Genomic DNA, 54,775 nt, shown 5'->3' with positions numbered 1-54,775 from the left:
GTCGACCCGCATCGGGTGGCCAGGTTCCGTGTCGGGGCCCGGTTCCGCGCCGTCGGCGAGGGGGAGGCTACCGCCCATGGCCACGTTGAGGATCAGGAACAGTCCGTGGTCCACGGCCTGTTTCCACGTTTCCGAGTCCATCCGGGACGCGGCCACCCGGTGGTGCACGCGGCCGTCCAGGTACCAGCGCACCTCCTCGGCGCCGGGGGACAGGTCGACCTCGACGGCGTAGGAGTGGAACCCCGAGCGGCAGCCGTCGCACGGCTGCGGGCCCGAGGTCAGGCCGGCCGGCTCCTGGCAGGGGCCTCCCTGGAGGATCCCGCAGTGCATGGTCGCCGAGACGCCGTCCCGCCCGTTGACGGACTCCATGACGTCGAGTTCCCCCACGCCCGGCCAGCCCGTGTACCCGTCGCGCAGCGGCGCGCCGAGGGTCCAGAAGGCCGGCCAGTAGCCCGCCGCCTTCGGGCCCGTCACGTCGGGCAGGGCGATAGAGGCCTCGATGCGAAGGATCCCCCCGGGAGGCGGCGCGAAGTCGGAGCGCCTGGTCTCGATGCGTCCCGAACTCCACCTGCCCTCCGTGCGGGTGGGGACGATCTCCAGCACGCCCCTGCCGTCGAGGCGGACGTTGTCGCGCGAGTCGGTCATGGTCTCGACCTCGCCGGTTCCCCACTGGGGAGCAGGGCAGCCCGGATAGCAAGTACCGATGTCGTGCACCCAGTTGGCCGCGGACGGCCCGCTGCCCGCGGGGCCGTCGAAGTCGTCCCGCAGCAGCCGGGTCCACCCGGGCGTCCCGGGCGCGGCGACGGCGGGCAGCGCCCCGGCCTCGGTGAACAGCCGCTCGAGCCGGGGGGTCAGGACGACGGCCGCGACATTGGTCAGGTGGGCGTCGTCCCGGTAGAGCAGGACGCGGTCCAGTACGGCCGGGCAGGTCGGGCCGTCGCCCGGGCACAGGACCGGGTTCACGCTGACGCCGAGTACGCCGGGCAGTGCGCCGGAGGCGATCCGCCGCGCCAGCGGATCGGGCCGCTGGGCGGCCGTACGGCTGAACGCGCAGGCGGTGGGCGCCTCGGGACTGCCGGAGACGCACGCGGGGACGTCCGTACCGGGGACGGGGGTGTCCTCGATGTAGACGATGGGCGCGCCGATGGCCCGCAGCGGTGCGAGGGTCTTCTCCCAGCCCGCGGCCAGCAGTTCGGGATCCGCGGCGTAGCGGTTGAGGGAGGCGATCACGATGAGGCGCGGCTTCGGCTGCTGCCGCAGGCGCTCCAGCGCGTCGGCCCGCCACGTGTCGCACTCCCGGTAGGCGCGGCCGAGCTGGGGGCTGTCCACGGCCAGTTGCGGCAGCGGGCAGCCCTGCTTCACCAACTCCTGCAGTGCCCAGCCTCGTTGCGAGGCCATGGCCAGCATCGCGGAGAACCACTGGCCGGCGTGCGAGTCGCCCAGCAGAACGATCCGGTCCGGGCTGTCCACCGCACCGAACAGGCAGTCCGGGCTGCGGGTCACCGCCGGAGCGACCTCGCAGGCGCCGTCCGGCGGGAAGTCCTTGCGTGCCTGGGCGGGGCCGGGTACCACGGGGCCGTCCTGGAGCGGCGCACCGGTGACCCGGTCGAGCAGGTGGGGGCCGGAGGCGGCCCCCGGGGGAAGGCCGCTCAGCTCGACGGGCGTGGCCGGGCCCAGCAGGTTCAGCGTCGTGGTGCCCACCACGAGCGCGAGCACGACGGGCAGTACGACGGCCGTGACGCCCACCGACAGTCCGCGGCGCGGGAGTTCACCGACGGTGCGGCTGCGGCGCAGCGGCTGCTCGACCCAGCGCATGGTGGCGTAGGCGGGCAGTGCGGCGCCCAGGGTGAGCGCCGCCCTCACCGGCCAGCCCTGGGCGCCGAAGCGGGCCTCGGCGAGTACGAGCACCGGCCAGTGCCACAGGTACAGGTTGTAGGAGAGCCGCCCCACCGCCCGGGGCGCCCGCCCGGCCAGCAGCCGGTCGACTCCGTGGGCGCCCGTCGCGCCGCGCTCGCCCCGGCCGGGTATCGCGGCGAGGATGACGGCGGCGGTGGCCAGGGTCGGCACGAGGGCCGCGTAGCCGGGGTAGGGCGTGGAGGTGTCGTACGACACGGCGCACCAGACGATCGCCGCGCCCCCGGCCCAGCCGCACAGCAGCCGCAGCGGCCCGGGGCCCCGCATGAGGTGCCAGGGCAGCAGGGCGAGCAGCGCGCCGGCCCCGAACTGCCAGACCCGTGAGGGTGTCGCGAGGTAGGCGAGCGAAGCGGAGTGGTCGGTCCAGCCCAGGGACAGCGCGAACGACGCGAGGACCAGCGGTACGGAGGCGAGTGCCACGGCGGAGCGTACGGCGCGGCCACGGCGCACCGCCCGGGCAGCGCCGAGCACGATCAGGGCGAGCAGCGGTGCCCAGAAGAGGTAGAACTGCTCCTCGACGGCGAGGGACCAGAAGTGCAGCAGCGGGCTCTGGTCCTGTCCGGCGGCGAGGTAGTCGGTCTGCTGGGCGACGAACCGCCAGTTGGCGGCGGAGAGCGCCGCCGCGACGACGTCGTGCTCCAGGTCTGCGCGGCGCAGCGGCACGGTCAGCCACGCTCCGGCCACGGCCACCGCCCCCAGTACGACGGCGGCGGAGGGAAGGAGGCGGCGCGCCCTCCGGGAGAAGAAGTCCAGGAGCCGGATCCGGCCGGTGGTGACCGCCTCCCGGACGAGGAGGCCGGTGATGAGGTAGCCGGATACGACGAAGAAGACGTCCACGCCGACGAAGCCGCCCGCCAGCCCCGGGATCCCGGCGTGGAAGGCGAGGACCGCGAGGACGGCGACGGCGCGCAGCCCCTCGATGTCGGGCCGGAAGGCGGAGCGGTGCGGGCTGGGACCCGACTCGCCGCCGGAGCGGGGCGGGGGTGACGGGGGACCTGGCGGAGGGGTGCTGTCGCGCGGGTGTCGGTTGCGGCGCGCGCCGGGTGCCATGGGGAACGGCATGGTGGAGAAGCCTTTCACGTCAGCCAGGGGAGCATCGGGTTGACCCACCCGGATGCCAGCAGGCCGGTGAGCAGGAGGATCGCCGAGGCCGCGAGGGTTTCGGGCCAGCGGCGGGGCAGCACACGGCCGCGGTGGCGGGGGAAGGCCGGCACACCGGTGCGCCGGCGGACGGCGGCGGGAGCCGGGGCGGCCCCGCCGGCGGCGCCCGTCCGCCTCGAGGGCGCCGCCGGACGCAGTTCGGTGATCAGGTCCCGGATCAGCGGCCCGTTGATGTGGCACTGCACCACGAAGTACAGGAGCAGGCCCCAGTTGGGCTCCCAGCCGTTGCGGGCCACGGCCAGCGCGAGACCCGCGGCGGCCGCGCCGTTGGACAGGACGAGCCACAGCAGCGAGACGCCCACGACCCGGCGGGCCATCCCGCCGGAGGGGGCCGGGCTCCGGATTCCGGTGGGCACCCAGTCGGCGCTGCGGCCGCGCAGGGTGTGCAGGAAGGCGGTGGCGGCGGCCACGCTCGTCAGGACGTTGGCCCGGATCACCTCCACCCGCCAGCGGGTCCGGCTGATCCGCGGCAGCAGTACGTGCCAGAGCCACAGCGGGGCCAGCAACGGCAGGACGTGCCAGGGCCGGATGTGGTCCGGGTACCAGAACATCATCACCAGGGGCGGCAGCGGCGCCGCGAAGGTGTTCACGGCGGCTGCCAGGTAGCCGACGACGCCCTCGTAGAAGCACAGGCGCATCCGCCAGGGCGCGCCCATCCGGCGCAGTACCGGGGTGCCGAGCAGGTGCAGGTTGCCCATCGCCCACCGGTACTGCTGGTTGACGAAGGAGGTGACCTGGTCGGGGGAGGTGCCCTTGGCGACCAGCACGGGTACGTACAGGGTGCGGAAACCGCGTTCGTGCAGGGCGAGTCCGGTGTACAGGTCCTCACTGTGGTCGAGGCGGGCGAAGCCGCCGGCCAGATCGATGGCGCTGCGCCGGTAGACGGCGTTGCTGCCGCAGCAGATGGCGGCGTCGCTCGCGTCCCGGGACGGCTGGATCCAGCGGAAGAACCACTCCTGGGCGGAGCCCGCTGCCCGCTGGATCCAGCCCATGGTCCCGTCGGTGTCGAAGCACTGCGGGCTCTGCACGATGCCGACGGCGGGGTCGGCCAGGTACGGGACGAGATGGCGCAGGAAGTCCGCCCGGGGCGCGAAGTCGGCGTCGAGGATGGCGATGAACTCGGCGCCGCTCAGGGTCAGTGCGTGGTTGAGGTTGCCGGCCTTCTTCAGGTGCCCCCGGTCCGGCCGCACCACGTACGCGTAGCCGTACGAGGCGGCTAGAGCTGCGACTTCGGGCCGGTCGGCGTCGTCCAGCACCCAAATGGTCAGTGCGCCGGGCCAGTCGACGGCCGCCACGGCGCGATAGGCGTTGGCCAGGACGGGGAGCGGTTCGCCGCAGGTCGGCAAGTACAGGTCCACGTCCGGCAGTCGGGTCGGCTGCCACGCGTGGACGAGTACCTCGTGCGAGGGCCGGGTCAGCCGGCGCTGGCGCAGGCTGTTGACCGAGGAGAGGGCGAGGGCGACGACGTTGAGCCCGAGCACGGCGAGGAAGGCCCACAGGGCCGGGGTCCGCAGCGCGAAGGTGAACATGGTCGCCGCGGTGAAGGCGAAGGCGAGCGAGGTGGCGATGAGGACCCAGCGTCGTTGCGGGCCGAAATACCAGTAGAGCTCTTCGTCGGAAGGTGGTTGCGGAAGATGATGAAAGGTCATAAAGCCCCCCACGGCTGTTTTATGCGTCCGTGTCAGGTGGCCACCATAACGCCAAAGGTATAGACCATTTGTTGCGGGACGGCCAACAGGGCGAATGAGCCAACGGATTGGCGCATCTCGTGTGGTCCAGACCTCTGGAGCGCTCATTCGACCGGCCGCACCCCGCCCGGTCGGGAATGCGCAGGTCACGCGGGGGTGAACACATTCTGAAGACTCGCGCGACCAGGCGCGGGGATCGGGGGAGCGTGCACCCGGCGGGGTCGCGGCGGCGAGCGGCGGGCCCGCCGGCGGAAGGTCGTCCGGCAGGGGAGCGCCCAGGCGGCGAGGGGTGACGGGCCCGGATCCGAGGCGGCGCCCCCGCGATGGCCGAAGATCACCGGCCGCCTTGAGCCGCCATGGGTATCTCGCCCTCCCTGACCTATAGTCCGGCCGGGCCGCAGCCCGCTGCTGGGGTCGGGGCGTGACCGCTCATACAACGGGGATCGGGGATTGATGTGGGTACAGCATCGGGAATCAGGTCGGCTCTGGTGGCGATGGGTCTCGCCGCCACGGTGAGCGCGACCCTCCTGCCGGCGGCAGTCGCGGTCGAGCCCGCGCCCGCGGCAGCGCACCAAGCGACGCAGTCCGCGATCGACACGCTCAGGACCAGCCACGGCGCACCCGGCTCCGGAGCCGTGGTCCGCGACGGGGACGGACTGTGGAGCGTGTCCAGCGGCACTCGGGCCATCAACCAGAACCTGCCGTTCGGCCCGGACCACAAGGTGCGGGTCGGCAGCCTGACCAAGACGTTCACCGCCGCCGTCGTCATGCAGCTGGTCGCCGAGCAGAAGGTCGACCTGAACGCCTCCGTCGAGACGTACCTGCCGGGCGTCGTACAGGGCAACGGCTACGACGGGAACGCCGTCAGCGTCCGCCAGCTGCTCAACCACACCAGCGGGATCTACGACTACCTCGAGGCCAAGCAGGCCAATCTGTGGGACTTCATGGTCGTCCAGCAGAACCGGACGCACACCCTGGCCGAGCTCACCTCCTGGGGCCTCTCGAAGCCGCAGTACTTCGCCCCCGGAGCCGGCTACCACTACTCCGGCACCAACTACATGCTGCTGGGCATGATCATCGAGAAGGCCACCGGCACCACATACGGCCAGGCGGTCACTTCCCGGATCATCACCCCGCTCGGCCTGACCAACACCTACCTCCCGGCACCGGGCGACCCGACCCTGCCTCCCGGGCACGTGCGCGGGAACCTCGACCTGGGCCTCATCTGGGTCGACATCACCGAGCGCGTCGAGCCGAGCATCGGACTCTCCGGCGGCGGCCTGGTCACCAGCGGGGCCGACGCGACCCGGTTCTTCCAAGCCCTCATGGCCGGCCGGGTGGTGCCCCCCGCCCAGCTCGCCGAGATGACCACGCCCACCAACGCCCCGGGCAGCACCGCCCCGAACTACGGTCTCGGCCTGGACAAGTTCTCCCTGCCGTGCGGCGGCGAGGCCTGGGGGCACTACGGCATCTGGCCCGGCTACCAGACCATAGCCGCGGCCACCACCGGAGGCCGGGCCGCCTTCGTCGAGGTCAACGCTCTCGGTGTGAAGGACATCGACGCCATGGCGGGCAGCGGCAGCGGCAGCGGCGGCGGCGTCAACCGGAGCGAGACCCTGCTCGCCGCGCTCTGCGACAGGAGCTGACGGAGTCGCGGGAGCGGGGGCGCTACCGCGCGTACCTGCGGATGCGGTAGCGCAGCCCCGACGCCGAGGTCCGCCAGCCCTCGTCCTCGGCCACGCTCCACGTCGCGTCCGGTACGGGAGCGTAGGTATCGCCCTTCACCGGCGAGTCGACCTCGGTCACCGAGAGCATCGAGGCGTGGGCCAGGGCGGCACGGTAGATCTCCCCGCCGCCGATCACCCATGCCTCGGCGGCGGCCGTTCCCGGCGAGCGGGCCGAGAGTTCCAGCGCTTCGGCGATCGACCCGGCACGCTCCGCGCCCTCGGCCGCCCACTGCGGATCACGCGTCACCACGATGTTGCGCCTGCCGGACAGCGGACGGAACCGCGCGGGCAGCGAGTCCCACGTCTTGCGCCCCATCACCACGGGGTGGCCAAGGGTGGTCGCCTTGAAATGCGCCAAGTCCTCGGGCAGCCGCCACGGAATCGCGTTGTCCGCGCCGATCACGCCGTCGAGGGTCTGCGCCCAGATCAGCCCGATGTTCATACGGCGACCGGCGCCTTGATGGCGGGGTGGTGCTCGTAGCCGAGGATCTCCACATCCGAGTAGGCGTAGTCGAAGAGGGAGCCGGCCTGGCGCAGACGCAGCGCGGGGAAGGCGAACGGGGTCCGCGAGAGCTGCTCGGTCACCTGCTCGGTGTGGTTGTCGTAGATGTGGCAGTCACCGCCGGTCCAGATGAAGTCGCCCGGCTCGAGCCCGACCTGCTGCGCCACCATGTGGGTGAGCAGGGCGTAGCTGGCGATGTTGAACGGGACACCGAGGAACAGGTCCGCGCTGCGCTGGTACAGCTGGCAGGAGAGCTTGCCGTCGGCGACGTAGAACTGGAAGAAGGCGTGACACGGCGCGAGCGCCATCTGGGGCAGCTCGGCGACGTTCCAGGCGGAGACGATCATCCGGCGGGAGTCAGGGTCGCGGCGCAGCGTGTCGAGGACCTCGCTGATCTGGTCGATGTGCCTGCCGTCCGGAGTGGGCCAGGAGCGCCACTGCACACCGTAGACCGGGCCGAGCTCGCCGGCCGCGTCCGCCCACTCGTCCCAAATGGTGACGCCGTGCTCGTTCAGCCAGCCGACGTTCGAGTCGCCGCGCAGGAACCACAGCAGCTCGTAGACGATGGACTTGAGGTGCACTTTCTTGGTGGTGACCAGCGGGAACCCCTGCGAGAGGTCGTAGCGCAGTTGGTGCCCGAAGACACTCCGGGTGCCCGTGCCCGTCCGGTCGGCTTTGGCCGTCCCGGAGGTGAGCACCAAACGCAACAAGTCTTCGTACTGAGTATCCGCCACAGCCGTCGAGTCTACTGGGCCGCGGGTGCGGCCCCGTGACCGGCGCCGGGCGTACGTACGCGGCTGCGCTCCGTGACCGCGCACCGCCGCCCCGGGCCGGCCTCACGGGAGCCGCGGCCGGGGCGACGGCTCCCGTGGAAGGTGCGCGTGTCAGGGGCAGCTGATGCGGAGGTCGCCCGAGTCGGTGGTGCAGGTGTCGGTGCCGCTGCCTCCGTTGGCGGTGTCGTTGCCGAGGACGCCGTCGGTGGTGGTGAGGCGGTCGTTGCCGTAGTAGCCGGTCAGGGTGTCGTTGCCCGGGCCGCCGTTCAGCGTGTCGTCGCCGAAACCGCCGTCGAGGTCGTCGTTGCCGTAGCCGCCGTGCACGGTGTCGTTGCCGTAGGTCGCGCGCACGGTGTCGTTGCCGCCGAGGGCGCAGATCACATCGTTGGCGTAGCCGCCGTTCAGGGTGTCCGCGCCACTGGTCCCGATGATCGTGCAGCCTCGGGCGTTGTTCACCGAAGTGGTCGCCGTCGCCGTGTTGTTGGAGGCCGCAGGGTCCGGCTGCGTGGCGCTGACGGCGGCCCTGTCCGTGAGCGTTCCGGTGGTCCGGGGCTCGGCCGTCACGGTGACCGTGGCGCTCGCGCCCGGGGCCAGGGAGCCGAGGGCGCAGTTGGCGGTCGTCGCGGTGGTCGTGCAGGTGCCCTGCGAAGGAGCGGCCGAGGTGAGGGCCGCGCCGGCTCCGGAGAGCGTGTCCGAGAGAGTGACGCCGGTGGCGGTGGCGGTGGAGCTCGCGGAGTTGGAGACCGTCACCGTGTACGAGGCGCGGTCGCCGATGCTCACGGTGGGCGTACCGGACTTCGTCACCGACAGGTCCGAGCTCGGCGGCGGGGGCGGAGGCGCCCCGTCGCCGCCCCCGTAGCGGGCGAGGGCGAAGGCGAAGCCCGCCCCGTAACCGGCCGCGACGATCTTGCCGTCGGGTTGTACGAGCACCCCGCGGGCCTCGTCGAAGTCACCGAAGCCGGTGACCACGAAGCCGTCGCCGCCGAAACCGGTGTCCACGGTGCCGTTGGGGTGGAAGCGGGCCAGGCCGAAGTCGTTGGCCTCGGAGCTGTTCGGGTCGTTCGCCCGGCCGGCGAGGACGATCTTGCCGTTCTGCTGGAGCGCCATGGCGTACGCGGTTCCGCCGTCACCGGGGAAGGCGACCGAGGCACGCCCGCCGGTGCCGAAGCCGGCGTCGGGACTGCCGTCGGCGTTGTAGCGCAGCAGGGCGAAGCCGGCGCCGCCGGAACCCGCGACGAGGATCCTGCCGTCCGGCTGCACCGCCACGGCGTTGCCGAACTCGGTGCCGCCGAAGTCCGCGGTCACCATGCCGTCACCACTGAAGGTCGTGTCGAGGCTGCCGTTGGGCAGGTAGCGGGCCAGGCCGATGTCGAAGGCGGTGTTGCCCACGTAGCCCACCGAGACGATCTTGCCGTCCGGCTGGAGTGCCAGGCCGCGGGCGATGCCGCCCGCGTCCTGGGGCGAGCCGGGCGTGAAGCCCGCGACGACCGCGCCGTCGCCGCCGAGGCCGGGGTCCAGGTCTCCTTCGGTGTCGAGGCGGACCAGCGCGAAGCCGCCCCCGCCGCCCTTGCCCGCGGCGATGATCTTGCCGTCGGGCTGTACCGCGACGTCCGCGCCGTCCGCGGACCCTCCGAACTCGTCGACGCGCACCAGGCCGCCGTCGCCGAAGCCCGCGTCCAGACTGCCGTCCGTGTTGTAGCGGGCCACGGAGAAGAAGCAGCAGCCGCCGCCCTCCTCCGCGAACACCTCGGTGGTGCCCGCCACGACGATCTTCCCGTCCGAGGGCTGGATCGCCACGGCGTTGGCCGCGTGGGCGCCGCCGCCGAAGTCGCTGGTCACCGTGCCGTCCCCGCCGAAGCCGGGGTCGAGACTGCCGTTGACGTCGTAGCGGGCGAGCGCGAAGCCGGCGTCGCTCAGGCCCGCCACGACCAGCTTGCCGTCGGCCTGCCGTGCGATGTCGTGGCCCTCGGCGTAGCCGCCGATGACCGAGGTCACCCGCCCGTCGGGCCCGAAACCGGGATCCAGGTCGCCGGGGGCGGCCAGGGCGCTTCCGGGCAGCGCGAGTACGAGCGCCAGGCCGAGCGCGGCCGACACCCCGGCCCTCCTGCCCGGCCCGCGTCCCGGTTCTGCTGGTCTCAGATGTGCGTGGGGCATGGGCCTACGGACCTCCGTGTTCGCGGCGCGGTGGCGTGGGGAGCAGCGCACAGCTTCGTACCGGAGCCTGCGGAGGCTCAGCGAGCCGTGCCGTACTGCGCCCACTGCGCTCCTCGAACCACCCCGGCGGCCGAGCGCGCGGGGCAGGCAAGATCCGAGAAAGGCGGCCTGGGCCTCCAGGGGCGCGAAGCGGTCGCCGTGTCCGGCGCGGCCCGGGGAGATCAGGCGAGCTCGCGGGTGCGACGCGCTCGGCGGGATGCGAAGGGCTTCGCCGCGGCCGTCCTCGACATCTCGCGTCCGGGACGGACGAACGGGACCTCGTCCTTCGCGAAGACGCCCCCCGAGGCCCCCCGCTCCGGTCTTCTCACGGCGACCCCGCGAGGTGGGCCGGGTCGTCGTCATCCGCGACAACGTCATCGACGACTCGGCGACGCTTCGCCTGAGCCTGGGGCGCAGGCGGCTCGCCGGGCGCCCGGGCCGTCCCCCGATCACTACGGCGTGGCGCGAGACGTGTCCGCGAGCGGACGTCCGTGACAGGAACGCCCGGTGGGGGATGCCGGGGATCCCCGACTGACACGAGCCCCCTGGCGGGCCGCGGTCATCGAGACGAGCAACGGGGAGGAACGGCACAGGGGGGCCTCCCGCGAGAGGAGACGGCTAGCCGGCGTCCGGGAGGTCTGTCGCGCCGCGGTCCCGCCAGCCGGTGCGGCGCAGTGTGGCCGGTGTGGCGCCGTACCAGCGATGGACCGCCCGGCGCAGGGCGCGGGCGTCGGCGTAACCGCTCCGGGCGGCTATCGATTCGACGCTGAGGCCGGTGCCGTGGAGCAGCCTCGTGACGTGCTCACGGCGTACGGTTTCGACCTCGCCGCTCCAAGTGGTGCCGTGTTCGTCGAGGCGGCGCTGGAGGGTTCGCGGGCTCACGGCCATGCGCCGCGCCACCGCGGACAGCGTGGGAGGGGCTTCCTCGTGGGCGGAGGCCAGGGCGGTGCGGAAGAGGTCCAGCCAGTTGTGCAGCGGGATCGCCGTGGCGAGGGTCTGCTCGGCGTGGCGTCGCAGCACGCGGGACAGGCCGGGCTGGACATGTGGTGCCGGGGTGTTCAGGTCGGAGGCGAGGAAGGTGATCGAGCTGACCGGGGCTTCGAACTCGATGGCGCGAGTGCCGTAGAGCCCGGTCAGGGCCTCGTGCCGACGGGGTGCTTCCGAGGCCAGGGTGACGCGCAGGGGGATGAGCCGCCGCTGCGCGGCTTCGCTGAGCCGCCGCTGGTACAGGCCGAGCGCGTAGGCGCGGATGGCGCAGGCAGCCTCGTAGGTCAGGTCGGCCTCGTTGACGTGGCTGATGGTGACCTGATCGCCGTCCTCGGTGACGCGGAGGTTGTCGGTGCCGGTGTCGGCGACGGCGGCGAAGTAGGCCGAGGCGTCTCGGATCCCTTCGAGCGGGGTGGCCGCGGAGGTGATCAGGTAGTCCCAGACGCCGAGGCTGCCGATGTTCGACTGCTGTGCCAGGAGCACGGACATCTCGGTCCAGTGAGCGTGGACGGTCGTGAGTTCCGCGACGCGGATGCTCGTTGCGGCGGGAGTTCGGCACAGGTCGTCGTTGAGGTGCTCGGGGGCCAGGCCGAGCAGGTGCGCGTAGCCGTGCGGGGGTATGTCGAGCAGGCGTGCGACGTTGACGCTGAGGCGGGTGAGGGCGGAGGAGGTTGTCCCCTGATGTGCATGCGAGACCACAGGGGCAGAGCATAGACCAGCATGAATTGCCAGATCACCGACGGGCTTTGGCGCGTTGTGCCTCCATCGCGGCGTGGTTGGTCCCCTTGTGGCGTGTGCGGTCCCCTTGCTGGCGCGTGCGGCCAGGGGCCGGCCGGCCTTCCCGGCCCTAGCGTGGTGACCGTTCCCGCACGGAGCGGACGACACCGGAGGCGCCGGACGGCCATCGGACGGGCACGGCCCCGCGAGGCGGGGTCATCTCGGGCACGGAGTGCGGGAGGTCCCGGCTGGACCGCAGCCCCCCCACGGGGGTGGGGGGCGCGGTCTTGCGGAACGGGGTCACCTCCCGTGCTCCGTCGATGCGGGTGCGGGTGCGGGTGCGGGTGCGGACACGGCGGAGCTGATCGATCACGACCGCGGGCGGTCGCCGTCCGGGCGTGACATCGCCGATCGGCTCAAGGAGCGGGCGCGGGCAGGTGGAGCAGTCCGGCTGCGCGTCACGCGTGGCCGTGGTGGGATCGGCGAGGTGAAGGATCCCTTTGGCTGTGACGAGCTGGCTCTCCTGGCGTCCTCCGGGACCACGGACCGGGCGGCGGCGCGCCGCGCCGTCGCCGCACGCGCGACCGACCCGAGAGATCTGGCGCTGCTGCTGGACATACTCGGCTTGGCGCCCGAGGACGACCCGGCACACGCTCCGGGCGGGCCGGGGCGCGCCCGGACCTGACGCGGGTGGAGCCGAGCTCCTGCAAAATGCCTTCGGGTGTCGGCTCCGGCAGGGGAAGTACGCGACGCACCGCCCGATTTCCCCCGTAATCGTATGTTTATCGCTATCCGGGGTAGGGGCTGAGGGTGGTACCGAGCTGCCCGGCGCCGAAGCGGTGTGGAGGTGAGAGGCATGGGCGCAGGTAAGAAGATCAAGAACGTGGCCAAGACGACCAAGGGCAAGGCCAAAGAGACCACGGGGAAGGCCGTCGGCAACGAGAGCATGGAGATGAAGGGGCGGAGTGAGCAGATGGCGGGCGACGCCAAGCAGACCGTCCAGAAGGCGAAGGACACGCTCAAGCACTGACTCGCCGTGCGGGAGAGGGCCGGTAGGAGAAGCCTCCTGCCGGCCCTTCGTGTGCGCGCCGCCGCCCCCATAGGTGCGGCCGGAACGGGCTCAAGCGGCCTGTCGCCGGCGCCGACGACTGCGGGGCGCCTGCTCGTCCTCGTCCTCTTCCGGTTCCTCCTCTTCCTCTTCCTCTTCCTCCTCCGGTTCGTCCTCTTCCTCCTCCGGTTCGTCGGTGTCGTACGTGTCGTCCTCGTCTTCCTCCTCTTCGCCCTCTTCCTCGCCTGCCTCGTCTTCGTCCCCCTCCTCGTCGGCCTCGGCCTCGGCTTCGTCTTCGTACTGGTCCTCGCCTTCGCCCTCCTCTTCCTCGCCCTCCTCTTCCTCGCCCTCCTCTTCCTCGCTCTGTGCTTCCTCTTCTTCGAGGGCTTCCTCATGCGTCCGGACGACTTCGCCGTCCTGGATCTCGCCGCGCCAGCCCTCGGGCTCGTCGGTGCTGAGCATGGCGAAGCGCAGGAAGTTCTTGAGGTCGAGTCGCAGGCGGCGGCCCTGCGCGCGCCACACGTTGCCCGTCTTCTCGAAGAATCCCGCCGGGTGGTACTCGACCACGATGACGATGCGGGTCAGCGCCGGCGCGAGTTCGTGGAAGGTGACGCATCCCCGCGTCGTTCCCTTGGCACCCTTGGAGGTCCACACGATGCGGTCATCGGGTACCTGTTCCTCGACGGTCGCCGTCCAGGAACGGGTCGAGGGCCCGACCTTGACCTTCCAGTCGCTCGTGGTGTCGTCGTTGCGCGAGACGTCGCGGACGCCCTTGGCGAAGCTGCTGAAGTTCTCGTACTCCGTCCAGTGGTCGTAGGTCGTCCGCACAGGCAGTCCGACGTCGATGGCCTCGACGATGTTGACGACCTTGCCGCCGCTCTTGCGGCCCCGGCCCTTGCCGAACACCTGGGACGCGGTGTCGGACACCTTGTCCTTCAGCTTGCCGAACGCCTGCCCGGCGACGGCTTTCAGCGGGGAGTCGCCCTGCGTGATCCGACTGCCGATTCCGGCGATGTCGGAGAGCTTGCCGCCGTTGTCGGCCACGTCGTGGAGTTGGTCGGTCAGGTCTCCGAGCTTGTCGGTCGCTTTGTCGGCCAGCTGGTCCGCCTGGGCGCCGAGGTATCCGGACAGTTCCTTCATGAGCTGGTCAAGTCCCGAGGACTCCTGTGCCTCGGCGCGCTGTGAGGTTGCCATGACCTACCTCCGCGCTGACGGCTTGCGGGCCGCCGACTTCTTGGCAGCCGTCTTGCGAGCCGGGCTGCGGCCTGTGGTCTTCTTGCTCGGCGTCGCCGGGCCGGTCTTCTTCGTGGCCGTCTTGCGGGCCGGGCTGCGGCTCGTGGTCTTCTCGCCGCGTGCCGCCGAGGTCTTCTTGGCGGTCTTGGCGGTCTTGGAGGGTGCGGGCGCGCTCTTGGAAGCGGCGCGCTTGCGTGCCGGTGCGGTCTTCTTCGCCGCGGGCTTCGTGCCGGCGGTCTTCTTCGCCGCCGTCTTCTTGGCGGCCGTCTTCTTCGCGGGTGCGGCCCTCTTCTTCGCGGGTGCGGCCCTCTTGGTGGCGCTGGGCCGCTGCGCGGCCTTGCGGGCGGGGACGGGGGCGGGAGCCGTCTTGCCGGTGCGGGCCCGAGTGGGGGTGCGCGCCTGCCGGCGCCTCGGCGGAGGTTCGCTTTCCTCCTCTTCCTCTGCCCCTTCTTCCTCTTCCTCTTCTTCCTCCTCTTCTTCCTCCGGTTCTTGTGCTTCTTCCTCCTCTTCCTCTTCTTCTTCCTCCTCTTCGGCCTCGCCCTCGGCCTCCGGGTAGTCCTCCTCCTCGTCGCCCTCCTCGTCGCCCTCTTCGTCGCCCTCCTCGTAGTCCTCCGCTCCCTCGTCCTCGTAGGCCTCCTCGTCGTCCTCGTCCTCATCGCGGTCGGAGCCGGCGCGATTGAGCTCGAGCGTACGGTCACGGAGGGTGTCGGCGAGGTCGGAGAGTTTGCGGTTGGCCGCGGCGCTCAGGGCCTGCCGGCCGGCGTCGAGGGCTTCACCGCGGAGTTGCTCGCCGAGGTCGGCGAACTGCGGCATCTCCTTGAGTCGCGAGAGGCCTTCCTTCATCAGCTGCCCCGGTTCGAGGCCGAAGCGGCGGCCGGCGAGATAGGTCGCCGCGGTGAAAGCCAGGCGTCCCTTCTTGGCTCGGCCGAGCACGTAGCCCCCGACCACGGCGGCCGCGAGCGCGATCTTGGCGGTGTCCTGCATGATCATCCCCTTACCAGGGTGGCGCTTACGGACGCGGCGGTGCGCCTGCGAGGCCTGGTGCTGGCACTGCGGCGACTTTGGAGTCCTGTCGGTCCGTCCTCGAAAAGCTCCTGCCCTGGATATGGGACTTATGCGCATATTTCGGGGCAGTCTGTTGGTGAGAGGCCGTCTCCCCAGGGGAGGGGCTCATGGCCGAAGCAGAAGCACCGCGCCCGCGGCGGGCGCCTTCCCGCACCTCCCGCACCTCCCGCGGCGAGAGCGGAGACCAGGACGGGCAACCGTCCCGGCGCCCTGCCTCCCGGCGGCGTCCGGGTGTACCCACCGCCGCCGCGGCGATGCGTTCGGCCGCCGAGCAGCTGGCTCAACTTTTGGGCCGGCCCCCCGAGTCCGTCTCCTCGCTCAAGCCGACGGACGACGGCTGGGAGGCGCAGGTGGAAGTCGTGGAGCTGGAGCGGATACCGGACACCACGAGCGTGATGGCCAGCTACAAAGTCGCGCTGGACGAAGAGGGCGAGCTGATCTCCTACGAACGGACCCGCCGCTACAGCCGAGGAATGATCGACCGGCAGACCTGAGGGCAGGCAGCCCACGGAGGGAGACGTCATGACCATGGTTCCGCAAGGCGGCAGCGCCGTCGCCAGGGGAGGAGGAGGCAACACGAGCAGCCTCTACGACGTCCTGGAGCTCATCCTGGACCGTGGTCTCGTCATCGACATCTTCGTCCGGATCTCGGTCGTGGGCATCGAGCTCATCAAAATCGACGCACGCATCGTGGTGGCCAGCGTCGACACGTACCTCCGCTTCGCCGAGGCGTGCAACCGCCTCGACCTCGAAGCGGGCCGCAAGGCGCCGGCCCAGCTGCCCGAGGTCGTGGGGAGCATGGTGGAAGGCGGGGCCCGCGGGAAGTCCAAGGGTGCGCTGAGTGGAGCGGTCGAGGCGGTGACCGACTCCCTGCAGGGCAGGTCCTCGCGGTCCGAGGAACCGGAAGAGGACGAGCAGGAGGAAGAGGAAGTGGAGGCCGCCCCCAAGCGGCGCCGCCCGGTCCGGCGTCCGGTACGCCGGGAGAAGGAGTGACCGATGGCGCTCTACGTGTACTCGATCACCGACAAGGCCCACCCCCTCCGCGTCGACGGCCTGACCGGCGTGGGCTCCCACGGCGCACCTTTGCGGACGGTGGCCGCCGGGCCGCTGTGCGCGGTCGTCAGCGACGTTTCCGAGGAGATCAGGCCCAAGCGCCGGGACCTCCTCGTGCACCAGGAGGTACAGGAGCGGCTGATGGGCGACGGTGTCGTGCTGCCGCTCCAGTTCGGCTATACCGCAGCCGACGACCTGGAGGTCCGCAAGGCGCTGGAGGAGAGCGCCGACGACTACCTCGCCACCCTGAAGCGTCTGCAGGGCTGCGCCGAGTACCACGTCCGGGCCTCGCAGGCGGACGAGGAACCGCTGCTGCACCAGATCCTCGAGGACTCGCCCGAGGCGAAGCACCTCAACGACCGGATCCGCGGCGGTGACCAGGACCCGCGACTGCCGCTCGACCTCGGGGAACTGGTGGCCCGCGAGGTCCAGGCCCGGCAGGAGACCCTGGCGGCCGGCCTCGTCGAGGCGCTCCTCCCCTTCGCGCGCGAGCACGTCACGCACGCATCCTCGGGGAGCGACTTCCTCAACCTCTCCCTCCTCGTCCCCGACGAACACAAGGACTCGTTCCACACCGCCCAGACGAATCTCGCCCGCGCGATCGACGGCGGCGTCGACCTGCGCTTCACCGGACCCCTGCCCCCCTACAGCTTCGTGTAGCGACCGCCACCACCACCGCCGCCCGCCGGACGGGAACGGAGGAATGATCATGGGACTGCTGACCCAACTGCTGACGCTCCCCCTCGCGCCCGTGCGGGGCGTGGTGTGGGTCGCCCAGCGGGTCGTCGACAAGGCCGAAGAGGAGTACTACGACCCCGCCCCCGTCTGGCGCGAGCTCGCGGAGCTGGAGCAGCGGCTGGTCAGCGGGGAGATCGACCAGGAGACGTTCGAGCAGCGGGAGGACGAGCTCCTCGACCGTCTGGCAGAGATCGCGGAATTCCGGCATCCGATGCCCTGACCGGGAAAGCGAGCAAGCCATCGTGACCGAACCACTCCCCGGCCGCCTCGGCGCCCTTCCCTCCCGCGCCGCCCCGGTCCCGTACGGGCCCAGCTCCTCGTCCAGCCTCGCCGACATCCTCGAACGGGTCCTGGACAAGGGCATCGTCATCGCCGGCGACATCCGGATCAACCTTCTCGACATCGAACTGTTGACCATCAAACTCCGGATCCTGATCGCCTCCGTCGACAAGGCCAAGGAGATGGGCATCGACTGGTGGGAACACGATCCCTCCCTGTCCTCCCGGCACACCGGCAGCCCGCTGGAGCAGGAGAACCGCCGTCTGCGCGCCGAGCTGGAGGCCCTGCGCGGTGAGCAGCCCGACGAAGCCGAAGAGGAGCGCGAAGTTCGCGAACGCGTCTTCGAGGAAGAACCCCGCAGCGGACCGGCCGGCCGCACGACGAAGGGGCGCCCGCAGTGAACACGCCCGCGCCCGCCGACACCAGCACCCTCACGTACGTCTACGCCGTCGTCCGGCGGACGAAGACCCTGAGCGCGGTCCTCGCCCAAGTGCGCGGCATCGACCGGGCACCCGTCCGGCTCCTGTCCGGCACTTCCGACCCCGACCCGGGCCATACAGCGGACACGGACACGGACACGGACACGGACACGGACACGGAAACGGACACCGGCCTCGCCTTCGTCACCAGCGCGGTACCCCACCGCGACTTCAACGAGACCGCCCTCAAAGACCACTTCGAGGACTTGCAGTGGCTCGAGTACGTCGCCCGGGCCCACCACGAGGTGGTGCAGGCCGTCGCCACCCACGCCACGGTCCTGCCCCTGCGCATGGCCACCGTCTACCAGGACGACAGCCGGGCCCGCCGAGCCCTCACCGAACAGCGCCACACCCTGGACCAGCGCCTGGCCCGCCTGGACGCCCACACCGAATACGGCGTCAAGATCTACCTCCCGCGCACCACGCAGGAGAGTCCGGGCGACGGCGGCGAGGCCGCACCCACCACGCCGGGCAAGGCGTACCTGCGGCGCCGCAGCGCGCAGCGCCACGCCCGCGAGAACGTCTACCAGCAGGCGCGGCAGGCAGCCGGGGCCGTCGAGGCGATCGCCGCCCGCCACACCTCGCAGCGCGTACGCCACGCCCCCCAGAGCGGCGCCCTGAGCGGCCCCCAGGAGAACGTACTGAACGACGCCTACCTCGTCCCCAACGGACAGGCCGAACAGTTCCGGACCGCCGTCGAGCAGGCCGTACAGGAGTTCCCCGACATCCGGGTAGAGGTCACGGGACCCTGGGCGCCGTACTCCTTCGCCATGCCACCTCCCGGAACCCCGGACCCGGCCGGCGCCCCGGATCCGGCGGACGCGCAGGGTCCGGCCGACGCCCACGAGCCGGCACCATGACCCTCGCGGAGCACGGCGAACCTCTGCCCGGCCGCCAGGTCGCCCTGGTCGATCTCCTCGACCGACTCCTCAGCGGCGGAGTGGTCATCACCGGCGACATCGTCCTGTCCATCGCGGACATCGACCTCGTCCGCATATCGCTGCGCGCCCTCATCGTCTCCGTCAGTTCCGAGACGGTCCCTCCTCCCGCGCGGGGCGGCGGCGACGATGAGCGATGAACAGCACCCGCCCCGGCGGCGTCCCCGCACCGAGCCCGGCCTCGAAGGCGTCGGTGACACCATGTCGCGCGCCTTCCGGCTCATCCAGGCGCCTCCCGCCCCCCGCGACGAGGGGCCGGCCCGCCCCGCCCACCGCATACACGCCGACCGCGAGACCGTCGAAGAGGACCTCCTCAAACTCGTCCTCACCCTCGTCGAGCTGCTGCGTCAGCTCATCGAACGCCAGGCCCTGCGCCGCGTGGACGCCGGAGACCTCACCGACCAGCAGGAAGAAGAACTCGGCGCCACCCTGCTGGCCCTCCACGACAGCCTGGCCGACCTCTGCGCCCAGCACGGATTCGCGCTCGAAGACCTCAACCTCGACCTGGGCCCCCTCGGCCCCCTGCTCCCGCCCGGTGACTGAGGGAAGCAGCTCGGGCTCTCCTCAGTAGGCGTGTCCCGCATGGGCGAGCGCCTGCTTCAACAGCACTCCGTGTCCGCCCGGCATCTCGCTCTGCACGGCCGGCGAGGCCGCCTCGCTCGGGCTGAACCAGACCAGGTCCAGCGCGTCCTGCCGGGGGCGGCAGTCGCCGGACACCGGCACGATGTAGGCGAGCGACACCGCGTGCTGGCGCGGGTCGTGGTAGGAGGTGATGCCCGCCGTGGGGAAGTACTCGGCGACCGTGAAGGGCTGCAGGGACGTCGGGACATGGGGCAGGGCCACCGGACCGAGGTCCTTCTCCAGGTTGCGCAGCAGCGCGTCACGGACCCTCTCGTGATGCAGGACGCGCCCGGACACCAGGGTTCGGCTGACCGTTCCGTCCGGACCGATGCGCAGCAGCAACCCGATGCCGGTGACTTCGCCGCTGTGGTCCACCCGCACGGGCACGGCCTCCACGTACAGGATCGGCATCCGGGCCCTGGCCAATTCCAGCTCATCCGTGGTCAGCCAGCCGGGCGTGGTCTCGGTCGTGTCAGACATTGCTTGATCATACTTTCCGGGGGTGGCCGCCGCCAGGATGCGCGGGCCGCTTCGGACGGATCACAGGCTCGAGAGCAGGTCGTCGAGTGGCGCCGGTACGCGGTCGGGGTCGAGGGCTTCGACGAGGACGCGGCCGTAGCGGATCTTGCGCCCCTTCTTGGTGCCGAAGAAGCGCCGCAACTGCTGCTGCGAGGTGCGGCCCTGCTGTGCCGGCTGGCGCAGGAAGGTCTGCAAGGGGCGCAGATCGCCCTCGGCCCGGACGAGGTCCTCCACCCGTGCCGCGCCCAGTGCGCGGATCAGCTCGTCCTCCAGGTCCGCCGCGCAGACGAAGAAGTCCTGGTCGGCCGCACCGGCCTGCCGCAAGCCGCGGGCGTAGAAGCCGCGCTCCGCCTCGTCGCACAGTCCCGTGAGGCGCAGACCCAGGCCGGGCGGCCCCAGGAGGCGGGCGAAGCGCCCGACGCTCATCGCACCACCCATCGACAGGACGCACACTCCCTCGGCCGCCAGGTCCCGGCCGCGGCTCTCGGCCAGCGCGTCGACCGCCGCGGCGTCGCTCGGCCCTTCGAGCAGGACGACCGTCCGTACGTGCAGCGCCGCGGCCAGCTCGTGTGCGGCGTCGCCGGCGCCACCGGGGCCGTCGGAGCCACCGGCCGCCCACGCGGTCACCGTCTCCCGGAACGACTCCATGTCAGCCATGGGAGGAGTCTGCGCCGTTCCAGGCCGCCGCGGTAGGCAATTTCCGCCGGTGCGGGCTCGGCGGCGAACGGTCGCGCCGGACGGCGTACGGCAGATGGCGGACGGAACTTGTGGAGCGGCGGTCCGGTCAGCACGCTTGCTCCATGCTCTCAGCCGCCCCCGATCCGATCCGGTCTCCTGCGGCAGCCCGGCAGGTCGGCTCCCGCCGGGCGCTGGTGGCGGGGTCCGTCGGCAACTTCATCGAGTGGTACGAGTTCGGCGTCTACGGCTACTTCGCCACCGTCATCGCGGCGCACTTCTTCACCCCCGAGGGTGGCGGCGAGGTCGAGGGGCTCGTCAAGACGTACGCGTCGTTCGCCCTCGCGTTCTTCTTCCGGCCCGTCGGGGCGGCGGTGTTCGGGCGGCTCGGTGACCGGATCGGCCGCCGGCCGACGCTCGTCCTCGTCATCTGCCTGATGACCGGCGCCACGACGCTCATCGGCGCGCTGCCGACGTACGAGTCGATCGGCGCGGCCGCCCCGGTGCTGCTGACGTCGCTGCGGATCGTACAAGGGCTCTCGGCGGGCGGGGAGTTCGGCGGTGCGGTCTCACTCATGACGGAGTGCGCGCCACCCGGCCGCCGGGGGCGGTACGGGGCGTGGCAGTCGTTCACGGTGTCGCTCGGACTGCTCGCGGGCGCGGCAATGGCGGCGCTCCTGGCGACGGTACTGACCACGGCGCAACTGAACGGGTGGGGCTGGCGGGTGCCCTTCCTGCTGACGCTGCCGCTCGGGCTCGTCGCCCTGGGGCTGCGGTTGCGCCTGGACGAGACGCCCGCCTTCGTGTCGGCCCGCGGCGAGAGCGGCGAAGCCGTGCGGCGGCCGCCCGCCGCAGAGACGGTCAGGGCCGTCGCACTGGGTGTCGGGCGGCTGATGGGGTGGTCGGCGGCCGGCTACACGTTCCTGGTGGTGCTGCCCTCCTACCTCCAGAACACGCTGGACGCGACGTTCCAGCAGGCGCTGGTCGCGAGCGTCCTGGCGAACCTGGGCTTCGCCGCGTCGATCCTGCCGGCCGGCATGGTGAGCGACCGGATCGGGCGACGGACGGTGATGCTCGCCGGAGCACTGCTGGTCGCCGTGCTCGCGCTGCCGCTCCTGCACCTGCTGCAGGACACCGGCGCGCCGACTCCCGCGAAGGGTGCGGCGCTCTTCGCGGCGGGGGCCGCCGTCGGGCTGATGGCGGGGCCGGGGCCCGCGATGCTGGCGGAGATGTTCCCGACCACGGTGCGCTACACGGGGCTCGGGCTGGCCTACGCGCTGTCCAACGCCGTGTTCTCCGGCAGCGCGGGGCTGATCATCACCGAGGTCGTCGCGCGGAGCGGGGACATCGACGTCCCCGCCTACTACGCGGCCGGCGCCTGCGCGGTGAGCGCCGCCGCGCTGCTGACGCTGCGCGGCGACGACCACGAGCGGCCGCTGCGGTGAGCGCCCTGCGGGTCGTCGGCCTGATGTCGGGCACCTCGTACGACGCCGTCGACGCGGCCGCCGCCGACCTCGTCCTGGACGGGGACACGCTGGTGCTCACCCCGCTGGGCATGATCAGCACCGCCTACGAGGACGATCTGCGGGCGGAGCTGGCCGGGGCGCTGCCGCCCGCCGCGACGGATCTCGCCACGGTGTGCCGGCTCGACACGCGCATCGGCCGGGCCTTCGCGGCGGCGGCGGTGCGCGCCGACCGCGAACTGTGCGCAGGCCGGACCGACTTGATCGCCTCGCACGGGCAGACCGTCTACCACTGGGCGCGGGCCGGCCGGGTCCACGGCACGCTCCAGATCGGCGAGCCCGCCTGGATCGCCGAGGCGACCGGCCGCCCCGTCGTCTCCGGTTTCCGTACGCGGGACGTGGCCGCCGGGGGCCAGGGCGCGCCGCTGGTGAGCGTCGTCGACGTCATGTGGCTGCGGGGACGGCCGGGAGTGCCGGTGGCACTCAACCTGGGCGGCATCGGGAACGTGACGGTGGTCGCGGACGGGGTGGCCGGCGGACCCCTGGCCTTCGACACCGGGCCCGCCAACGCGCTGATCGACGCGGCGGTGCGCGACCTGGCGGGGCGCGCTGCCTCCGGGCGCGCCGCCCCGGGTCTCGATGCCTCGGGGTCGGGCGGCTCGCCCTGCATGGACGTGGACGGCGCGCTCGCGGCGCGGGGGAGCGTGCATCCACCGCTGCTGCGACGGCTGCTGGACGAGCCGTACTACGCCCTGCCGGCGCCGAAGACGACCGGCAAGGAACTGTTCCACCTGCCCTACCTGCGTGCGGCGCTGGACGGGTTCGGGCAGGTGTCGGCCGAGGACGTCGTCGCCACCCTGACCCGGCTCACGGCGCGGACCGTCGCCGACGCCGTACGGCCCTTCGGGGCGACGGAGGTGATCGCCTCGGGCGGGGGCACCCGCAACCCGGTACTGATGCGGTGGCTGCGGGAGGAGCTCGGCGGGCCCGGCGGCGGCGTACCGCTGAGGACGTCGGACGAGCTCGGGCTGCCGTCGGGCACGAAGGAGGCGTACGCCTTCGCCGTCCTCGGCTGGCTCACCGCGCACGGCCTGCCCGCGACCGTCCCCTCCTGCACCGGAGCCCGGCACGCGAGCGTCCTCGGCTCGGTCACGCCCGGGGGAGCGGGCCTGCGCCTGCCTGCGCCGCTGACGACGGCGCCCACCCGCCTGAGCATCCGAGCCGCGCCCGCCTGATCCGCACGGCCCCGGGGGTGCCCGGTCGGCCACCCCGCGATCGGCGATCTACGGTCGCGGGCGTCGCGGGCGCCGCCCGGGTGTCCCGGAGCGAACCAGGGCGATCGAACATACGATGGGCGGGAACCGGGCGCGGGCGGCTCACCGCGCCCGCCGGTCCAGTCCGTCCGGGCGGGAGACGCATGGCAGAGGTCACCGACGCAGCGCGGACCGTCATCCTGACCGTGGACGACGACCCGGGAGTGTCCCGTGCCGTCGCCCGTGACCTGCGGCGCCGCTACGGCTCCGCGTACCGGATCGTGCGCGCCGAGTCCGGCGAATCCGCGCTGGAGGCGCTGCGCGAGCTGAAGCTGCGGGGCGACCTGGTGGCCGTGATCCTCGCCGACTACCGCATGCCCCAGATGAACGGCATCGAGTTCCTCGAAGAGGCCGTCCAGGTGTACCCCGGCGCGCGGCGCGTGCTGCTGACCGCGTACGCCGACACCAACGCGGCGATCGACGCGATCAACGTCGTGGACCTCGACCACTACCTGCTCAAGCCGTGGGACCCGCCGGAGGAGAAGCTCTACCCGGTCGTGGACGACCTGATCGCGGCCTGGCGCGCCAGCGACTACCGGCCCGTACCCGCCACCAAAGTGGTCGGGCACCGCTGGTCGGCGCGCTCGTCGGCCGTGCGGGAGTTCCTGGCCCGCAACCAGGTGCCCTACCGCTGGTACTCCTGCGACGAGCCGGAGGGGCAGCGCCTGCTGCGGGCGGCCGGCGCCGACGGACACCGGCTGCCCGTCGTGGTCACTCCCGGGGGCACCGTGCTGATCGAGCCGGATGCCCCCGACCTGGCTGCCCACGTGGGGCTCGCGACGACGCCGACCGCCGATTTCTACGACCTCGTCGTGATCGGCGGAGGTCCGGCCGGGCTGGGCTCGGCACTGTACGGGGCCTCCGAAGGTCTGCGAACCGTCCTGGTCGAACGGTCCGCGACCGGCGGGCAGGCCGGGCAGAGCTCCCGCATCGAGAACTACCTCGGATTCCCGGACGGCGTCTCGGGCGCACAGCTCACGGAGCGCGCCCGCCGCCAGGCCGGCCGGTTCGGCGCCGAGATCCTCACCGCGCGGGAGGTCACGGGGCTGGAGGTCAACGGCGCGGCGCGCGTCGTCCGCTTCTCCGACGGCTCGGCGATCGCCGCGCACAGCGTCATCCTGGCGACCGGTGTGTCCTACCGCCAGCTCCGGGCTCCCGGCTGCGCCGCCCTGACCGGCTGCGGCGTGTACTACGGCTCCTCGCTCACCGAGGCGTCCTCCTGCCTGGAGCAGGACGTGTACATCGTCGGCGGCGCCAACTCCGCCGGACAGGCGGCGATGTACCTGGCGCGGGGCGCGAAGTCGGTGACGCTGCTGGTGCGCGGCGAGTCCTTGGCCGCGTCGATGTCGTACTACCTGATCCAGCAGGTCGAGGAGGCTCCGAACATCACGGTGCGGCCCCGGACCGTCGTCGAGGCGGCACACGGGGAGGGGCACCTGGAGCAGCTCACGCTGCGGGACGTGGCGAGCGGTGCGACCGAACTCGTCGACGCACAGTGGATGTTCGTCTTCATCGGCGCGGCCCCGCTGACCGACTGGCTGGACGGTACGGTGCTGCGCGACGAGCACGGATTCATCCTGGCGGGGCCCGACCTCACCCCCGACGGACGGCCGCCGGCCGAGTGGGAGCTGGACCGCCCGCCCTACCACCTGGAGACCAACATTCCCGGCGTGTTCGTGGCGGGCGACGCACGCGCCCAGTCGGCCAAGCGCGTCGCGTCCGCCGTCGGAGAGGGAGCCATGGCAGTGATGCTCGTCCACCGGTACCTGGAGCAGTCGTGAGCGGGCAGGCCATGCCCTGCGGCCCGCAGGAGATCGCCTCGCTGTTCCTGTTCGAGAAGCTCTCCCCGGAGCAGCTCGGGCGGCTGTGCGCGGAGGGCCGGGTGGAGCGGTTCGAAGCCGGTCCCGTGTACGCCGAGGGGGACCCGGCGACCTGCTTCTACGTGATGATCGAGGGCACCGTCGTCATGTCACGCCGGGTCGGCGGTGACGACGTGGAAGTGGGCAGGACCTCGCAGCGCGGGGTGTACGCGGGAGCCATGCAGGCCTACCTGGGCGACCGCGTGCCGCAGACCTACAACAACTCGATGCGGGTCACCGAGCCGACGCGGTTCTTCGTGCTCCCGGCGCAGTCGTTCGCGGACGTGATGCGGGAATGGTTCCCCATGGCCGCGCACCTGCTGGAAGGCCTCTTCTTCGGCTCGAGGAGCACCCAGCAGGCCATCGGACAGCGTGAGCGGCTGCTGGCTCTGGGATCGCTGTCCGCCGGGCTCACCCACGAACTCAACAACCCGGCCGCGGCGGCCGTCCGGGCCACCGCGGCACTGCGCGAACGCGTGGGCAAGATGCGCCACAAGCTGGCCCACATCGCTCAGGGAAACTACTCCCGCGAGGCACTGGCCGACCTCATCGAAATCCAGGAACGCACCGCCGAACGCGTCGCGAAGGCGCCGGTGTTGAGTCCCCTGGAGGCGTCCGACCGGGAGGACGAACTCTCCGACTGGCTCGAGGACCACGGCATCCCGGAGGGCTGGCGGATCGCACCGACCTTCGTCCAGGCCGGCCTGGACACGGACTGGCTGGAGCACGTCGCGGCGACCGTGGCCGAGGACCTCCTGCCGGGCGCGATCGGCTGGCTCAACTACACGGTCGAGACGGAACTGCTGATGGACGAGATCGACGACTCCACCACCCGCATCTCCCACCTCGTCGACGCCGCCAAACAGTACTCACAGCTCGACCGCGCCCCGCACCGGGTCGTCGACGTCCACGAACTGCTCGACAGCACCCTGATCATGCTCACCGGCAAGATCGGACCCGGGATCCAGGTGGTCAAGGAGTACGACCGCACCGTGCCGGACGTGCCCGCGTACCCCGCGGAACTCAACCAGGTGTGGACCAACCTCATCGACAACGCCGTCTTCGCCATGGCCGGCACGGGCCGCGGGGGCACACTGACGGTCCGCACGGCACGGGAGGGGGACCGGCTGCTGGTGGAGTTCCGGGACACCGGACCCGGCATCCCGGCGGACATCCGCGGCCGCATCTTCGATCCCTTCTTCACCACCAAACCGGTCGGCGAGGGCACCGGTCTCGGCCTGGACATCTCCTGGCGCATCGTGGTCGACAAGCACCACGGAAGCCTCCAGGTCGACTCCGCACCGGGCGACACGCGCTTCCAGGTACTGCTGCCGCTGACCGACCCGCAATCCGGTACCGAGCCCGCGACCGAGACCACCGAGGAGCCCGTATGACCGCCACCGACGGCGTCGACCCGAGCGTCCCGCCCACCGGCACCGGCTGCGTCGAGTGCGACGAGGCGGGCGGCTGGTGGTTCCACCTGCGCCGCTGCGCCCAGTGCGGCCACATCGGCTGCTGCGACTCCTCGCCCGCCCAGCACGCCACCGCCCACTGGAAATCCACCGGTCATCCCCTGGTGCAGAGCTTCGAGCCGGGCGAGGAGTGGTTCTGGGACTATGCCGCCAACGAGCTGTACGAGGCCGGCCCCGAGCTGACGCCGCCCGCCGGCCACCCGGCCGACCAGCCGGCGCCAGGACCGTCCGGCCGGGTGCCGCAGGAGTGGACGCGGCTGTTGCACGGCTGAACGGCCACGCGCGGGGCCTTCGGCCGGCAGGGTGAGGAAGCGCTGCCGCGGACGGCCGCCGCGCGCACGCCGGCACGCAGAGCGCGAAGTCGAAGTTCCCACCGTCGTCGGGCGCGGGCTGGAGCCCGCCCCCTCCCACGCCCAGCACGATCGAGGGCGCCACGGCGGGATGCCCCTTCGGGACGCACGCCCGCGGACCGGCATGGAATGCCGTTCGTTCGGGCCCCGTATCTCCGACCGCCTGCCCTTTTATCCCGCGCCTCGGAACGTGTCAAGCCCCGAGTTTCCGGAACGTGACCGGGGTGTGCCCGGCGGGGCTTACTTATGGAGCGGGAAGGCCTCACTGGAAACGGAACGAGGCAACAGGGCAGGGAGGGAAACCTCCTTCCGGAGAATTTCCTCCCTCCCTGTTACACCGCACCGTCCCGAATTACCAGGCACCTCGACCATTCATCCGCTAGGAGAACACCATGAACCGCAAGATTCGTTTCGCGACGCTGGCCGCTTCCATCGCTGTGATCGGTGGAGGGATCGTCCTCCCCGCCTCCGTGGCAACGGCCGCTCCGATGCCCGGACACGTGGCCACTGCCCTCCCGACCGATGGAGGCAAGGGGGGCGCCGGAGGCAAGGGCGGCTCCGGCGAGGTCGGCGGCGGCGGCGGCTCCGGCGGTGCCGGTGGTGCCAGCGCCAAGGGCAAGGGCGGCGACGGCGGCGAGGGCGGCGACGGCGGCTTCGGCTTCCGGACCGGCGGCGGCGGCGGTGGTGGCGGCGGCGGCGGCGAGGGCAAGGAAGGCGGCACCGGCGGCGACGGCGGCGACGGCGGCATCGGCTTCCTCGAGCAGGGCGGCGACGCCGGAGCGGGCGGCGGCGGCGGTGACGGCAAGGAGAAGGGCGGCGGCGGCGGCGACGGCGGCCGTGGCGGCGACAGCCTCGGCGACGGTGGCGCCGGTGGCGCGGCCGGTGACGGCGGCAACGGCAAGGTCGGTGGCGCCGGTGGTGACGGCGGTGCCGGAGGCCTCGGTCTCGGCTTCAAGTTCCCCTTCTAGTAACGGAATCGGATCGACGGGGTGGAGGCCTTCCCGCCTCCACCCCCCACCCCCCGCCCCCACTTCCTCCTCATCCACCCCCTCCTCTTGATCACGACAACGGAGAAATCCCATGTTCACGACTTCCTGGCAGCGTCCGCTCATCCTGGCGGCGGTGTCCCTGGCCTTCGTCACCGGCACGGCGTGTGCCGCGCAGGCCTCGGAACACCCCACCTCGACCGGCACCAGCTCCTCGGTCGTCGCTGACCACCCGGCACCCTGCTTCCACATCGGCAAGGGCGGAGAGGGCGGCAAGGGCGGAGAGGGCGGCAAGGGCGGCAAGCCCGGCGAGGCGGGCGAGCCCGGCAAGCCCGGCCGCTCCGGATGCCTCGGCTTCGACGACCTGCCCGACAAGGAGAAGTCGGATCTCTCCGTCGTCGACAAGGTGCAGATCGTGATGGTCCTGATGTCCGACGACTCGGACGAGATGAAGGAGAAGATCGCCGACAAGTACAAGGTCTCGGAGGCTGAGCTCGACACCTGGAAGGAGCAGTACGAGGAAGGTGACTGGGTCGCCCTGATGGGAGGTGACTCCCCCTTCTCCCCGTGAGAACCAAGGACGGAAATCCGGAGCGGTAGGGCTCCTCGGCCCCGATGGGCCGGGGAGTCCGCTCTTTCCGCCGCCGGAATGACATTCGAAATCAATTTCTTACAGGGAGAAATCTCATGCGGCTGCACTCTCGGAAGTTTCGTATCGGAATGTTCGTCTCGACGGTCCTGATCGGTGCCGGCGCCATGGCTCCCGCCGCCACAGCGGCTCCCGCGACCCCGGCGGCCCAGATCCTCGCGGGCCAGCAGCACGGCCTCGCCTCCGGCGGCGGGGGCGACGGGCAGGGCGGCAACCGGGCCGGTGGGGGTCTCGGCAAGCTCAAAGCGGGCGCCGGCAGCGTGAAGATGGGCCAGGGCAGTGTCCGCGTCGGTGACCGGGTGTGCGCGGGCAAGTGCGACGGAGCGGCCAACGGCACCAACGGCGGCAAGGGCGGGGTGTGCGTCGGGCAGTGCAACGGGAGCGCCAACGGCGGCAACGGCACGGACGGCACCGTCGGCGGCAACGGCACGAAGGGCGGCAACGGCGGGGTCTGTGCCGGCGTGTGCGCGGGCAGCTCCAACGGCGGCGACGGCGGCAACGGCGGGGCCGCACGGCCCGGCGGCGACGGGGGCGACGGGGGCGCCGGCGGTGACGGCGGCATCTGCGTCGGCATCGGCTGCCAGAGCAGCGGTCAGGGTGGCAGGGGCGGCAACGGTGGCGAGGACTGACCTGCGCCGACACGTGTTCCAAGGGCCCTGGGCTTCCCGCTCAGGGCCTTTGCCGGGCACGCGTATGGATCACTCGATAGACTTTCGAGTACGAGAAGAGCGGCCCCGGCAGCGTCGGCTGCGCGAAGCGCCCGTCGGCTCGGCCGGGGTGCGGGGAGGCGCCTGATGGGCACGGCATCGCAAGCAAGCCTGTACACGGGCCGGCCCTCCGGCCTGATCGGTAAGGAGATCGCGGGCTACCGGATCGAGCGCATGATCGGCCGAGGTGGCATGGCCGTCGTCTACTGCGCCAAGGACCTGCGCCTGGACCGGACGGTCGCCCTCAAGCTCATCGCTCCGGAGCGCGTCCGCGACGACGTGTTCCGCCGCCGCTTCACCCACGAGTCGCGCGTGGCCGCGAGGATCGACCACCCGCACATCGTGCCGATCTTCGAAGCCGGTGAGACCGACGGCGTCCTGTACATCGCCATGCGCTACGTCGACGGCCTGGACCTCAGGGGCCTGCTGGACCGGGACGGTCCGCTCCCCGTCGCGACCGCCGTGCGCATCGCCGCGCAGGTGGCGTCCGCCCTCGACGCGGCCCACGATCACGACCTGGTGCACCGGGACGTCAAGCCCGGCAACATCCTGGTCGCCGCGGGCACCGACAGCGACCACCCCGAGCACGTGTACCTCACGGACTTCGGCCTGACGAAGAGGTCCCTCTCGCTCACCGGCTTCACCTCCGCGGGCGAGTTCGTCGGCACGCTCGACTACATGGCCCCGGAACAGATCTCCGGTCGGCCGGTGGACGGCCGGTGCGATGTCTACAGCCTCGCCTGCGTCGTGTACGAAACCCTCGCCGGCGGGCCGCCCTTCGTGCGCGACGACGCTCCGGCGCTGCTGTGGGCGCACCAATACGACCAGCCGCCCCTCCTGGCGGAGAGGCGGCTGGGAGTCGCGCCGGCTGCTGACGAGGTCTTCGCGAAGGCTCTGGCGAAGGTTCCGGAGGACCGCTACGGATCCTGCCGGGAATTCGTGGCGGCCCTGCGCGTCGCCACCGGGTGCGGTGTGGGCGGGCGGTTCGCTCAGCCCCCGCAGGCCGATCCGCGGCCTCCGGCGCCGGCCGAGGGGCACGTACCGCCCCCGGGGCCTCCGGACTGGGCCCTCCCGGTTTTCACAGGTCCGCCCGGCGGGCCGTAGGCCACGCCGGGCGGGACGAGCGGGTGAAGATCAGAGGCCGAGGCGGATGGCCTGTCGGACCAGTTCCGCGGAGCTGTTGACGCCCAGCTTGGCGCGGATACGGCGCAGGTAGGCGTCGACCGTGTGCTTGGAGAGTCCCATGGAGCGGGCCGTCTGCACGTAGGTGCACCCTGCGGCGATGTGTCGCAGTGCCTCCTCCTCGCGCGGGGCGAGCGCGGGGGCGGGGGCGGGGGCTTCGGCGTAAGGCATTGCGAGTGTGAGGCTCATGGGATTCCCTCCGACACGTCGGCTCGGTCATCTCTGCTCACACCCTCGGAAGCAGGGGACATATCCACGAATGTGGGTGTATGTCCTTGTTAAAGAGCCTGGCGGCGGGACTTCATCACCGTGTCCGCCAACTGTCACAGCCGTGTCACAGGGAACGTCCGCGGGCGTGTCTTGGCCGCGATCGCGGCCAAGACGTGCCCCTCCTCAGGGTCCGATGAGGGACTGTTCGGCCCAGATGGTCTTGCCGGTGGAGGAATGCCGCGTGCCCCAGCGCTGGGCCAGCTGGGCGACCAGGAGCAGACCCCGCCCTCCCTCGTCGAAGATCCGGGCACGCCGCATGTGCGGGGCGGTGTTGCTCGAGTCCGAGACCTCGCAGATCAGCGTGTTGTTCTCGTGGATCAGGCGCAGCTGGATGGGCGGCTCGCCGTAGCGGATCGCATTGGTGACCAGTTCGCTCACGACGAGCTCGGTGACGAACGCTGCGTCGTCGAGCCCCCAGGCGCTCAGCTGCTCGGTGGCGTCCCGCCGGGCCTGGGCGACGACGGACGCATCGGACGGCACCTCCCAGACGACGACCTTGTCGGCGTGCAGGGCCCGGGTCCGGGCGACGAGCAGGGCGACGTCGTCATCGGGCGGGTGGGTCAGCAGCGCCGTCAGGACGCGGTCGCAGACCGTGTCCAGCGTCGAGGCGGGCCGGGCGAGCGCCGTGAACATGCTGTCCAGGCTGTCGTCGATGTCGTGGTCGCGGGCCTGGAGCAGACCATCGGTGTACAGGGCGAGGATGCTCCACTCGGGAAGTTCGACCTCGATCGTCTCGAAGGGCAGGCCCCCCAGACCGAGCGGCGGGCCGGCCGGGACGTCGAGGAGGTACACGGAGCCGTCGGGGGAGACGACGACGGGCGGGGGGTGGCCCGCCCGGGCGACGGTGCAGCGGCGCGTGACCGGGTCGTAGACCACGTACAGGCAGGTCGTGCCGATGCCCCCGGCGGCCTCACCGGCTCCCCCCGGGCCGGCCTCGTCGTCCGACAGGCGGATGACGAGGTCGTCGAGATGGGTGAGCAGCTCGTCGGGCGGCAGGTCGACGTCGGCGAGCGTGCGCACCGCGGTGCGCAGCCGGCCCATGGTCGCGGAGGCGCGGATGCCGTGGCCGACGACGTCGCCCACGACCAGGGCGACCCGTGCTCCCGACAGCGGGATCACGTCGAACCAGTCGCCGCCCACTCCGGCCTCGCCCCCGGCGGGCAGGTACCGGGTGGCGATCTCCAGCGCCGTCTGATCGGGCAGCGTATGGGGGAGCAGGCTGCGCTGCAGCGTCATGGTGGTGGTGTGCTCCCGGAGGTGCCGGGGCGCGTTGCGGATGCTGACGGCCGCTTTGGCCGTGAGCTCCTCGGCCAGCCACAGGTCCCTCGGCTGGAAGGGCTCCCTGCGCTGGTGACGGCCGAAGACGGCCACCCCGAGGGTGATACCGCCCGAGGAGACCGGTACCACCATCATCGAGTGGGTCCCCGACTCGACGATCCAGGCCGCTTCGGGGTCCTGGGCCACCCAGTGGGCCACGGCCGGGTCCCTGGCCCCGTACACCGCGCCCCGGCCCGCGGCCAGACACGCGACGACGGGTGACAGCGGTGGATACACACCCGTCTGTCCGACCGGGACCCTGGACTCCGCACTTCCGTCGACGATCGACCGCACGGCGGTACGACGTACGGTGACCGGGCCCGACACGGGGCCGGTAGGAGGCCTGTCACGGCGCGGGAGGGGCTCCAGGAGGTCGACCAGCGCGAAGTCGGCGAACCGGGGGACGGCGACGTCGGCAAGTTCCTGCGCGGTACGGCTGCTGTCCAGGGTGGTGCCGATGCGGGCGGCGGCGTCGGCGTAGTTGTCGTCATGTACGAGCGGCTGCGGGCGGGCACCCTCGGTCGCGCTGTTGTCGTGCGCGGCCAGGCACACGCCGCACACCCGGCCGTCCGGGTCCCGCAAGGGGGCCAGCGAGGTCGCCCAGCCGCGCTGCGAGCCCGCACCCGGAAGGTGGACGAAGGCGTCCACGTACTGCGGCTCACCGGTCTCCAACGCCAGGCGCATCCTCCGGTCGGTCTCGTCGCTCACCGGGTCCGGCGCGATCTCCGGCAGGCGCAGCCCGCGCATCTCGGCCTCCGAGAGGGAGAGCGCGCGCGTCATGCCGGCGTTCGCCAGCACCAGCCGCAGTTCCTCGTCGAAGACCGCCAGGAAGCAGGGGGACTGGGCGAACGCCCACTCCCTCAGCGGTTCGTCCCGCGGGGTGCGCGATCCGTCCGCCACGGCGGACACCACGAACCATTTCGCGACCCCGCTGGTGGCCGTCCACCGGTGCGCCAGCAGCTGCGGCTCCAGCCGCCTGCCGTCCCGGTGCCGCAGCGCCACCGTGCCGCTCCAGCGCTCCAGCCCCGGCGGGATCAGCTGCACCGGACCGTCGGCGCCATCGGCGAGCAGACCGGCAGCGGAAAGCCCCACGACCTCGGCGGGCGGGTAGCCGAGCAGGCGACGGGCGCCCTCGCTCCACTCGGTGACGATGCCCTGCTCGTTGATGGTGGCCGTGGCCGTGTAGGCCGCCCCGGAGGAGACGCCCGTCTCCTCCGGCCGCTCACCAGGAGAGGTGGGAAGTCGCTCCATCGCCGCTCATCTCGCCCTCGCTAGTTCTGCCCGCGGTCGCGGGGCCTGCACGGCCAGGGGTTCCACTGACAAGCATGATCCGGCGGGGCAATGAGCACCAACGCAGTGCCGCCATGGGGCACGCTCAGCGGGCCGGACCGGGCAAGAGGACCCTCCGGGGGTCCGGCGGTACGGCCGGCTGGGCGAGGACGAGGGCGAGGACCGCGTCTGACGCCCGCCACACCATGGCGAGGCGCCGTCCGCTGAGTACGGGCGGCCGGAGGCCGAGGATCACGATGCCGCGCGGGGCGGAGCCGAAGATGCTGCTCCGGTCGGCCTTGACCGCGGCCTCCTTCAGTGCCCAGGCACCCGCCATGGCATCGGGCCGGTCCGTTCCGATGAGGGAGAGCTCCCCGGGGGACAGGACGTGGTCGGCGACCCGGCGTACCGCGTCGGCCGAGGCGCTCTCGCACAGGTCCACTCCGACCGGTCCGGGCGCGAGGGCCGCGGCCACGTGGCCGGTGGTGTGGCTGATGGAGACGCTCACGGCCGGCATCGGGCTGCCGCCGACGACGACGCAAGGGCTGCCGTCCGCACGCGGGAGGATCTCCACCTCGTCCGCCGGCGCGTCGACGACGACGCCGACCAGGCGCTTGGCGAGCACCCGGCCCGCCGCCCATTCGGCCCGGCGCCGGCCCTGCAACCCGCGGACCACGCGCTGCTCGGCCGGTGAGAGGTCCGGTGCCCGGTGGAGGTCGCGGCGCCGGGCCACGACGAGGGCGGCGCCGCCCCACCGGTGGACGCGGCCCGGCGCGATCGACTGGAACGTGGTGTCCATGGCAGCGGGTCAGGCGGCGGCGGCCGGGGCCGGTGCCTGGTCCGGGCGCCGCAGTTCCCGCTCCAGCACGGTCACCGCGTGACGGATCCGCCCATCAGGAGCTTTCCAGTAGCCGCGGATGTCGGGGGCACCGGGGAGGCGGCAGCCGAGTCCGATGATGGCGATATCGGTCATGAGGGATCTTCCTGCCTCTGCTCCGGACGGGCGGTGGCCTTCCACCGTGCCCGCGGGAGGGGTGAGGCCGTAGACCCGGCTATTCGTTACTTGACACAGCCCCGCGTTCCGGGCTCGGCCGTGCCGGGGGTCCCCGCCGTACGCCGATCAGCCCGTGGGGCCGGGCCCGGATCCCGCCTCGGCCGGTGCCCGGTCCCACCGCATCCGGGACCAGGGAAGGGCGAGGTCCGCCTGGGACGCCACGGTGCGCGGGACGAGGGAGTCGAGCGCGGCCGCCTCCGCGTGGCGGGCGTACACGGTGTCCACGTAGCGGTGGCCCGTATCGGCGGCGATGAAGAGGACGGTCCGCTCCGGGGACCGGTCCCGCTCCCAGCGGGCGGCGAGGTAGCCCGCACCGGTGGACAGCCCGGCGAACACCGCGTGGCGCCGCAGCAGGTCGACGCTGCCGGCGAGCGCGGCGTCGAAGGAGATCCAGTGGAGCGTGTCGTACGACGCGTGGCCCACGTTCCCGAAGGGGATGGAGCTGCCGATCCCGGCAATGATGATCGCGGGGTCGGCGAGGTGTCCCGCACCGAAGGTGACGCTGCCGAAGGGCTGGACTCCCACGAGTTCGACGTCGGGGGAGTCCTCCCGGAGGTAGCGGGCGAGGGCTCCCGTGGAGGCGCCCGAGCCGACTCCGCCGACGACGGTGAGGGCGTCACCAACGGTCGACTCGCGGATCAGGTCGGTGACGGCGCGGTAGCCCGAGTAGTGGATGCCGTCGTGGTACTGCCGCATCCAGTGGTATTCGGGGTGTTCGGCGAGGATGTCGTGGATGCGCTCGACGCGGCGCTTCTGGTCCAGTTTGAGATCGCTGCAGGACTCCATCTGTTCCAGGGTCGCCCCGAGCACCGCGAGCTGGATGCGCAGGGTGTGATCGACCGTTGCCGAGCCGACGATGTGGCAGCGCATGCCGTGGCGGTGGCAGGCGAGGGCCAGGGCGTAGGCGTAGATGCCGCTCGAGCTGTCCAGCAGGGTGTCCCCGCGGCGCACCGCCCCGGTGTCGAGCAGGTGGCGGACCGCGGCGAGGGCGGAGACGACCTTCATGGTCTCAAAGCGCAGGCAGACGAGCCGGTCGTCGAGGCGTATCAGGTCCGGTCGGCCGATCGCATCCGCGATGTGCTGGTCCACTCGGAAGCTCCTTGATCGTCGAGAGGGGAGGGAAAGGCGGGGGAGGCAGGGAAGGCAGGGAGGGCAGGGAGGGCAGGGAAGGCAGGGGAAACCGGGAAGGTCGTGAAGGCGCGCGTGGCGGGAATCCCGCTGCCGTCCAGGGCCCGTACACAGCTGCGGATCCGGCGGCGCAGGCCCGGAGCGGCCGGGTCGAGGAGCAGGCCGGCCACCGCGCCGCTGTGCGCGATCTGGACGCCCACGGCCCCCACCCGCCGGGCGATGCCGGCGAGGGTGTCGAATTCCGGGTGCCGCAGCAGCTTCTGCCCGCGCCGGGCACTGGCGGTGGCGACCTCGCCGAGCAGGGCGGCGTCGCCCGTGGCGACGGCCCGCCGCAGGAGGACGCGCAGCCGTTCGTAGGCCAGGACGTCGTTGTCGTCGTGGACCTGGACCGGCAGGGAGAGGGTGTCCACGGGTGCGCCCGCGCCCAGGGCGCAGCCCACGACGACGAGCGGGGGCAGACTGGGGCCGAGGACTTCCAGGACCCGGCCCTCGCGCTGGGCGAAGAGCACCGGGCGGGTGTCGAGCATCAGGGGATCGCAGGCCAGCTCGGCCCGCACCGCCAGGCGCGCGATGGTGTCGGGCGCCAGCAGCATCCCGTAGGAGTCCGCGACCGCCCGCACCGCGGCGATGACATCACTGGTCGAGCTGCCCATGCCCAGGCCGACCGGTATGTCGCCGGTGATCCGCAGCTCGCCGCCGCAGGGCGGCTCCCGGCGCCGCCGCGCGCATTCCCCCACGGCGAGGACCGCCGCGCGGGCCGCCTTCGCGCGGTCGCCGGGCAAAACCGTGAGCCGGTCCGGCGGGGTGCCGGGTCGGCGGGTGAAGGCGGCCGTGCTGCCGGGTCCGGCCATCGGCAGGGTGACCAGGCCGGCGCACCTGCGCCCGGTGGCGTCGCGGAAGACGCCCTGGAGGATCTCGCCGTGGTGGCAGGCGGCGCGGCCGGTACCGCGCAGGTCGGAGCCGGGCCGTCGCGGACGCGTGTGCCGGCGGGGGGCCGGGATCACGCCGCGCCCGCCGCCCGGTAGCGGTACAGGGTGGTGGGACCGGCGCTGAACTGGGAGAAGGGGAACGGCTCCGCGGACAGGGCGCTCACTCCGGAGCCGAGGAAGGCCCTGGCCACGGCGCTGCCGGTCTGTGCGTAGACGATCAGGGGGATGCCCCGGGTACGGCAGCGGTCGAGGATGGTGTCGAAGGAGCCGTTGCCGAGGGTCATGCCGGTGGCGACGACGGCGTCGGCCTGGTCGAGCACCTCGTGCATGTCGGTGGTGACGGGGTCGCCCCACTGGGTGGCCTTGAGGTTGAAGTCGCAGGGCAGGGGTTCGCCGCCGGCCGCGCGGATCGCCGCGACCAGCGGGTTGACCACGCCGATGAGGCCGACCCTGGCCCCCCTCCCGATGTCCAGCAGTCCGGCGATGGCCGCGTCGCGGGCCTGCGCGCGCACCTCGGGGGTTCCGGCGGGGAGGGTGACCGGCTCGGCTCCGCTCTCGCCGTGCGGGTGCCGTTCGCAGAGGTAGGCGTCGAGGGCGGCGATCCGCAGCGGGCGCGGTGCCTCGCGCAGCAGGACGTCGAGCGGGGCTCCCGAGGCGTCACGGCAGACCGACGGGTCGATCTCACCGGCCTCGAAGGCACAGCCGCCGAAGGAGCCGCCGAGGCGCACCAGTACGTACTGGTTGAGGTAGGGGTCCAGAAGACGCTGGTCGCCACGAGGTCGCGGGGCAGCGGGCCGTGTTCACCGGCCAGTACGGCCGAGATCAGGGCGTCGACGGTGGGTGAGGGCGTGGTGCTCGTACGGGTCGTCATGGGGTTCCTGTCACTGAGCGGATCGAGGGGGCGTTGGTGCGCAGGGGGCCGCGGTAGGTGATCGCGGGGCGGCCCGCGGCGTCGGTGGCGAGTTCGGCGTCCACCTCGAAGATCTGCGCGAGGTGTCCGGGCGTGAGGACGGCGGCGGGGGCGCCGGAGGCGACGAGGCGCCCGTGGTGCATGAGCAGCAGCCGGTCGCAGTAGCGGGCGGCGAGCGAGAGGTCGTGCAGCGCGACGAGGACCGTCTGGTCCGCGACGGCCAGCAGCTCCATGAGCTCCAACTGGTGTTTGACGTCGAGATGGTTGGTGGGTTCGTCGAGGAGGAGCCCGTACGGCTGCTGGGCGAGGGCGCGGGCGATGTGGGCGCGCTGCCGCTCGCCGCCGGACAGGGTCTTCCAGGTGCGCCCGGCGATCGGGGTCAGCCCCACGCGGTCCAGTGCGGCGGCGATGACCGCGCGGTCGGTGTCGTCCGGCCCTCGCCAGCGGTCCCGGAAGGGGGTCCGCCCCAGCCCTACGACGTCGGCGACGCGCAGGTCGGTGTCGAGGGCGGAGTCCTGTTCGACGAAGGCGACGCTCCGCGCGATCCGGCGGGCGCTCCAGCCCTGCACGCTCACCCCGTCGTAGAGCACGGTGCCCGCGTCGGGCTCGCGCAGACCGGCCAGGCAGCGCAGCAGGGAGGACTTGCCCGAACCGTTGGGGCCGAGCAGTCCGACCGTCTCGCCCGGAGCGACGTCCAGGCCGACCTCGCGGACGACGGGCGTGCCCGACACCGACCAGCTCAGCCCTTCGGCGGTGATCCTCACAGGTCACCCCGCCTGCGCAGGACGAGGAGGAACAGCGGTACGCCGATCAGCGCGGTGAGCACGCCGACCGGGACTTCCCGGGGCGCGAAGGCGACCCGCGCCAGGGCGTCGGTCCACACGAGGAACACCGCGCCCGCGAGCGCCGCGTAAGGCAGCAGCACCCGGTGCCGTGGTCCGGCGAGGAACCTCACCCCGTGCGGGACGATCAGGCCGACGAACCCGATGGCGCCGACGGTGGCCACCGCCACCGAGGTCAGCACGGCCGTCACCACGAGCAGCAGCATGCGGGTGCGCCGTACGTCGATCCCGAGGGACGCGGCGGTGTCCGCGCCGAAGGCGAGGGCGTCCAGGGAGTTCGCGCACAGCCACGCAACGGCCAGGCCGAGCGGTGTGACGACCGCGCAGACCAGGACGGCGTCCCAGCGGGCGGGGGCCATCGAGCCCAGCAGCCAGTGGGTGACGGCGTGCGTGGTGTCGGCGTCGGCCGAGGCCATCAGGACGAGCGAGGTCAGCGCGGTGAAGAGCTGTCCGACGACCACGCCGGTGAGGACGACGCGGACCGAGTCCAGCCCGGTCCGGTGCAGCAGGGCCAGCAGGAGACCGAAGGAGAGCAGGGCGCCGACGAAAGCGCCGCCGGTGACCCCCAGGGTGCCGGCGCCCACCCCGAGCACGACCACGGTGACGGCTCCGGCGGACGCGCCCGAGGACGCGCCGAGCAGGTACGGGTCGGCGAGGGCGTTGCGGGTGACGGCCTGGAGCACCGTGCCGCAGACCGCGAGCGAGGCCCCGACCAGGGCTGCCATCAGGACGCGGGGCAGGCGCAGGTCCCAGATGAGCGAGTCCACGAGCGGCGGGAGCGGCTCGGTGCCCAGGCCGAGCCGGGCGCCCAGCACCTTGGCGAGGTCGGTCCACCCCACGTCGGTGGTGCCGATGCGCGTGCCGGCCGCCACCGACGCGGCGAGTACGAACACCAGCGCGAGGAACAGCCCCGCCCGGGCCGGGGCGGACCGCACGGGCCGGGACGGGGCCGCCGGCGCGCTGAGCGGCGCGGCCGCCCCCGCCCCTCGGGCCGCCGGGTGCAGCGGGTCGGCGCGCGGGCCGGGCGGCGGATCCGCGGGCGGAGCCCCCCGGGCCGGGCTGTCGGCGACGTCAGCGGGCATGTCCGAGGTCCTTCATCCCGGCGGCCAGCAGGCCCAGGGCGTGCACGGACCGTACGGAGGGGTCCAGTTCGATGCCCGGCGCCTCGATGATCTTGTTGTCGCGCACTGCCGACAGCTGGGAGATCACCGGATGCCCGGCCATCGTCGCGCGCTTCTCGCGGGCGCTGTCACCCGGGCGGCCCCGTTCGGACAGGTCGCCGATCACGATGAAGTCCGGGTCGCGCTCGGCGACTTCCTCCCAGGACACCTCCGGCCATTCCTCGTTCACGTCGTCGAAGGCGTTCTTCGCTCCGACGATCCGGCTCATCTCGCTGGGCAGGCCGTTCCTGCCCGCGACGTACGGCATGCCGTTGAAGGCGGAGTAGAGGTAGACGACGGTGGGCCGCTCGCCGCCCTGCGGGACCTTCGAGGCGGTTTCGGCCGCCTTGGCGACGGCGGCCCGCTGCTCCTGGGCGAGCTCGTGGGCGCGCTCCTCGGCGCCGAAGGCCTTGCCCAGGTTCTCGTAGTCGGAGAAGAGCAGTTCGAAGGGGGTCTTTCCCGCCTCGTTCTGCTGGGGGCAGTCCACGGCGCTGACGAAGGCCGGGACCTCGAGGGCGCCCAGTTCCTCGCGGGTGCCGGCCCGGTCCTTCGTGTAGAGGCCGCTGGAGCCGGCCATCACGAAGTCGGGTGTGGCTGCGCGCAGTTGTTCACTGGTGGCGACCTTGGGGGAGATGACGGGGATCTTGGCGTACGCGTCCCGGTACCGCGCCGGGATCTTCGTCTTCAGATTGGCCGTCCCCGCCATCCGGTCCCCGAGGCCGAGTTCCAGCAGGGTCTCGGTCGAGGTCTGGTCCAGCGCGACGGCGCGCTCCGGGGGCCGGGTGACATCGAGTGCGCGGCCGCAACTGGTGATGACCGCCGGTGCGTCGGCGGCCCGGGCGCCGGCCTCGGCGGCCGGTGCCGGGTCGCCCGTGGCGGCCGAGCAGCCCGCGCTCGCGAGGGCGAGGGCGACCGCGAGGGCGGGGGCGAGCGCGGGAACGCCAAGGCCACGGGCGGGAGTGCGGGCGGAGGTGACGCCGAGATGGGCGGGGCGGGCGCGGTGGCGCATGGACTCTCCGGTCTGAAAAAGGGCGTGGGGTTGTCATGTACCGGGCAGAAATACTGCCTTCGGGAGGGTACTTTAATGGTTATCGTTTTCATAAAGACGCCCGGGGGTGCGGTTCGCCGGACCCACCCCCACACCTGCCGACGCATGAGGAGCACCACACGTGGCGACCACGCCCGCACCCGCAGCGCCCGACACGGGTCCGCCGCCCACCCGTTCCGTCCTGCGCGACGCGACCTTCCTGCGCCTGTGGACGGGCACCACCGCCTCCGGGCTCGCGACCTGGGCCCTGCCCTGCGTGCTGGGCCTGGCGGTCCTGCACCGGGAACTCGACGCGGCCGGCCTCGGCCTGGTCCTCGCGGCACGCACCGCCGGGTTCCTCGTCGCCGTCGGGGTCGGCGGCGTCCTGGCCGACCGGCACTCCCGGCGTGCCGTCGTGCTCTGGTCCGCCCTCGCGGCGGCCGCCGCCGCCCCGCTGCTCGCCGCCGGCCTCGGCCGCTCCCTGGTGCTGATGACCGTCGCCGCCGCCCTCGCGGGTGCGGGCCAAGGAGCCTGCCGGCCCGCCTTCCAGGCCCTGACCGCCGAGACCGTCGACGCGGACCGACGCCAGCAGGCCAACGCCGCCATGACCCTCGCCGTCCGGACGTCCACGCTGGCCGGCCCCACCCTGACCGCGCTGCTCGCGGCCTTCCTCGGCGTCGGGACACTGCTGCTCGGCATCGGCCTGCTCTGGCTCGTCGCCGCCTTCACACCGGCCCGCGGCGCCGCCCCCGGCGCCCGCGCCGAGCCCGGCGGGCCCACTCCGCGCGCCTCGCTGCGCGCCGAGTTCATCGACGGCATGCGCGAGGCCCGACGCCATCCCTGGTTCATCGCCGGCCTCGGCGCCCTGACCGCCGTGATCGCGCTGGGCTACTCCGCCACGAGCGTCGCCCTGCCCCTGATCAGCCGCGATCGCTACGGCACCGAGTGGGTTCTGGCCGCGGCCGTGACGGCCTACACCGTGGGTGCCCTCGGCGGCGCCCTGGTCACCGCCCGCCGACGCCCCCGCTCCCCGGGCTGGGCCGCCTTCGGGGGGCTGGCCGCGTACGGGTTCGCCCCGCTGAGTCTGATGCTGCCCGTCCACCCGGCCGTCGTGATCGGGGCCTACGTCATGGCGGGAATCGGCATCGAGCTGTTCAACGTGCCCTGGTTCACCGCCATCCAGCGTGAAGTCGCCCCGGGCAAGCTGGCCCGGGTCTCCTCGCTCGACTTCCTCGTGTCCTACGGCTTGGCGCCGATCGGCCTGGCCCTGATCGCGCCGGCCATCGACACCTTCGGCGTCACTCCGGTCCTCGCCGCTTGCGCCGCGTCCTGCTTCCTCGTGCCCGCCGCGGCCGCACTGGCGCCCACCGCCCGCCACTTCGGGCGGCCGCCGGCGACCGCACGGCAACCGAGGTGAATGAAGCGCGGAGCAGGGGGCAGGCGACGTTCGTGCGGGGTGCGCGAACGCCCCGCACGACATACGGAAAAGGACGGGCGGCAGGGAAGATCCGGCCGCCTTCCGCTGACCGGAGGAGTTGTTCTCGCGTGACTGAACATGTGTGGAGTTACAAGTCGACCACCGGGCACCTGGCCGGCGCCGATCTGACGGGTTACAAGGTCCAGGCGACCGACGGCAGCATCGGCAAGGTGGACAAGCACTCCGACGAGGTTGGTGACGCCTACTTGGTCGTGGACACCGGAGTGTGGATCTTCGGCAAGGAGGTCCTCCTTCCGGCGAGCACGGTGATACGGGTGGACGCGGCGGAGGAGAAGGTCTACGTCGACCGCTCCAAGGAACAGATCAAGGACGCCCCCGAATTCCACCGGGACAAGCACCTCGGAGACCCCGAGTACCGTGCCGAGCTGGGCACTTACTACAGCAGCGGCGGCCCCTTCGGTGGCCGCATCGTCTGACCCGCGTGCGACCCCGGGGCCCGGGCCCCGGTCGTCCTGACACAGCTCGCTTCCGGGGCTGTCCGGCCCGTAACGGCCGGACAGCCCCGGAGTCGTCGGTACCCCGGGAGTGTCAGCGCCAGATCGCCGAGAAGCTGTCCAGTCGGACCCAGGCGATCTTGTTGGTCTTCAGGCCGCCGAAGACGCGGATCTCCCCGGCGGGGACGACCTCCACCTGGCAACTGCCGGAACCGGCCTGGTCGTTGCGGGGCGCGACCCCGCGGACGGCGGCCGTCGCGGGCCGCAGCGCCGGGGGAAGGGTGCCCAGCACGTCGTACGTCTCGGGCGGGTTCCCGCCGTTGAACTCGTACCCCGTCTCGCAGGTGATGCCGCCCCGCATCTGGAGGAACTCGGTACCCGCGATCCGTACGATCCGGGCGTGCGGCGGATTGGCGTCCGGGAGGACGTGCGCGGCCGGCGTGATGGGCGTCCAGGGCTGTACGACGGCGACGTCGGTGTCGGCGGTCGCGGGCGAGGAGCGCAGCAGGGTCGCCCCGGCCGCGGCGGCGGGCACGGCGACGGCGGCGGCGAGCAGGTAGCGGCGGCTGCGGCCGGGGGTCGCGGCGGTGGTCATGAAGGGGCCTTTCGGGGATGGAGCGGGTCGTCGGCGGTCAGGCCCAGGCGGCGGAGAAGTTGTCCAGCTGGATCCAGTCGATCGTGTTCGCGGGCGCCGCGCCTTCGGCGTAGAGCGTCCCGTTGGCGTTGACCCCGACCCGGCAGACCGCCCGTCCGGTGCGGGCATTGCGGGGACAGACGACAGCCAGGTCGAAGCTGGGCCGCAGCGCGGCCGGGAGCGTCCCGATGACCCCTTCGGCGTTCGAGTCGGCGAAGGAGCACGTGACCGTTCCGGACAGCTGCAGGAGCCGGCTCCCGGCGAGGGAGATGAGCCGTGCCTGGGGCGGGCGCCCGGCGAACCCCGACGTGACGTCCGTCGCGAGGGTGATGTCGGTCCAGTCGACCAGGACGCGGACGGTCAGGTCGGGCTCCGCGGGGCCGGCCAGGTACTTCACCGTGAGGGCGCGGTCGGAGCGGGAGCCGTCGGGCAGCACGTGCGACACCCCGAAGCCGAGGCAGAGCCGGGTCTCGGCCGCTCCGGCGCCGGCCGGGGTCCACAGGGCGATCCCCTCGGGCTCACGGGTGGCGTCGGACGGCTCGCGCCGGATCAGGGTGGACTGGACGGGCTCGCCGGTGCGCCAGTCGATGGTCGTCACCCAGGCGTCGTCCTCGTCGCCGCGACCGGTCCACGTGTACAGATGGTCACCGAAGGTCGCCACGCCCTGCGGGTAGGGCTGGGTGCGCGTCACGGAGTGTAGGGGGATCCAGGTGCCGCGTGCGGCGGCGTCGAAGTCGTAGAGCCGGTAGGTGTACACGTAGCTGTACCGGTCGGCGGGCATGACCGTCCGCGTGGCGACGGCGATGCGCCGGTTGAGGACGTCGACCGCGGGGACGTAGTGCTGCTGGACGCCGGACGGGGCCCACGTACGGACCCTGCTGCGGTCCCCGCAGTCCACGGCCGTGTCGGTGGAGGCAACGTACGCCGTGGTGGCCACGGCCTGTCCCTCGCTGCCGTAGCCCTCCGGCCTGGCCAGCCCGTCGAGCCAGAGGTCGACCCCGCCGCCTGCCCGCGGCACGACGCCGAGTGCGGTGCCGTGCCCGAATCCGCGCAGGTACATCCGGTCCAGGACGTTGCCCTGGAAGTCCATGCGCGTACAGACCAGGTCGCCCGCGGTGAGCCGTTCCTCGAAGGGCAGGGCCTTCGCCTCGTCCTCGAGCCGGACACCGGCCGGGATGCACTGCAGGACGTAGACATGTTCCGAGGCGCCGTCGACGGCGAACGACTGCATCTGGATGCGACGCGCCGCGGTGTGGACTCCGGTGAGGAGCGCCTTGGGCACCTGTGCGGTGTCGATCGCCCCTGTGGCCATGAGATTCCCCTATCACGACGCGACCCGCACCGTGACTCCGGGCCGCGACCCACAGCCTGCCAGAGCCGCTCCGGCACCCCACGGCCGGGTTGGCGGCGGGTGCCCGGCGCCGCCCGGCCCGCAGTGGAGCGCGGGGAATCGTTACCCTCCGTCACGGTCAGGTGGTCAGTGCCGCGAGCTCCGCGTTGGCGCGTTCCGTGACCAGGGCGAGGACGCGGCCGGCGGCCGCCAGGTCCTCGGCGGCCATCCCGCCCCAGACGCGGGCGCTGAGGGGAGCCGTCTGCGCGCCGACGGCGTCGAGCAGCTCTCGTCCCGCGTCCGTGGGGCGAAGGCAGGCGCCGTCCTCGACGAGCAGCTGCTTCTCCAGCAGCTCGTCGAGGGTGCCGCGGATTTCGACCGGATCGGTCTTGAGGGAGTCCTGGACCTGGGTGATGAGGTCGTGCGGCGTCTGCGGGGCGCCGGCGGTGACGGCGGCGCGCAGGGCGATCTGCTGCTGGAACGTGACGCCGTGGCGGGCCAGTACGTGTTCCAGGAGGCCGCGGGCGGCGTAGTGGGCCAGCCCGAGGGAGCGGGCGTCGGCGAAGGGTGTGGTCGTGGTGGAGGCGGTGCCGGTCATGGTGTTCTCCCCTGGGTCTCGTCGTCAGGACGGGATGGAGCGAGAGGTGCGTCGAGCAGGGCCGTCAGCTCGGCGGTGAACGCGCGGGTCCGCGGAGCGTCGAGGCCGCCGAGCGGCTCCAGCAGTTGCCGGAGCAGTTCCTGGACCACCGCGATGGCTTTTCGGGTGACGGCCTGTCCCTGCTCGGTGAGGGCGAGCTGCACGGCGCGCGGGTCGTGTGGATCGCGGGCGCGCTCGATCAGGCCGGCCGACTCCAGGGCGCGCGCCAGCTTCGAGACGTACAGCGCTTCCATGCCGGTGTGGTCCGCGAGCCGGCGCTGACTGGGCCGCTCGCCGGCGCGCTGCATGCCGTGGAGCGATGCGACCAGCGAGTACTGCGCGTGGGTGAGACCCAGCGGAGCCACCGCGCGGTCGACCGCGACACGCCACTTGTTGGCGAGTCGCCACACCAGGAAACCGGGCGTGGGATCCGACGTACCTTTGCTCATGTCAAATAGCGTACATGGCTACTATGTCCATGGCTACTATTTTCTGGCGGATGACGAGGCGTCACCCCCGCCGGCTCGAGGCGCCGATCTCGCCCTCGGCCAGATGAGAAGGGAATTCGGGGGTACACGCGATCCGACACACCACGGCGGATCCAACCGGTCCGCCGCATCCCCGACACGAGAACGAGGACATCATGCTCTTCGCCGGACTCATCCTCCTGCTCATCGGACTTCTGACCGGAATCTCCATCCTGTGGACCATCGGAGTCATCCTGCTCGTCGTGGGCGCGGTGCTGTGGGCCATGGGGTCCGTCGGTCACGCGGTCGGCGGCCGACGCCATTACTGGTAGCCGGTGGGGCGCGGCGGTGAGCCGGGCGGCCCGGCGGGTCCGGGTCGGCACGTGCCGGGCGGGTCGTGCGCTCGATGGGCACGCCCGGCCCCGGCCTCGCACCCTGACGTGATGCGTCACCACGACCTCTAGTCATCGGTGCGGGACCGGGTGTTCGAGCGTTTGGACGCCGCGCGCGAAGAGGGCCGCCGGGGCCGCGTCGAAGCGGACTCCGTCACGGTGTACGAGGGCACGGCGCGCTTCACCGGCCCCCGGGAGCTGCGGATCGACCTTCCGGACGGCGCCGTCGACATCAGCGCCCGGCAGCTCCGCCGTGATCGTCGAGGAGGAGGAACGCTGCTCGGCCCCCAGGACGAGACGGTCGCCGAACGGTTCGACGAGCTGGCCCGCACCCGTTACGACCTCCGGCTCGGCCGGGAGGTCACCGCTGTCGGCGGCCGGCCGGGCGCGCTGCGGCTGACCCTCGACGACGCGCCGACGGTAGAGGCGGACATGCTGCTGGTCGCCGCGGGCCGCGTCCCCGACAGCGGCCGGCTGAACCTCGACGCGGCGGGCATCGCCGTCCGCGACGACGGCCGCATCGTCGTCGACGCCTACCAACGCATCACCGCGGAAGGGGCCTTCGCCCTCGGCGACATCAGCACACCCCCGCCGCTCGAGCACATGGCCAACCGCGAGGCGCAGGTCGTCGCGCACAACCTCCGCCACCCGGACGACCTGATCTCGGCCGAGCACGAGCTGGTGCCCGCGGCGGTCTTCATCACCCGGCCCGAGATCGCCACCGTCGGGGCCTGACGTACCCGGTCGACCGGACCCGTCCCGGTCCGGTATCGCGGCCCCGCGCGCGTCGCCGGAGCGTTCGGGGGTATCCGCGCAGCACAGGTGAGACAGACATCGCGGGACGGCGACGAGGGTGCTGAGGACAGCGCAGACCCGCGTCCTCGCCCACGCGTTCCGGACAACTCGAAGGAGAGGGCAGCCCGATGACGATCGCAGGGTTGAACAGCGGCAAATCCGTCCCCACCGCACAGGAGGTCCGCCGGCAGGTCGCCCGCACCCGCAAGGAGCTCGGACGGACCGTCACGGCGCTCGCCTCCAAGGCCGACGCCGCCGTACGGGCCCAGGGGAGGACGGCCTCCTCCAAGAGGCAGGTCGCGCAGGTCACCGGCCGCCTCCGGAAGGCGGCCGCGCACGTCGGACGGCTCGCAGGGGAGAAGAACCTCGACTCCCTGCGGGGGAAGGCCGGCCGGGCCGCGAGCGCGGCGCGGACCGACCGCACCAAGGTGATCGCGATCGGCGGCGTACTGGCTGCCGTCCTGCTCGTCCGGCGGACCCTGCGAGCACGACGAGGGCCGTCGGGACACCGTTGAGCGGTCCTGTCACCGGACGATGGAGGTTCCGAGGTGGGAAGTGCGTCGCGTCCGTTCGGTCGTGCCGAGTACCACTGGCTGTGGAATGAGGGGGCCGCTTGCCGGGACCTGGGTGCGCGCCCGTTCTTCCGTCCCACGGCCGAGCGGGGGCCGGGCCGCGAGCGGCGGGACGCGGCGGCGAAGGAAGTGTGTGCCCTGTGCCCGGTGCAGCGCGACTGCCTGCGTCACGCGTTGCTCGCGGGAGAGCCGTCCGGGGTGTGGGGTGGTCTCGACGAGCGCGAGAGGCGCCGGCTGGACGCGCCGCGGGAAGAGGGCCCCGCGCTGCCGTCCGCCCGCTGAGCCCCGCAGAGACCCCCCAGCGTGGCGCCGGCGGCCGCCGCACGGGTGCTCGGCGATCCGGACGCGGCCCCCGCACACCTGCGGGGGCCGCGTCCGGGTACGGCGTCTCAGCAGGGGCGGACCGGCTGGAGATTGTGCACGTAGCGGGCCGAGACCCAGCCCTTCGACCCGTGGAGCCTGTACCAGAGCGGATTGCCGTCCACCCAGCCTCCGCGCTTCTGGCAGGAGAGGAGCACCCGGGCGTGGGGGTGCAGCTTCTTCACCACGTCCGAGTACACGGTCGGCTTCTCGCGGACGTTGAGCGCCGCACGGGACTCCACCACACCCACGGGGTACGCCTTGGCCTGCGCGGGCCCGCCCGCGGCGCGGCCGTCGGCTGCCCAGCCGGCCGCAGTCAGCGGCCCGATCAGTACGCCGGCCGCCAGTGTGCAAGCGAGCAATGCCTTCTTCACCATCGGATCCACTCTCCCTGCGTCGCGTCGGCGGGGATCGCTGCCACGCAGCCCACCACCGCACGACTATCCACCGCCCGGGCGGCGGGCCCCAGCGAACACGCCCTTGTTGCGCCGAACGGACCACGGGCCGGCGCCGGCGGGGGAGTGCTGGGGCCGACGGCTCTCGGATGCTCGGACCGGCCGGGTGGGAGACGCGTACCGCACGTCAACTCGATCGATGCGGCGCGGCTCGAGGCGGCGGACGAGATGTGCGGAGTTGGCGGCCAGGGTGGACACGGGGAGCGGTCACGGGCGGGGGCGCTGCTGCTCGGGGTCGTCCTGGGGCGTGTGCCAGGAGTCCTGCCGGGCCTGCGCCTGAGGGCTCTGGTCGGCCGGCCGCGCCCCGGGGTCCCTGCGCCGTGCGGCGCGTCGGGATCCGTACCAGAACGCGGCGATCAGGAGCGCGGCCACGATCACGCCGGCGAGGATCAGGAACAGGGACGAGGAGCCGGTGGCGGCAAGGGGAACTGTGGTGGTCATGTGCCGCGCCTACCCGATATCGCGCGCCTTGCACGCCCTGAAGGTGCGCAGGCCCTGATCCAGGCCCGTCGGCCCGCCCGCCGCACGGCCATCCGGCCGGAGAACCGCCGAGTCCGGGAATCCGTCGCTGCGCGCGTGCCGCGTGCCCACGTGTCCGGGCGATCAGGGCGGGCATACGCGGGACCGGGGGAAGGACGGTCGCAGGACGACCGCCCCGAGCGGTCCGCCGCAGGCGCAGCCGCTCGCCTCCGTCCAGCATTCGACAGCGTCAACGATCGGGGTGAGGCCACGGTGAACACGACGAGAGCACCTCTCGGTGATGCTCCGAATCCGGGGGCGCCGGTGTGGGTCCAGCGTCGGCGGCTCGCCCTGCGCGGTGTGCCGGGCGCGGTGGGCAAGGGACGTGACTTCACCCGGCAGGCCTTGTCGGACTGGGGTTGGGGCCGGCACGAGAGCGCCGAGGACGTCTTGCTCGTCGTATCCGAACTGCTGGCCAACGCGGCCCTGCACGCGAGCGGCTGCAGCGAGCTCGTACTGACCGTCGGCGAGGGTGCCCTGCGCATCGACGTGGTCGACGACACGACCGTGCCGCCGCGCCCCCGGACCACACCTCGACCGGGTGTTCCCGGGGGCCACGGCCTGCACATCGTGCGGCGGCTCTGCGACCGGTGGGGCTCCTACGGGCATGGCACCGGCAAGGTCGTATGGGCCGAGATCGAAGCCTTTCGGCCGCCCGCCGGGCGCCACGGCCCGACGTCCCCTTCCCCCGGCCGCTGAGGCTTGGCCCCTGGCCGCTCACCTCGCCCGTTCGGCGTTGAACACGGCACCGGTGAGCAGGGCCAGGTTGGCGAACCAGAGCCAGATGAGGAAGACCACGACGCCGGCCAGCGAGCCGTAGAGCCGGCCGTACGTGCCCAGTTCCGTGTACAGGGTGAAGAGCCCCGATGCGCCCAGCCAGAGCAGGGCCGCCAGGACGCCGCCGGGCAGGCCCCGGCGGGTCCCCCGGCTCTGCACCGGGCCCGTACGGAAGAGGATCAGTACCAGAAGGGTGACGACGGCCAGCAGCACGGGCCAGCGCAGGAAGGCGATGCCCTCCGCGCCGGCCCCGCCGACGGCCCGTGCGGCCCAGTGCGCCGGCGGCCCGGAGACGACCAGTACCAGGGCGCCGACGACGAGCAGGACCAGGAGCACCACGGCGTTGATGACGAGCGTGTGGGCCGCACGGAGCGGAGGCCGCTTGTCGGGCACCCGGTGCATCGTGTGCAGGGCGCGGCGGAACACCGCGAGGTAACTGCACGCCGACCACAGCGCGCTCAGCACTCCGCTGACCAGTAGGGCCCAGATCGACGGCTGTTCGGCCGCGAGGCCGTCGAGCGCGTCGCTCAGGACCTGCGCCGACTGGGGCGGTGCGTACGAGGTGAGCTCGGCGATCAGCCGGCCCCTGGTCGCCTCGCCGGCCAGCCCCACGAGGGAGACCGCGATGACGAGCGCCGGCAGGAGCGCCAGCACGGCGTAGTAGGTGAGGGCGGCCGCTTGGTCGGCGAGATCGTCGGTCCAGACGTGGACGGCCGTACGCCGCAAGTCGGCGCGGGTGCGCGCCGCGAGGGTGGCGGTGCGCGGACGGGCTCGGCCCGGTGCGCCGCGGGGGATGTCGGTCATGCCGCGCGAGTGCCCGACGGGGAAGCGCGCATGCGCCCGCCGGGCACTCGCGCAGGGGCGTACCGGTGCCGGCGCGGCGCTGCCGCCGTGGCCGACGTCGTGTACGAAGGACCGCGGCCCGCCCGGCGGACCGTCAGCGGTGCGCGCGTGCCGGGCCGTCCACAGGGCAGACGCGCCCGCATGACATGGAGATACGCGCCGCGGCGCGGAGCGGTACCGGAGAAAGAGGAAGCGGCCGCGCGGGCCGGAGCGAGGCTGACCCGTCCGGCGCACCCGGCCGTCCGGGCGCTGGCCATGGTGGCCGCCTTCGTCGGCACCGTCCTGTTCAGCGTGGTCCTGGCCCGGCTGACGCTGGAACCGTCCGCGGCCTCGGCGGCCCTCGTGCACAGCAACGTCCGGCCCGGCCGTTCGATCAACGCCTACCTGGACGGGACGTCGACGATCGAGGCGGTGCGCCAACTGGGCGGGAACCTCCTCCTGGGCATGCCCTTCGGTGTGCTCCTGCCCGTCCTGCTGCCCCCCGCCCGAGGTCCGCTCCGGGTCGTCGCCGTGACGGTCTGCCTGATGACGCTGGTGGAGCTCACCCAGGGCGCCCTCGTCACGGGACGCGTCTTCGACATCGACGACGTCATCCTCAACACGTCCGGAGCGCTCCTCGGATACCTGCTGATCGGCCGCCGTCTGGGGCGGGCCGTACACCCGCGCCGAAGGCACTGGTGGCACCGCTGGACGCTCGGCCGCCCGCCCCGGCGGCGAGAGGCGGAGCCTCGTGACTCGTGAGTACTGCACACCCCATCGGTGACAGCGGTGACTGTCGGCGCGCACGCCGCCCGTGACACCTTCGGGTGTGCCACGACGGAGTGCCGCCGACCGAGGGAGCAGGTGTGAACAAGGGGTACGCAGCATTCTGCGACGCCGACCGCTGGTTCTACGACGCGCCGTACCGGCGGGCCGGTGAGAGCTACCCGGCGGCCCTCGCCCCCGTTCCTCCGGGGTGGCGCTCACACCGGAGCGGCGACTGGCTCGCACTGCGTCCCGTCGGCGCCGAACTGCCCGCGCAGGGCTGGAAGATCCACGTCTCGGCCACGCTCGACAACGCCGAGTCGCTGCTGACGACGGTGTACGAGTACTGCACCGCACGGAGCATCGCCTTCAAGTTCATACCGAGCCGGTACCTGCTGCACCTGCGCAACGCCAAGTACGCCGACCGTGCCGCGAGCGGGAAGTTCATCACCGTGTACCCGGCCGACGAGGGGCAGTGCCGCCGGATCGCGGAGGATCTCGACACCGCGTTGGCGGGGGCGGCCGGCCCGTACATCCTCAGCGACCTGCGCTGGGGCTCCGGACCGGTCCACTTGCGCTACGGCAGCTTCACCCTGCGGCACTGCTACGACGAGCACGGCGAACTGGTTCCGGCGATCCAGGCCCCCGACGGCAGGCTCGTACCGGACCGGCGCGAGCCGGCCTTCCGGCCGCCCGAGTGGCTCGAACCGCCCGATTTCCTGGCGCCGCACCTCGCGGCACGCTCCGCGGTCACCCTGAGCGGCGTCCCCTTCACGGTGGAGCGGGCCCTGCACTTCTCCAACGGCGGCGGCGTGTACGTCGGCAAGGACACCCGCACCGGCGAGAGCGTGGTCCTCAAGGAGGCGCGGCCGTACGCCGGCCTCGCGGCCGACGGCGCCGACGCCGTGACCCGGCTGCACCGCGAACAGGCCGCACTGGAACGCCTGTCGGGCCTGGACTGCGTCCCCGCGGTCCGCGGCACCTTCACGGTCGGCGACCACCACTTCCTGGTACTGGAGCACCTCGCCGGCAAACCGCTCAACACCTACTTCGCCCGCCGCCACCCGTTGATCGAGGCGGATCCCGACCCGGCGGAGCTCGCCTCGTACACCGAGTGGGCCCTCACGATCCACCGCAAGGTCACCGAAGCCGTCGACGCCGTGCACGCCCGCGGCGTGGTCTTCAACGACCTCCACCTCTTCAACATCATGGTGGCGCAGGACGAGGCGACCGGCGAACCCTCCGTCGCACTGCTGGACTTCGAAGCCGCCGCGCACATCGACGAGGGACTGCGCCAGACCGTGGCCAATCCCGCCTTCGTCGCCCCGGCCGAGCGGCGCGGATTCTCCGTCGACCGCTACGCCCTCGCCTGCCTGCGGCTCGCCCTGTTCCTTCCCCTGACCAGCCTCCTCGTCCTCGACCGGGCCAAGGCCGTGCATCTGGCCGCCGTCATCGCCGAACAGTTCCCCGTACCACGGGAGTTCCTCGACGAGGCCGTCGAGGAGATCCTTTCCGGTGCCCCGGAGGGAGCGGCGGGCGGCCGGCCACGCCTGCCGGCCGCCCCGTACCTGCCCGTCGAGCCACGGCAATGGCCGGCCGCCCGCACCTCGATGACCGCGGCGCTGCGCGCCGGCGCCACACCGGACCGCGAGGACCGCCTCGTCCCGGGAGACATCGCCCAGTTCGCGACCGCCGGGGGAGGCACCGGCTTCGGCTACGGCATCTGCGGAGTGCTCCACGCCCTCGCCGAGACCGGTGCCGGACCCTGGCCCGAGGCCGAGGAGTGGCTTCTCGAGCGGACCGCGGACCCGGTCTCCGGTACTCCGCTCGGCTTCTACGACGGCCTGGCCGGCACGGCCTGGACGCTGCACCGGCTCGGACACCACGACCGCGCCCTCGCCCTCGCCGACCGGCTGCTGCACCAGCCCTGGGAGAGCGCGGGCCCCGACCTGCACAGCGGACTCGCCGGCATCGGCCTGGCCCTGGACGCGCTCGGCACCGCGAGCGGCGAGAGCGAGCTGAACGCCGCCGCCCTGCGCTGCGCCGACCTGATCGCCCGGCCGGACCAGCGGCCCCGCCGCGCGGGACTGCTGTACGGCAACTCCGGCCCTGCCCTGCTCTCCCTGCGGCTCTACGAACGCACCGGTGACAAGGAACTGCTGGTCCAGGCCTCCCAGGCCCTCCACCGCGACCTGGACCGCTGTGTCACCAGCGCGTACGGCACCCTCCAGGTGAACGAGGGCTGGCGCACGATGCCGTACCTCGGCGAGGGCAGCGTCGGCATCGGCATGGTGATCGACGACTGGCTGGAGCACGGCCCGGACGAGCGCTTCGAACAGGCCCGGCGCGAGATCGTGCGCGCGGCCCAGGCGACCTTCTACGCCCAGCCCGGGCTCATGCGCGGAGCCGCCGGAATGATCCTCCACCTGGCCCGGACCACCACACCGGGCCCGGGCACCGGGCCGGGCGACATCGCCCGCCAGATCGACGCACTGGCCCGGCACGCCGTGCCGTACCAGGGGCATCTGGCCTTCCCCGGCGAGCAGATGATGCGGCTGTCCATGGACCTCGCCACGGGCACGGCCGGCGCTCTCCTCGCCCTCGGCAGCGCGGCGCCCGGCGGGCGCGCGCACCTGCCGTTCCTCCCGCCGCTGCGCGAGCGCGCGGCGGCCCCCGAACCGGTCCCGTCCGGGACCGTGACCCATCGCACCACCCGAGAAAAGAAGAGGAATCTGACATGACGCTTCTTGACCTGCAGTCGATGGAGACCCCCAAGGAAGAGACCGCCGAGGTCGCGATGACGGGCGGCGGCAGCCGGGCCAGCCTGCTGCTCTGCGGCGACAGCAGCCTGAGCATCACGACCTGTAACTGACCAGGTCATTCCGGGCCCGGGCGGTTTCACCGCCCGGGCCCGCACCACATCACTGGAGGCATCCGCCGATGAGCTCCCCCGACGCGGCGGCCGACCCGGCGCCGACCGCGGCACGCGGCGCCGACCGGGCCCTCCTGTCGGCCGCCCGGCACAGCGGCGGGCGGACCGCGGCCGTCCTCGGATGCGCGGTGGCGGCCGCCGCGGCGGCGCTCGCCGAACCGGCCGTCCTCGGCCACACCCTGGACCTGCTGCTCCGCCGCGACCCGTCCGGCCCCGCCTGGACCCTGCTGTGCGCCGCGGTCATCGCGGCCGAAGTGGCGCTGGACGCCGCCGCCGCACGACTGACCGGCGTGGTGGACGGACGCTCCACCGCCCGGCTGCGCAGGCTCGGGCTGGCCCGGCTGCTGCGGACGGCTCCACATCACGCCGCCCGGTACACACCCGGCGAAACCGCCGCACGGCTGACCGCGCACGCCGCCGAGGCCGGGAAGGTCCCGGCCGCCGCCGCGCACGCCGTCGCCGCGCTGCTGCCGCCGCTCGGCGCGGTGGCCGCGCTCCTCCTCATCGACCCGTGGACGGCCCTCGCGTTCCTCGCGGGTGTTCCGCTGCTCCTGCTCCTGCTGCGGGCCTTCGCCCGCGACACCCTCACCACCGTCGCCCGCTACCAGCAGGTGCAGCTCGCGACCGCCGGCCGCCTCGTCGAGGCACTGACGGGGGCGCGCACGATCGCCGCCGCCGGTACCGCGGACCGCGAGCGCGCGAGGATCCTCTGGCGGCTGCCCGAGCTCGGCACCGAGGGCAGGCGCATGTGGCAGGTCTACGGCGGCACGACGGCCCGCTCCGCCGTCCTCATGCCGGCGCTCCTCTACGCGGTCCTCGCGGTCGGCGGCGTCCGCCTGTCGGCCGGCGCCATCGGGGTCGGCGAGCTCCTCGCCGCCTTGAGGTACGCGGGCCTCGCTGCCGGAATCGGCGCCGTGACCGGCGGGCTGGCGGCCGTGGTCCGCGGCCGGGCGGCCGCCCGGCGGACCGCCGCCCTCCTGGCGCTGCCCGCACTCGGCCACGGCCGGGCGCACCTGCCGCCGGACGGCCCCGGAACCCTGGAACTGCGGGGCGTCCGGGTCGTGCGCGGCGGATCGACGGTGCTGCGCGACATCAGCCTGGTGATTCCCGGGGGCACCACGGTGGCGGTGGTGGGGCGCTCCGGCGCCGGAAAGACGCTGTTCGCCGCCGTGGCCGGCCGGCTCACCGA

57 protein-coding genes and 1 pseudogene (2 of these 58 running past the window's edge) are annotated in these 54,775 nt (G+C 72.6%); 31 read left to right on the top strand and 27 right to left on the bottom strand.

The window, feature by feature from the left end:
• Window positions 1-2,976 carry the 5' portion of an SGNH hydrolase domain-containing protein gene (locus tag ACFWBY_RS03650; protein ID WP_385341266.1) on the bottom strand. The gene continues 30 nt to the left of window position 1, outside the view, so 2,976 of the gene's 3,006 nt are visible here — the first part of the coding sequence; the start codon lies at window positions 2,974-2,976; the stop codon falls past the left edge of the window.
• Window positions 2,977-2,990: 14 nt separating this feature from the next.
• Entirely contained in the window at window positions 2,991-4,724 is a 1,734-nt protein-coding gene (locus ACFWBY_RS03645) for a glycosyltransferase family 2 protein (RefSeq protein WP_385341268.1), read from the bottom strand.
• A gap of 533 nt (window positions 4,725-5,257) precedes the next feature.
• Between ACFWBY_RS03645 and ACFWBY_RS03640 the strand changes: the two genes are divergently transcribed.
• Window positions 5,258-6,409 carry a serine hydrolase domain-containing protein gene (locus ACFWBY_RS03640; RefSeq protein WP_385341332.1) on the top strand — a complete coding sequence of 384 codons (1,152 nt, stop codon included), beginning with the start codon at window positions 5,258-5,260 and terminating at the stop codon, window positions 6,407-6,409.
• 22 nt (window positions 6,410-6,431) lie between these two features.
• On the opposite strand, the gene ACFWBY_RS03635 is transcribed toward ACFWBY_RS03640, so the two are convergent.
• From ACFWBY_RS03635 to ACFWBY_RS03620, 4 genes are all read right to left on the bottom strand, one after another.
• The gene (locus ACFWBY_RS03635) at window positions 6,432-6,932 is read right to left on the bottom strand and encodes a dihydrofolate reductase (RefSeq protein ID WP_385341269.1); all 501 of its coding nucleotides are present in this window, start codon (window positions 6,930-6,932) and stop codon (window positions 6,432-6,434) included.
• Window positions 6,929-7,726 (bottom strand): thymidylate synthase, encoded by a 798-nt coding sequence (locus tag ACFWBY_RS03630; protein WP_385341271.1) that lies wholly within the window; start codon window positions 7,724-7,726, stop codon window positions 6,929-6,931. The genes ACFWBY_RS03635 and ACFWBY_RS03630 overlap by 4 nt, the downstream gene beginning before the upstream one ends.
• 150 nt (window positions 7,727-7,876) lie before the next feature.
• A complete protein-coding gene (locus tag ACFWBY_RS03625; RefSeq protein WP_385341273.1) occupies window positions 7,877-9,859 on the bottom strand; it encodes a calcium-binding protein in 1,983 nt (660 codons plus the stop codon).
• Window positions 9,860-10,576: 717 nt separating this feature from the next.
• Window positions 10,577-11,644, bottom strand: coding sequence for a helix-turn-helix domain-containing protein (locus ACFWBY_RS03620; RefSeq protein WP_385341275.1), 1,068 nt, complete (start codon window positions 11,642-11,644; stop codon window positions 10,577-10,579).
• Between the two features lie 505 nt (window positions 11,645-12,149).
• Here ACFWBY_RS03620 and ACFWBY_RS03615 point away from each other — a divergent pair.
• On the top strand, window positions 12,150-12,347 hold the full coding sequence (locus tag ACFWBY_RS03615) for a hypothetical protein (protein WP_385341277.1): 198 nt from the start codon (window positions 12,150-12,152) through the stop codon (window positions 12,345-12,347).
• A gap of 171 nt (window positions 12,348-12,518) precedes the next feature.
• Window positions 12,519-12,692 (top strand): CsbD family protein, encoded by a 174-nt coding sequence (locus tag ACFWBY_RS03610; protein ID WP_385341279.1) that lies wholly within the window; start codon window positions 12,519-12,521, stop codon window positions 12,690-12,692.
• 90 nt (window positions 12,693-12,782) lie between these two features.
• On the opposite strand, the gene ACFWBY_RS03605 is transcribed toward ACFWBY_RS03610, so the two are convergent.
• Both ACFWBY_RS03605 and ACFWBY_RS03600 read right to left on the bottom strand, forming a co-directional pair.
• Window positions 12,783-13,904, bottom strand: coding sequence for an SRPBCC family protein (locus tag ACFWBY_RS03605; protein ID WP_385341281.1), 1,122 nt, complete (start codon window positions 13,902-13,904; stop codon window positions 12,783-12,785).
• Window positions 13,905-13,907: 3 nt separating this feature from the next.
• Entirely contained in the window at window positions 13,908-14,927 is a 1,020-nt protein-coding gene (locus ACFWBY_RS03600; RefSeq protein ID WP_385341283.1) for a histone protein, read from the bottom strand.
• A gap of 188 nt (window positions 14,928-15,115) precedes the next feature.
• Between ACFWBY_RS03600 and ACFWBY_RS03595 the strand changes: the two genes are divergently transcribed.
• From ACFWBY_RS03595 to ACFWBY_RS03560, 8 genes are read left to right on the top strand one after another with little or no spacing between them, the layout of a single operon-like run.
• On the top strand, window positions 15,116-15,502 hold the full coding sequence (locus tag ACFWBY_RS03595) for a gas vesicle protein (RefSeq protein WP_385341285.1): 387 nt from the start codon (window positions 15,116-15,118) through the stop codon (window positions 15,500-15,502).
• Window positions 15,503-15,530: 28 nt separating this feature from the next.
• Window positions 15,531-16,001 (top strand): gas vesicle structural protein GvpA, encoded by a 471-nt coding sequence (locus tag ACFWBY_RS03590; RefSeq protein ID WP_385341287.1) that lies wholly within the window; start codon window positions 15,531-15,533, stop codon window positions 15,999-16,001.
• Between the two features lie 3 nt (window positions 16,002-16,004).
• Entirely contained in the window at window positions 16,005-16,721 is a 717-nt protein-coding gene (locus ACFWBY_RS03585) for a GvpL/GvpF family gas vesicle protein (protein WP_385341289.1), read from the top strand.
• A gap of 49 nt (window positions 16,722-16,770) precedes the next feature.
• The gene (locus ACFWBY_RS03580; protein WP_385341291.1) at window positions 16,771-17,019 is read left to right on the top strand and encodes a gas vesicle protein GvpG; all 249 of its coding nucleotides are present in this window, start codon (window positions 16,771-16,773) and stop codon (window positions 17,017-17,019) included.
• 22 nt (window positions 17,020-17,041) lie between these two features.
• Entirely contained in the window at window positions 17,042-17,479 is a 438-nt protein-coding gene (locus ACFWBY_RS03575) for a gas vesicle protein (RefSeq protein ID WP_385341293.1), read from the top strand.
• Window positions 17,476-18,417 (top strand): GvpL/GvpF family gas vesicle protein, encoded by a 942-nt coding sequence (locus ACFWBY_RS03570; protein WP_385341294.1) that lies wholly within the window; start codon window positions 17,476-17,478, stop codon window positions 18,415-18,417. Before ACFWBY_RS03575 ends, ACFWBY_RS03570 begins: the two co-directional genes overlap by 4 nt.
• Complete coding sequence (locus ACFWBY_RS03565) at window positions 18,414-18,635, top strand: gas vesicle protein (RefSeq protein WP_385341296.1); 222 nt, start codon at window positions 18,414-18,416, stop codon at window positions 18,633-18,635. Before ACFWBY_RS03570 ends, ACFWBY_RS03565 begins: the two co-directional genes overlap by 4 nt.
• Window positions 18,625-19,038 carry a gas vesicle protein K gene (locus ACFWBY_RS03560; RefSeq protein WP_385341298.1) on the top strand — a complete coding sequence of 138 codons (414 nt, stop codon included), beginning with the start codon at window positions 18,625-18,627 and terminating at the stop codon, window positions 19,036-19,038. Before ACFWBY_RS03565 ends, ACFWBY_RS03560 begins: the two co-directional genes overlap by 11 nt.
• A gap of 21 nt (window positions 19,039-19,059) precedes the next feature.
• Here the strand turns inward: ACFWBY_RS03560 and ACFWBY_RS03555 are convergent, their stop codons facing one another.
• Both ACFWBY_RS03555 and ACFWBY_RS03550 read right to left on the bottom strand, forming a co-directional pair.
• Window positions 19,060-19,596: an NUDIX hydrolase family protein gene (locus tag ACFWBY_RS03555; protein WP_385341300.1), complete on the bottom strand. Its 537-nt coding sequence runs from the start codon at window positions 19,594-19,596 to the stop codon at window positions 19,060-19,062.
• Window positions 19,597-19,656: 60 nt separating this feature from the next.
• Window positions 19,657-20,292, bottom strand: coding sequence for a TOPRIM nucleotidyl transferase/hydrolase domain-containing protein (locus ACFWBY_RS03550; RefSeq protein WP_385341302.1), 636 nt, complete (start codon window positions 20,290-20,292; stop codon window positions 19,657-19,659).
• Between the two features lie 143 nt (window positions 20,293-20,435).
• Between ACFWBY_RS03550 and ACFWBY_RS03545 the strand changes: the two genes are divergently transcribed.
• From ACFWBY_RS03545 to ACFWBY_RS03505, 9 genes are all read left to right on the top strand, one after another.
• A complete protein-coding gene (locus ACFWBY_RS03545) occupies window positions 20,436-21,755 on the top strand; it encodes an MFS transporter (RefSeq protein ID WP_385341303.1) in 1,320 nt (439 codons plus the stop codon).
• 5 nt (window positions 21,756-21,760) lie between these two features.
• Window positions 21,761-23,008 carry an anhydro-N-acetylmuramic acid kinase gene (locus tag ACFWBY_RS03540; protein ID WP_385341334.1) on the top strand — a complete coding sequence of 416 codons (1,248 nt, stop codon included), beginning with the start codon at window positions 21,761-21,763 and terminating at the stop codon, window positions 23,006-23,008.
• A gap of 182 nt (window positions 23,009-23,190) precedes the next feature.
• Window positions 23,191-24,867: an FAD-dependent oxidoreductase gene (locus ACFWBY_RS03535; RefSeq protein WP_385341305.1), complete on the top strand. Its 1,677-nt coding sequence runs from the start codon at window positions 23,191-23,193 to the stop codon at window positions 24,865-24,867.
• Window positions 24,864-26,339, top strand: a complete 1,476-nt coding sequence (locus tag ACFWBY_RS03530) for an ATP-binding protein (protein ID WP_385341307.1) — start codon at window positions 24,864-24,866, stop codon at window positions 26,337-26,339. Before ACFWBY_RS03535 ends, ACFWBY_RS03530 begins: the two co-directional genes overlap by 4 nt.
• Entirely contained in the window at window positions 26,336-26,689 is a 354-nt protein-coding gene (locus ACFWBY_RS03525) for a UBP-type zinc finger domain-containing protein (RefSeq protein WP_385341309.1), read from the top strand. Before ACFWBY_RS03530 ends, ACFWBY_RS03525 begins: the two co-directional genes overlap by 4 nt.
• A 470-nt stretch (window positions 26,690-27,159) precedes the next feature.
• Complete coding sequence (locus ACFWBY_RS03520) at window positions 27,160-27,735, top strand: hypothetical protein (RefSeq protein WP_385341311.1); 576 nt, start codon at window positions 27,160-27,162, stop codon at window positions 27,733-27,735.
• A 112-nt stretch (window positions 27,736-27,847) separates the two neighbouring features.
• Window positions 27,848-28,324 carry a hypothetical protein gene (locus ACFWBY_RS03515; RefSeq protein WP_385341313.1) on the top strand — a complete coding sequence of 159 codons (477 nt, stop codon included), beginning with the start codon at window positions 27,848-27,850 and terminating at the stop codon, window positions 28,322-28,324.
• Window positions 28,325-28,473: 149 nt separating this feature from the next.
• Complete coding sequence (locus tag ACFWBY_RS03510; protein WP_385341315.1) at window positions 28,474-29,031, top strand: hypothetical protein; 558 nt, start codon at window positions 28,474-28,476, stop codon at window positions 29,029-29,031.
• A 165-nt stretch (window positions 29,032-29,196) separates the two neighbouring features.
• Window positions 29,197-30,213, top strand: a complete 1,017-nt coding sequence (locus ACFWBY_RS03505; RefSeq protein WP_385341316.1) for a serine/threonine-protein kinase — start codon at window positions 29,197-29,199, stop codon at window positions 30,211-30,213.
• A 30-nt stretch (window positions 30,214-30,243) separates the two neighbouring features.
• Here the strand turns inward: ACFWBY_RS03505 and ACFWBY_RS03500 are convergent, their stop codons facing one another.
• From ACFWBY_RS03500 to ACFWBY_RS03455, 10 genes and pseudogenes are all read right to left on the bottom strand, one after another.
• A complete protein-coding gene (locus ACFWBY_RS03500) occupies window positions 30,244-30,480 on the bottom strand; it encodes a response regulator transcription factor (protein ID WP_385341318.1) in 237 nt (78 codons plus the stop codon).
• Window positions 30,481-30,684: 204 nt separating this feature from the next.
• Entirely contained in the window at window positions 30,685-33,129 is a 2,445-nt protein-coding gene (locus ACFWBY_RS03495) for a SpoIIE family protein phosphatase (RefSeq protein WP_385341319.1), read from the bottom strand.
• 124 nt (window positions 33,130-33,253) lie between these two features.
• On the bottom strand, window positions 33,254-33,946 hold the full coding sequence (locus ACFWBY_RS03490; RefSeq protein WP_385341321.1) for a 4'-phosphopantetheinyl transferase family protein: 693 nt from the start codon (window positions 33,944-33,946) through the stop codon (window positions 33,254-33,256).
• Between the two features lie 9 nt (window positions 33,947-33,955).
• A complete protein-coding gene (locus ACFWBY_RS03485; protein WP_385341323.1) occupies window positions 33,956-34,120 on the bottom strand; it encodes a hypothetical protein in 165 nt (54 codons plus the stop codon).
• Window positions 34,121-34,267: 147 nt separating this feature from the next.
• Window positions 34,268-35,290: a pyridoxal-phosphate dependent enzyme gene (locus ACFWBY_RS03480; RefSeq protein WP_385341325.1), complete on the bottom strand. Its 1,023-nt coding sequence runs from the start codon at window positions 35,288-35,290 to the stop codon at window positions 34,268-34,270.
• Window positions 35,248-36,333: a GHMP kinase gene (locus tag ACFWBY_RS03475; RefSeq protein WP_385341327.1), complete on the bottom strand. Its 1,086-nt coding sequence runs from the start codon at window positions 36,331-36,333 to the stop codon at window positions 35,248-35,250. Before ACFWBY_RS03475 ends, ACFWBY_RS03480 begins: the two co-directional genes overlap by 43 nt.
• Window positions 36,330-37,129, bottom strand: a pseudogene (locus ACFWBY_RS03470) (Rossmann-like domain-containing protein). The gene ACFWBY_RS03475 and the pseudogene ACFWBY_RS03470 overlap by 4 nt, the downstream one beginning before the upstream one ends.
• Window positions 37,126-37,932: an ABC transporter ATP-binding protein gene (locus ACFWBY_RS03465; protein ID WP_385341329.1), complete on the bottom strand. Its 807-nt coding sequence runs from the start codon at window positions 37,930-37,932 to the stop codon at window positions 37,126-37,128. Before ACFWBY_RS03465 ends, ACFWBY_RS03470 begins: the two are co-directional and overlap by 4 nt.
• The gene (locus ACFWBY_RS03460; RefSeq protein ID WP_385409621.1) at window positions 37,929-39,092 is read right to left on the bottom strand and encodes a FecCD family ABC transporter permease; all 1,164 of its coding nucleotides are present in this window, start codon (window positions 39,090-39,092) and stop codon (window positions 37,929-37,931) included. The genes ACFWBY_RS03465 and ACFWBY_RS03460 overlap by 4 nt, the downstream gene beginning before the upstream one ends.
• Entirely contained in the window at window positions 39,082-40,179 is a 1,098-nt protein-coding gene (locus ACFWBY_RS03455; protein ID WP_385344943.1) for an ABC transporter substrate-binding protein, read from the bottom strand. The genes ACFWBY_RS03460 and ACFWBY_RS03455 overlap by 11 nt, the downstream gene beginning before the upstream one ends.
• 160 nt (window positions 40,180-40,339) lie before the next feature.
• Here ACFWBY_RS03455 and ACFWBY_RS03450 point away from each other — a divergent pair, with 160 nt between their 5' ends.
• Complete coding sequence (locus tag ACFWBY_RS03450; protein ID WP_385344941.1) at window positions 40,340-41,614, top strand: MFS transporter; 1,275 nt, start codon at window positions 40,340-40,342, stop codon at window positions 41,612-41,614.
• A gap of 128 nt (window positions 41,615-41,742) precedes the next feature.
• Entirely contained in the window at window positions 41,743-42,111 is a 369-nt protein-coding gene (locus ACFWBY_RS03445) for a PRC-barrel domain-containing protein (RefSeq protein WP_385344938.1), read from the top strand.
• Between the two features lie 112 nt (window positions 42,112-42,223).
• On the opposite strand, the gene ACFWBY_RS03440 is transcribed toward ACFWBY_RS03445, so the two are convergent.
• The 4 genes from ACFWBY_RS03440 to ACFWBY_RS03425 all read right to left on the bottom strand — a co-directional run bounded on the left by ACFWBY_RS03440 (window position 42,224) and on the right by ACFWBY_RS03425 (window position 45,179).
• On the bottom strand, window positions 42,224-42,724 hold the full coding sequence (locus ACFWBY_RS03440; RefSeq protein ID WP_385344935.1) for a hypothetical protein: 501 nt from the start codon (window positions 42,722-42,724) through the stop codon (window positions 42,224-42,226).
• 37 nt (window positions 42,725-42,761) lie between these two features.
• Entirely contained in the window at window positions 42,762-44,075 is a 1,314-nt protein-coding gene (locus ACFWBY_RS03435) for a hypothetical protein (protein WP_385344932.1), read from the bottom strand.
• A gap of 157 nt (window positions 44,076-44,232) precedes the next feature.
• Complete coding sequence (locus ACFWBY_RS03430) at window positions 44,233-44,691, bottom strand: MarR family transcriptional regulator (RefSeq protein WP_385344929.1); 459 nt, start codon at window positions 44,689-44,691, stop codon at window positions 44,233-44,235.
• Window positions 44,688-45,179 carry a MarR family winged helix-turn-helix transcriptional regulator gene (locus ACFWBY_RS03425; protein ID WP_385344926.1) on the bottom strand — a complete coding sequence of 164 codons (492 nt, stop codon included), beginning with the start codon at window positions 45,177-45,179 and terminating at the stop codon, window positions 44,688-44,690. The genes ACFWBY_RS03430 and ACFWBY_RS03425 overlap by 4 nt, the downstream gene beginning before the upstream one ends.
• Before the next feature lie 194 nt (window positions 45,180-45,373).
• On the opposite strand from ACFWBY_RS03425, the gene ACFWBY_RS03420 reads away from it, so the two are divergent.
• The 4 genes from ACFWBY_RS03420 (at window position 45,374) to ACFWBY_RS03405 (ending at window position 47,238) form a co-directional block, all read left to right on the top strand.
• Window positions 45,374-45,529: a DUF6131 family protein gene (locus tag ACFWBY_RS03420; protein ID WP_385344923.1), complete on the top strand. Its 156-nt coding sequence runs from the start codon at window positions 45,374-45,376 to the stop codon at window positions 45,527-45,529.
• A gap of 150 nt (window positions 45,530-45,679) precedes the next feature.
• A complete protein-coding gene (locus ACFWBY_RS03415; RefSeq protein ID WP_385344920.1) occupies window positions 45,680-46,324 on the top strand; it encodes an FAD-dependent oxidoreductase in 645 nt (214 codons plus the stop codon).
• A 188-nt stretch (window positions 46,325-46,512) separates the two neighbouring features.
• Window positions 46,513-46,899: a hypothetical protein gene (locus ACFWBY_RS03410; RefSeq protein WP_385344917.1), complete on the top strand. Its 387-nt coding sequence runs from the start codon at window positions 46,513-46,515 to the stop codon at window positions 46,897-46,899.
• Window positions 46,900-46,932: 33 nt separating this feature from the next.
• Complete coding sequence (locus ACFWBY_RS03405) at window positions 46,933-47,238, top strand: WhiB family transcriptional regulator (protein ID WP_385344915.1); 306 nt, start codon at window positions 46,933-46,935, stop codon at window positions 47,236-47,238.
• Between the two features lie 107 nt (window positions 47,239-47,345).
• On the opposite strand, the gene ACFWBY_RS03400 is transcribed toward ACFWBY_RS03405, so the two are convergent.
• Together ACFWBY_RS03400 and ACFWBY_RS03395 are read right to left on the bottom strand one after the other, a co-directional pair.
• On the bottom strand, window positions 47,346-47,693 hold the full coding sequence (locus tag ACFWBY_RS03400) for an SH3 domain-containing protein (protein ID WP_385345056.1): 348 nt from the start codon (window positions 47,691-47,693) through the stop codon (window positions 47,346-47,348).
• A gap of 285 nt (window positions 47,694-47,978) precedes the next feature.
• Window positions 47,979-48,212: a DUF6479 family protein gene (locus ACFWBY_RS03395; RefSeq protein ID WP_385345053.1), complete on the bottom strand. Its 234-nt coding sequence runs from the start codon at window positions 48,210-48,212 to the stop codon at window positions 47,979-47,981.
• 342 nt (window positions 48,213-48,554) lie between these two features.
• On the opposite strand from ACFWBY_RS03395, the gene ACFWBY_RS03390 reads away from it, so the two are divergent.
• Window positions 48,555-48,989, top strand: coding sequence for an ATP-binding protein (locus tag ACFWBY_RS03390; RefSeq protein ID WP_385345050.1), 435 nt, complete (start codon window positions 48,555-48,557; stop codon window positions 48,987-48,989).
• Between the two features lie 18 nt (window positions 48,990-49,007).
• Here the strand turns inward: ACFWBY_RS03390 and ACFWBY_RS03385 are convergent, their stop codons facing one another.
• The gene (locus tag ACFWBY_RS03385; RefSeq protein WP_385345048.1) at window positions 49,008-49,871 is read right to left on the bottom strand and encodes a YihY/virulence factor BrkB family protein; all 864 of its coding nucleotides are present in this window, start codon (window positions 49,869-49,871) and stop codon (window positions 49,008-49,010) included.
• A 180-nt stretch (window positions 49,872-50,051) separates the two neighbouring features.
• Here ACFWBY_RS03385 and ACFWBY_RS03380 point away from each other — a divergent pair, with 180 nt between their 5' ends.
• The 4 genes from ACFWBY_RS03380 to ACFWBY_RS03365 form a co-directional block, all read left to right on the top strand.
• Window positions 50,052-50,651, top strand: a complete 600-nt coding sequence (locus ACFWBY_RS03380; RefSeq protein WP_385345045.1) for a VanZ family protein — start codon at window positions 50,052-50,054, stop codon at window positions 50,649-50,651.
• 104 nt (window positions 50,652-50,755) lie between these two features.
• Window positions 50,756-53,395 carry a class III lanthionine synthetase LanKC gene (lanKC, locus tag ACFWBY_RS03375; protein ID WP_385345042.1) on the top strand — a complete coding sequence of 880 codons (2,640 nt, stop codon included), beginning with the start codon at window positions 50,756-50,758 and terminating at the stop codon, window positions 53,393-53,395.
• A complete protein-coding gene (locus tag ACFWBY_RS03370) occupies window positions 53,392-53,526 on the top strand; it encodes a SapB/AmfS family lanthipeptide (RefSeq protein ID WP_030962357.1) in 135 nt (44 codons plus the stop codon). The genes lanKC and ACFWBY_RS03370 overlap by 4 nt, the downstream gene beginning before the upstream one ends.
• Window positions 53,527-53,594: 68 nt before the next feature.
• A protein-coding gene (locus tag ACFWBY_RS03365) for an ABC transporter ATP-binding protein (RefSeq protein WP_385342800.1) crosses the window boundary here: on the top strand, window positions 53,595-54,775 show its 5' portion. The gene runs 688 nt beyond the window's last position; 1,181 of the gene's 1,869 nt are visible here — the first part of the coding sequence; its start codon is at window positions 53,595-53,597; its stop codon lies off the right edge, out of view.

This window comes from Streptomyces sp. NPDC060049, from assembly GCF_042736715.1.
In the GTDB taxonomy this organism is placed as follows: Bacteria; Actinomycetota; Actinomycetes; order Streptomycetales; family Streptomycetaceae; genus Streptomyces.
This window is presented reverse-complemented; position numbering and strand designations above follow the sequence as displayed.

Coding starts and splice junctions, on each gene's coding strand:
- ACFWBY_RS03645 (WP_385341268.1), bottom strand. CDS start 4,724: ATGACCTTTCATCATCTTCCGCAACCACCTTCCGACGAAGAGCTCTAC.
- ACFWBY_RS03640 (WP_385341332.1), top strand. CDS start 5,258: ATGGGTCTCGCCGCCACGGTGAGCGCGACCCTCCTGCCGGCGGCAGTC.
- ACFWBY_RS03635 (WP_385341269.1), bottom strand. CDS start 6,932: ATGAACATCGGGCTGATCTGGGCGCAGACCCTCGACGGCGTGATCGGC.
- ACFWBY_RS03610 (WP_385341279.1), top strand. CDS start 12,519: ATGGGCGCAGGTAAGAAGATCAAGAACGTGGCCAAGACGACCAAGGGC.
- ACFWBY_RS03605 (WP_385341281.1), bottom strand. CDS start 13,904: ATGGCAACCTCACAGCGCGCCGAGGCACAGGAGTCCTCGGGACTTGAC.
- ACFWBY_RS03600 (WP_385341283.1), bottom strand. CDS start 14,927: ATGCAGGACACCGCCAAGATCGCGCTCGCGGCCGCCGTGGTCGGGGGC.
- ACFWBY_RS03595 (WP_385341285.1), top strand. CDS start 15,116: ATGGCCGAAGCAGAAGCACCGCGCCCGCGGCGGGCGCCTTCCCGCACC.
- ACFWBY_RS03590 (WP_385341287.1), top strand. CDS start 15,531: ATGACCATGGTTCCGCAAGGCGGCAGCGCCGTCGCCAGGGGAGGAGGA.
- ACFWBY_RS03585 (WP_385341289.1), top strand. CDS start 16,005: ATGGCGCTCTACGTGTACTCGATCACCGACAAGGCCCACCCCCTCCGC.
- ACFWBY_RS03580 (WP_385341291.1), top strand. CDS start 16,771: ATGGGACTGCTGACCCAACTGCTGACGCTCCCCCTCGCGCCCGTGCGG.
- ACFWBY_RS03565 (WP_385341296.1), top strand. CDS start 18,414: ATGACCCTCGCGGAGCACGGCGAACCTCTGCCCGGCCGCCAGGTCGCC.
- ACFWBY_RS03560 (WP_385341298.1), top strand. CDS start 18,625: ATGAGCGATGAACAGCACCCGCCCCGGCGGCGTCCCCGCACCGAGCCC.
- ACFWBY_RS03555 (WP_385341300.1), bottom strand. CDS start 19,596: ATGTCTGACACGACCGAGACCACGCCCGGCTGGCTGACCACGGATGAG.
- ACFWBY_RS03550 (WP_385341302.1), bottom strand. CDS start 20,292: ATGGCTGACATGGAGTCGTTCCGGGAGACGGTGACCGCGTGGGCGGCC.
- ACFWBY_RS03545 (WP_385341303.1), top strand. CDS start 20,436: ATGCTCTCAGCCGCCCCCGATCCGATCCGGTCTCCTGCGGCAGCCCGG.
- ACFWBY_RS03535 (WP_385341305.1), top strand. CDS start 23,191: ATGGCAGAGGTCACCGACGCAGCGCGGACCGTCATCCTGACCGTGGAC.
- ACFWBY_RS03525 (WP_385341309.1), top strand. CDS start 26,336: ATGACCGCCACCGACGGCGTCGACCCGAGCGTCCCGCCCACCGGCACC.
- ACFWBY_RS03520 (WP_385341311.1), top strand. CDS start 27,160: ATGAACCGCAAGATTCGTTTCGCGACGCTGGCCGCTTCCATCGCTGTG.
- ACFWBY_RS03515 (WP_385341313.1), top strand. CDS start 27,848: ATGTTCACGACTTCCTGGCAGCGTCCGCTCATCCTGGCGGCGGTGTCC.
- ACFWBY_RS03510 (WP_385341315.1), top strand. CDS start 28,474: ATGTTCGTCTCGACGGTCCTGATCGGTGCCGGCGCCATGGCTCCCGCC.
- ACFWBY_RS03505 (WP_385341316.1), top strand. CDS start 29,197: ATGGGCACGGCATCGCAAGCAAGCCTGTACACGGGCCGGCCCTCCGGC.
- ACFWBY_RS03500 (WP_385341318.1), bottom strand. CDS start 30,480: ATGAGCCTCACACTCGCAATGCCTTACGCCGAAGCCCCCGCCCCCGCC.
- ACFWBY_RS03495 (WP_385341319.1), bottom strand. CDS start 33,129: ATGGAGCGACTTCCCACCTCTCCTGGTGAGCGGCCGGAGGAGACGGGC.
- ACFWBY_RS03490 (WP_385341321.1), bottom strand. CDS start 33,946: ATGGACACCACGTTCCAGTCGATCGCGCCGGGCCGCGTCCACCGGTGG.
- ACFWBY_RS03485 (WP_385341323.1), bottom strand. CDS start 34,120: ATGACCGATATCGCCATCATCGGACTCGGCTGCCGCCTCCCCGGTGCC.
- ACFWBY_RS03460 (WP_385409621.1), bottom strand. CDS start 39,092: ATGCCCGCTGACGTCGCCGACAGCCCGGCCCGGGGGGCTCCGCCCGCG.
- ACFWBY_RS03455 (WP_385344943.1), bottom strand. CDS start 40,179: ATGCGCCACCGCGCCCGCCCCGCCCATCTCGGCGTCACCTCCGCCCGC.
- ACFWBY_RS03440 (WP_385344935.1), bottom strand. CDS start 42,724: ATGACCACCGCCGCGACCCCCGGCCGCAGCCGCCGCTACCTGCTCGCC.
- ACFWBY_RS03435 (WP_385344932.1), bottom strand. CDS start 44,075: ATGGCCACAGGGGCGATCGACACCGCACAGGTGCCCAAGGCGCTCCTC.
- ACFWBY_RS03430 (WP_385344929.1), bottom strand. CDS start 44,691: ATGACCGGCACCGCCTCCACCACGACCACACCCTTCGCCGACGCCCGC.
- ACFWBY_RS03425 (WP_385344926.1), bottom strand. CDS start 45,179: ATGAGCAAAGGTACGTCGGATCCCACGCCCGGTTTCCTGGTGTGGCGA.
- ACFWBY_RS03420 (WP_385344923.1), top strand. CDS start 45,374: ATGCTCTTCGCCGGACTCATCCTCCTGCTCATCGGACTTCTGACCGGA.
- ACFWBY_RS03410 (WP_385344917.1), top strand. CDS start 46,513: ATGACGATCGCAGGGTTGAACAGCGGCAAATCCGTCCCCACCGCACAG.
- ACFWBY_RS03400 (WP_385345056.1), bottom strand. CDS start 47,693: ATGGTGAAGAAGGCATTGCTCGCTTGCACACTGGCGGCCGGCGTACTG.
- ACFWBY_RS03395 (WP_385345053.1), bottom strand. CDS start 48,212: ATGACCACCACAGTTCCCCTTGCCGCCACCGGCTCCTCGTCCCTGTTC.
- ACFWBY_RS03385 (WP_385345048.1), bottom strand. CDS start 49,871: ATGACCGACATCCCCCGCGGCGCACCGGGCCGAGCCCGTCCGCGCACC.
- ACFWBY_RS03380 (WP_385345045.1), top strand. CDS start 50,052: ATGACATGGAGATACGCGCCGCGGCGCGGAGCGGTACCGGAGAAAGAG.
- ACFWBY_RS03370 (WP_030962357.1), top strand. CDS start 53,392: ATGACGCTTCTTGACCTGCAGTCGATGGAGACCCCCAAGGAAGAGACC.